This window comes from Salinivibrio sp. IB868, from assembly GCF_001995655.1.
Classification (GTDB): domain Bacteria; phylum Pseudomonadota; class Gammaproteobacteria; order Enterobacterales; family Vibrionaceae; genus Salinivibrio; species Salinivibrio siamensis.
In genome coordinates, this window is sequence record NZ_MUEW01000009.1 from 57672 (window position 1) to 115079 (window position 57408).

The window sequence follows — 57408 nt, forward strand, 5'->3', positions numbered from 1 at the left end:
TGGATAAACATAAATCCCTACCCAAGTATTCGTTTGGCACCTTTCGGCGTTGGATGAAAAGCCAAGCAGCGACACAAGCGGATTATCCCAAACAAGTCAGTTACTTTCATGGCTGCTATGTGAATTTTAACAACCCGCAGCTTGGTAAAGACTTAGTGAAAGTGATGAATGCGATGGGGTATGGCGTGCAATTGCTCGAGAAACATAAGTGCTGTGGCGTGCCTTTAATTGCCAATGGCTTTTACGATAAAGCGCGCCGTAACGCGACCGCCAATACGGCGATGATTGCCGATGCGGTTGCCAAGCATCGCCCTGTAATAGCCACCTCCTCATCGTGTGCGTTGACGTTAAAAGAAGAGTATCCCCACGTACTGGGAGTAAATAACGCCCACGTGGCAGGGCAGATCAGTTTTGTGACCCGCTTTTTACTCAAAGCGGCCATGAATGGCGAGATGCCCAAGCTCAAGCCGATTAATAAGCGAGTGGTTTACCATACCCCTTGTCACTTGGAACGCAGTGGTAATGCGATGTTTACCATTGAGCTATTGCGTATGATCCCCGGGTTAGAGGTGATTGTGCTCGATAGCGAGTGTTGTGGCTTGGCAGGTACCTATGGGTTTAAAACCGAGAACTACCAAACCTCGATTGATATCGGTAGTGGCTTGTTTGCTCAGATTGAAGCCGCGCAGGCGGACTTTGCGATCACCGACTGTGAAACCTGTAAATGGCAAATTGAAGAAAACACATCGCTGGAGGCCTTGCATCCGGTGAGTGTGCTGGCGATGGCGGTTGGAGAGCCAGTAGCACCGTAATATTCGTCGCAAAGAAAAACGCCACCCAATGCGGTGGCGTTTTTTTGGTTTGCTAAATGCGGTTTAGCTGCTCGCTTGTGATGGTGTCGAGGCGGTGGATTTACCCACCGACTCTGCCAGTAAAGACTTCATCACGCTGATGGTCATCAAGATCACTAACACACTGATGGGCAGGGCAGTGACCATGTTCGCGGTTTGCAGGGCTCTTAACCCACCGGCAACCAACAATACGGCAGCGACGGCACCGATCATAGTGCCCCAGAATACTCGAAAGCGTTTAGGCGGGTTATCATTGCCCATCGACAGAATCGTGGTAAGCACAAGGGTGCTCGAATCGGACGAGGTAATGAACCAACTAAATAGCAAGAAGATCATCATGGCGTTGAGTATCCATCCCCAGATCCCGCCGCCAGTAATGCCATCGGCGGTGGCAAACAGCGCCGCGGGTAAGTCCCAACCATTGACCAAATCAATAATCCCAGCGGTGCCAATCCCGGCATTAGCGACAAGCTCTTGATGCAACGCGTTACCGCCAAAAATCGCCAGCCAAGCAAAAATCATTAGGGTTGGCGCACACAGCACGCAAACGACAAATTCTCGTAAGGTGCGGCCGCGAGAAATACGCGCAATAAATAGGCCAATAAAGGGCGCCCAGCCAATCCACCAGCCCCAATAGAAAATGGTCCAGGCATTTTGCCATGCAGAGGGGCCTTTCGCCTCCGGGAACCACAGCCCCATCGGGATAAACTCGACCAAATAGTCGCTCAGTGATGCCCCAAATATTTGCACTAACCAAGCCGTAGGCCCGCCGAATAAAAAGTAGGCAATCACCAGTGCGGAGACGATGATATTCCACTCAGAAATGATTCGGATCCCTTTGCCGACGCCAGAGAGAGACGACAAGATAGAGGCCACAGAAATCAGTGCAATAAGGATAACTTGAGTCGCGATACCTGGATCGATGCCAAATAGGCGATCGAGCCCCACGGCAATCTGACTGACACCGAGCCCCAGAGAGGTGGCGACACCGAACACGCAGCCAAGCACCCCCAATATATCGATAATATGGCCGATGGGCCCGTAAATGCGATTACCGATCAGTGGGTGCACCGTGGAACGTAGCGCGAGAGGCAGCTTTTTCCGAAACGAGAAATAGGCGAGCGCGAGGCCCACAACCACATACACCGCCCAGCCGTGAAAGCCCCAATGGAAGTAGGTGACACGCAACGCATCGGCGGCGCGATCAAAGCCCATGGTGGTGGCACCGGCCATATCTGCATACGGGTTGTTGGGGTAGCCGAACGCACCACTTGTATCAAAGTAGAGCGTGGGTTCGGCTACCCCAAAAAACAGTATGCCAACGCCGACACCCGCGGAAAACAACATGGATAGCCACGAGAAGGTGCTAAACTCGGGCCGGTCGTCGTCATCACCTAAACGAATGTTACCTAAACGCGTGACGGCAATCGTCAAGCTGGCGATCAGTAACAGCACCAGTACCAGCATGTAATACCAACCAAAGGTCGATTCCACCCAGCCACGAGCAGCGGCAAATACACGGCCAGCTAAATCAGTATTAAATCCGGTAAAAAACACGAAGACACAAACCAGAAGCGTGGCGGCGATCATCATATTTTTATGAACACCTTTAAACAGGCCGGTTTGTGTGACGCAATCGGCAAACGGATGCTGCAATGCACTCGCATTGCTCGCATCCGACGTACTTCGTGTTGACATGAATCATTCCTCTTTTAACAACAAAACGCGCAACAATTTACGCAACGCGACCATTCTTTGCAAAAAAAAGAGCCATTAATCACATTATGTTGGATTGAAGTGCTGAGAAAAGCAGCGAAATGTGTCGATAAGACGGCCAGTGGAAGATTGTCTTCGTACACTCAAGATTGATTAAAACCTTAATAGATTGTTTAGGAGTGAGATGATGAAACCACAATCCGCTTCACGCGATACCATGCTGCAACTTGGATACCTTGGCTTGCTACCTTTTATTGGCGGCGTCCTCGTCACTTGGGCCGATCTGACCTTATTTGGTCTCAGTGGAGAGCAGTTATTTTTAAGCTACAGTGCGGTGATTTTGAGCTTTTTGTCTGGTGTACTGTGGGGGAATGGTATCGATCATTTTTCTCATAAACTGAGCCGAAATGCGTTACTGCTGAGTAACTTGTTTGCACTACTGGCCTGGGGGGCGTTGATTCAAGGGGCGACCCAATACTTGATTGCCACCGGGTTACTTGCCATCGGTTATTTAGCGGTATGGTTAGCGGAAAAATGGATCCGAAAAAGTGAGAGTGAGGACACGTCTTCCGCCTATCAAACCATGCGTGGTCGCTTGACGGTGGCGGTTGTGGCCTGCCATGGATTGCTGCTTTTTGTGGTGTGAACGGTAAAAAGACCACCAAGAAAAACCTTACTGAGAATGAACCTATTGCAGTAATAGGCCGTACCCGTTACTTCGTGCGCAAAAAAACAATTAATTTAATAATGAGATTTAGGGCAGCGGGGTAACCAATGACGATCATACAGTATTTACGCGTGGTGTTTCTTGCACTCGGCATTGCGGTCGCGGCGAGTGGGTCGTATCTATTTAGCGAGATAAACACCGTCAAGGCACAGTTTAATGATGTGGTAGAGCGTAATGTTCGCCTGCTTAGCACCGTATCTGACCTTCGCTATTTTACCGTCACTTATCGCCGCTTCGCACTCGATTACGGTTTAACCGATGACAAACAAGAGCATCGCGATATTCTGGTGAAAATTGAGCGCAACGATCAAGAAGTCGGTGAAGCGCTCGACAAAATGAAGGCATTAACGGTCAGTGATAGCAATACAGAGGCGGTAGACACCATCGAGACACGCCTCAACAATTACCGCGACATGCAAAACGATTACATTTCGCTTATCGATAATGGCCGACTGGACGATGCGCGCCGCAAAATGCTGGGCCCTATGCTGGCACCGTTTGACCAGATAGTTGCCAACTTGGCCACGCTGCAAGAGACGTTGGAAGATCAAGCCAACGCTATTAAGACGCGAGAATCGGAAAAAATTGAGCGACTAATCTATATCGGTATTGCTGTGATTGTTGCACTGATTGTGCTGATGGCGGGTGTGGCGTTATTGCTACAACAGCGCATACGTGGGCCGCTGGCGCAGCTGGTTACCCAAATGCAACGGGTGGAAAGTGGTGACCTTACCCAACGTTTGGATCTTAACGCTTTTAACCGCGACGAGCTGGGGCAAGCCGCTAATACCTTTGCGCAAATGCAAGAAAGCATTACCGCGTTGATTGGGTCTTTAGTGAAAGGCACCCAGCGCTTACAAACAGTGAGTGATGAACTGTCGACCCAGGTCAGTCATACCGTGAACAGTGTTGAGCAACAGCGTGGGGAGCTGTCACAGCTTGCCAGTGCGATGACGCAAATGGAGTCGACCTTTGGGGAAGTGGCGAGCAATACGGTGAATGCCGCGGAGCACACTGATAAGACGCGTGAATACGCGGAGCAAGGTCGGCAGACCTTTGAACAATCTTACCAGCAAAGCGTGGCGGCAAAAGACCAAGTTAATGAAGCATCGCAAGTGATTGAGGCGTTAACCGAAGACAGCGAAAATATTGGTAAAGTCTCGGAAGTGATTAGCACCATCGCCGAGCAAACCAACTTGCTCGCGCTCAACGCAGCCATTGAAGCTGCTCGCGCGGGCGAAGCGGGTCGAGGTTTTGCGGTCGTGGCTGATGAAGTGCGTGGATTGGCGACCAAAACCCAATCATCGACCGATGAGATCAATCAAATCATTGAAGGGCTGCAAACGAAAGCGCGTCAAGCCTACAAAGTGATGAGCGATAGCCAAACGTTGACGCAAAAAGGGCTGGACGATGCCAAACGGGCGGCAGAAGCGATTGACACCATTAATGATGCGACGCAGCAGGTATCAGAAATGACAGGCGCGATTGCTACCGCGACCGAAGAGCAAACCACGGCAGCGGCCGACTTGAACCAAAATGTGTCAGCGATTCACCGGGCAGCGGAATCACTTGCCGAGACGGCGGAGCAAACCCGTCAAGCGTACGAACGGTTGGAAAAAGAAAACGCCAGTATCAAAGAGCAAGCGGAAGCCTTTAGGCTCGGATGATGTGCACTAAGCACGAGGCACTAAACAAAAAAAGTGCGCCCACGCGGCGCACTTTTTTATTACCTTGGCAATGTCTGTCAGCGTTAGCGAAATAAGTACAAAGACAAAAAATAGTTAATGTTTTGATTGATCGTTCGGAGCACGGCGGTCAAGCCTGCCTCGCTATGCTCAGTCACATCCCAGGGTACAAATTTTCCATAATCAGGTAATGGTAATCCGGACTGCACGGCAGCGGGGTTCATCGCAACCAGATAATCAACATACGTCAATCTCAGCTCGGCCAGCGGGGACGGCGTGATCCCTGACGTTGAGAGTTGAAACTGAATTAACGCTTTTGACGCTTGCGCAGTATGCATAGTGCTGGATGTATGTGCGCAGTGGACATCAAAAAAACTGCTGGCTTTGTTTACCATCACCGCGGCGGCCATCAAAGAGGCACCGTGCTTACCATCGCATAAAAACAAAACGACCGGCTTACTCGGCACGGTATCGCCATGCATCGGTGTCTCGTCGGCACGCGCGTTTAACGAGACATTATCTTTGGCATCTATCATTGCCTTTACTCATCAAAAAAGGTGGAGGACGGGGCGTTCGATGGTGCATCGAGTCTACGCGCGTCAGTCCTTGGTGAGTCTATCCTAGCCCGCCATACGCACAGCGCCAGCGTGGTAAAAACAACTTTTGAATCTGTTACAAAAGCGCCGCACTGTCATCAAACCTTCATGATTGCATAAAGGAACTGTCACTTTGTGCTCTTAATGTGTCTCCCCGTTAACCGAGTTCTTCGTTATGTGTAGATAAATTGATTTGCACAGCACTAACTTAAATAATCGACTTGGAGGTTGATGTGAAACTTAAAGCTCTCTTTGCAGCTACTACAGTATCAATGGCCGTGCTGGCCTCAGGTAGCGCAACGGCCGCAAACCGTGATTACATTAGCATCGTTGGCTCTTCTACCGTTTACCCTTTTGCTACTGTAGTTGCTGAGCGCTTCGGTCGCACGTCGCAATACTCAGTACCCAAAATCGAATCTACCGGTTCAGGCGGCGGTCTTAAGCTGTTCTGTGCAGGTGTGGGTGAAAACACGCCAGATATCACTAACGCATCACGTAAAATCAAAAGCTCGGAAATCGACCGTTGTAAGTCAAACGGTGTTGACGACATTGTTGAAATCAAAATCGGTTATGACGGTATCGCGCTGGCAAACTCGAAAATGTCTCAGCAATATGACTTGAGCTTGAAAGAGATCTACACCGCGCTCGCTAAAACCGTGCCAGACGGCAACGGCAACTTTATCGACAACCCAAATGAAACGTGGAAAGACGTGAACCCATCACTGCCTAACACCAAAATTGAGGTGCTAGGTCCACCACCAACATCAGGGACGCGTGACGCTTTTGTTGAGCTAGCCATGGAAGCGGGCTGTGCCGAGTACCCAGAAGTGGCGGCGCTTGAAGACAGCAACGAAGACAAATTCAAAGCGATTTGTCACGGCATGCGTGAAGATGGCGCTTTCATCGAAGCGGGTGAGAACGACAACCTTATCGTGCAAAAGCTTGAAGCAAACCCAGACGCACTTGGCATCTTCGGTTACAGCTTCCTAGAGCAAAACGCTGACAAGGTACAAGGCTCAAAAATCGCGGGTGTTGAACCAACGTTTGACGCGATTGGTAGCGGTGACTACCCCGTATCACGTTCACTGTACTTCTACGTGAAAAAAGCACACGAAGACGTGATCCCAGGTCTAAAAGACTACGTGACCGCATTCACTGCTGAAGATGCTATCGGCAACATGGGTTACCTGGCTGACCGTGGCCTTATCCCACTCGACAACAGTGAATGGAAACAAGTACGCAGCGCCGCAGTTGACCTAAAACCAAACCTGTAAGCGCAGTGTGAACACGAAAAGGTGGCACACATGAGGTGCCACCTTTGTGCGTGTTCAGGAGGAACAATGACAACACCCATGCTGATGACCGTAATTGCTGTAATTGCAATTTCAGGCTTTTTTATTGCTCGAGCACGTTCAATTAAGCTCGCCGATACGGCTGGCGGATTGAGTAAGCTTCATTCTCGTCCTAATTATTACGGCTCTTATGTTGCGATTCTCGCGGCTATTCCGGCACTGGTTCTCTTATTGTTGTGGCAAGCGGTAGAACCCAACTTGATCCACAGTTTGGTGATGGCACAGATATCTGATGCGTATGTTACGCAGTTCGGCAATGCCGACTTGCTATACAGTCAGATTGGAAACGTCGCTCGTGGCATCACCCAAACTGACGATGCTGTCTTGTTGGCAGCGGCTGACCACTATCAAATGCTGAACCAACTGGGAACGACATTGCGTTTCACCGCAATGACATCGCTCGCGTTAGCGGGTTTGGCTTTTGGCTGGCGCTCTCTGCGATTACGTCTTCGCGCTCGAAATCGCGTTGAAAATGTGATGCAGGCGTTTTTGCTGCTTTGCTCAACACTCGCGATTTTAACCACACTGGGCATTGTGCTCTCGGTGCTGTTTGAGGCGTTGCGCTTTTTCCAAATGATTCCGGTCACTGAGTTCATCTTTGGTACTGAGTGGTCGCCGCAAATTGCATTGCGCGCCGATCAGCAGGCGGCGAGTGGCTCATTTGGTGCGATTCCCTTGTTCACTGGCACCTTGATGATCTCGTTTATCGCCATGTGTATTGCGGCGCCAGTCGGGTTGATGAGTGCCATCTACTTGGCCGAATATGCATCGCCGCGTGTACGGGGTATCGTTAAACCGATTCTGGAAATCCTCGCCGGTATTCCGACGGTGGTTTATGGCTTCTTTGCCGCCTTGGTCGCCGCGCCGTTTATTCGTGATGTGGCACAGGCGATCGGCTTTAGCAGTGCCTCATCAGAGAGTGCTCTGGCTGCGGGCGCGGTAATGGGGATCATGATTATTCCTTTCGTTTCGTCATTGTCAGACGACGTGATCACCGCTGTCCCCCAATCGCTGCGTGATGGTTCGTTCGGACTGGGTGCCACCCCGTCAGAAACGGTTCGTAAAGTGGTTCTACCGGCTGCGTTACCCGGCATTGTGGGCGGCTTATTGCTGGCTGTCTCACGTGCAATCGGCGAAACCATGATTGTGGTGATGGCGGCGGGTCTGTCTGCGAATCTAACGGCCAATCCACTTGACTCAGTGACCACAGTGACGGTGCAAATTGTAACCTTACTCGTGGGTGACCAAGAATTTGATAGTCCAAAGACCTTGGCGGCGTTTGCTTTGGGTCTGACATTATTTGTTGTGACACTCGCACTTAACGTGATTGCGCTGAACATCGTGAAGAAATACCGGGAACAATATGACTGATAAAATCGAAAAAATGGCGCAAGAAAAGCGCGCAAGGGTAAGGGCAAGCTTAGCAAAGCGCCGCGGGAAAGAAGGACGTTTTCGTTTTTACGGAATGGGCTCTATTTTCCTTGCGTTTACCTTCTTGGTTTTATTGCTCGGCTCGATCGTCTCGCAAGGCTATACGGCTTTCTACACCACGGAAATTCGCTTGACCGTTGATTTAAGTGAAGAAAACCTAGGGATTGAAGGCAAGCCATTAAATGACGAAACCCTTAAATACTTGGGTTATCGCTCAGTGCTGGCGGGTGCCATTTTTGATGCCATGCCAGACGTGACGTCGCGTGGTGACAAACGTGAGCTGTTCCGTTTTCTGTCTAACGGCGCTGAGTATGACTTGCGTGACCGTGTGGCGGCCAACCCTGACTTGGTGGGGCAAGAGGTAGAAATTTGGGCACTCGCCGGCGATAACGTCAACCAATTTAATAAAGGCAATATCGATGGCAGCTTGCCGGAGTCTTATCGCCAGTTTAAGGACAAACACATTGGCTGGTTCAACCAGCTTAAAGAAGACGATCGTGTTCGTACCGTGTTTAACTCGCGCTTTTTCACCAATGGTGACAGCCGTGATGCTGAACTTGCTGGGATCTGGGGCGCGACCGTAGGCTCTTTCTATACGTTGCTGGTGACACTGGCATTAAGCTTCCCTATCGGGGTGGCAGCCGCGATTTACTTGGAAGAATTCGCACCACGTAATCGCATCACTGAGATTATTGAAATCAACATCAATAACCTGGCAGCGGTACCGTCGATCGTGTTTGGTTTGCTGGGCTTAGCCGTGTTCCTCAACTTTGCCGACCTACCGCGTTCAGCGCCGGTTGTTGGCGGCTTGGTACTGACGCTGATGACGTTGCCAACTATCATTATTTCGAGCCGTGCATCTATCAAAGCGGTGCCACCCTCGGTACGTGACGCCGCCTTGGGTGTCGGCGCATCGAAAATGCAAATGGTGATTCATCATGTGTTGCCATTAGCTATGCCTGGCATGCTAACCGGGACCATTATCGGTATGGCACAAGCGCTGGGTGAAACCGCGCCGTTACTGATGATTGGTATGGTGGCCTTTATTGTGGATATCCCTTCAGGGCCACTGGATGCTGCCACTGCGTTACCCGTTCAAATTTACTTATGGGCAGAGAACCCTGAAAAGGGCTTTGTCGAAAACACCTCTGGCGCAATCATGGTATTGCTGGCATTCCTCGCGCTTATGAATGCCTGTGCCGTGATTCTGCGTAAGCGTCTTGAGCGACGCTGGTAAGTCGGGAGAAATAACCATGACGACGACAACAATGAACAATGTAGCCATGACCGAAGAAGTAGTAGATGCCACGCCGCAAAATACCGCGGCACCGACTGAGACGTGTGGTGTACCTTTCGTAGAAAACCCACGCATGACTGCCCGTAATGTATTTGTGAACTACGAGAACGGCTCAAAATCAGCGATTACCGATGTCAGTCTAGATATTGGTGAAAAAGAAGTCTTGGCGATGATTGGCCCGTCAGGCTGTGGTAAATCCACCTTCTTGCGCTGCCTAAACCGCATGAACGATACCATTCCTGGTTGCCAAGTATCGGGTGATATTATTTTGGATGGCGAGGATATTTATCATCGCGACACCGAAATTGTTGAGCTTCGCTCGCAAGTGGGCATGGTATTCCAGCGTCCTAACCCGTTCCCGAAATCGGTTTACGATAACGTGGCATATGGCCCACGTATTCATGGCCTGGTTGACGGCAAAGATGAGTTAGATGGCCTGGTCGAGCAATCACTGACGCGGGCAGGGCTTTGGAACGAAGTGAAAGATCGCCTGGATCAGCCCGCAACAGGCCTATCAGGCGGCCAGCAGCAACGTCTGTGTATCGCACGTACCATTGCTGTCGCCCCTGAAGTGATCTTGATGGATGAGCCTTGCTCGGCGTTAGACCCCATTGCCACGGGTATCATTGAAGAGCTGATTGCCGATCTGAAGAAAAACTTCAGCATTGTGATCGTCACGCACTCGATGCAGCAAGCGGCACGTGTGTCTGATCGCACCGCTTACTTCCACCTTGGCGACTTGGTTGAAGTAAACAGCACACAAAAAGTCTTTAATGACCCTGAGCACAAACTGACCTCTGACTACATTAACGGTCGCTTTGGTTAAGCCGATATGGCGCTGACCCAGCGCCATTGGTTATAGAGCAGGGGCGTTTGCTGATTATTTCAGCATTTAGCGATAAAAGTGCAAAAAGTCACTTTACATCAGCCACCTCTGCTCATACTATACGACCCGTTCCGGAGAGATGGCTGAGTGGTTGAAAGCACCGGTCTTGAAAACCGGCAAGGGTTAATAGCCCTTCTAGGGTTCAAATCCCTATCTCTCCGCCACATACCGAAAGCCGCTGCTCAGTCAGCGGCTTTTTTGCATTTATTGTCCCGCAAACTCCCAAACCCTGACCTCACCAACATTTTAGGCGTTTGTGCCTAAACAGCTATTCTGCACTTTGGTATTCTAACCCTTTATATTTCTGCCTCTTACATGGCATTTTTGGACGCCGCTAACCAACGGCGGTAGCGTGGGTGTTAAAGCAAATCCATTGGGCTTGTCGTGCCCGCAAATTGTTGCCCGATCACATGGGTATAGATCTGCGTGGTAGAGAGGTCGGTATGGCCCAATAAGGTTTGAATGGTGCGAATATCGTAACCCGCCAAAAGCATCTGTGTGGCAAAGCTATGACGAAACGTATGACAGGTAACGTGGTTATGGGTGATGCCGACCTTTTGCACCGCACGGTTTAAGGCTTTACGCAATCTTACCTAGCGGTTGGTTTAAAAACTGGTTGTAAAGAAAGGCTAGTGCATTGAGAGCTACCTTTTGTGTGTTCGTTGAAACTTGCTGCGCATTCGCCAAATAAGACAGAAACGTTTTTACATCCTCGTCGCCTAATCTCATGCTGAAGGCTTGCCATAAACGGGCTTTTGGTCATGATCCTTTCCCTCCATCTAAGACTGTATATTCATACAGCCTATCGGTAAGGAAACCCAAATAGTGTGCGCACTTTTTCGAGACACATTCACATTATCGCCGAAAGGGAAAATATTAGTGTAGTATAATCAAAGGGTTAAAAATTATCCTTTGAGGATAGTGTGAACGCCTTGTCCGAGATAGGCGGCGTGCACACTTTCGCAGACAAGGTGATTGCTTCAAGCGTTAAAAATGTGTTTAATCATAAGTAGTTAGATGAAAAAAGGCGCGTATAACGGTTTTGGAAAATCGAGCGCGCGCACTAATACAATGTTAGAAGCCAAAGGAGCCGTAAATGGGATTTTCCAATATAAAAACCATAGTTGTCTCTCTGCTGGCTATATCATTGGTTGCGTGCGCATCTGGATCGGCAATCGTAACTGGAACTAAAAGAACGCCCGTGGAACCAAACCAGGTTAAACTGTACTTAGAGACACCTGCTAAGTTTGAGGTCATAGGCATTGTAAATGCGTCAAGCGATGCCGGATGGACCGAACAAGGTTCAGTGGATTACGCTGTACAAGAACTCAAAAATCAAGCGGCAAAGCTTGGTGCAAATGGAGTGTTATTGGGCGCTACTGGTGAGAGCACATCTACAGTTGTAGGTGGTTATGGAACGGGCTATATGTATGCGATACCAGTTACAGCTAAGACTGTTTCAGGTAAAGCTATATATGTCAGTGAATAAGACTTCTAACAAAGCCATCAAATTCGCTCCCATTGGTCGCCGGACGCTCGCAAGCTCGCGCCGTTTATGGCGGCGTTAGCTGAAAGAAGGAATCAGTAGTGGAAACCTACTCTGTGGATATTAAAAAAGATGAAGAAGGTTACTTGGGTAGAGAGTGCCCCGAGTGTGAAAAGTACTTCAAGATAAAGCCGGGTACTGGTATTCCTGATTTCTCCGATTGTTATTGCCCCTATTGCCAACATCTTGGGCCGCAAGACCATTTTTGGACAAAACAGCAGATTGAGTATGCGCAGTCAGTTGTTCTAAACAAGGTTTCTGGCGATCTTCTCAAAACGATGAAGAAGATGGAGAGAAAACCAAAAAGAAATCAGTTTATTTCCATTGGAATAACCGTAAAGGGAAAGCCAACTCCCATTACCTACTACTCTGAAGAAGAACTTGAAGAAAAAGTCGAATGCAAAAACTGCACCCTGCAGTACGCTATCTATGGTGCATTCGGTTACTGTCCCGATTGTGCTGAGCACAACTCCCAACAGATAGCCGAGGCAAACTTTGATCTGGTCAATAAAATACTCGACCTGGCTAAAGAGTCACCATCAGATATAAGAAGTAAGCTAATTGAAAACGGGTTAGAGGACTGCATTTCGGTATTTGATGGGTTTGCACGAGAGCGTTGTCGTGACCGATACCCTAAGCTGTCCTTTCAGAATATTTACGTAGCCAAGAAAAAGCTCGAAGAATCCGGAATTAACATCGCTGAAGGCCTCGATACCTCCGAATGGGAGTTCGTCGTAAATCAGTTTCAGAAGCGTCACCTTCTCGCGCATAAGATGGGTGTAGTTGATGAAGAATATATAAAGAAAACGGGCAGCCATCCAGAGCAGTTGGGGAAGAAGGTGTCGATCACTGAAAAAGATGTTGTGTCGTTGATAGGACACCTAAAAGTAATCGTCTCGAATCTTTCGAAACATGTGCAGCGCAGCTAACAAGCACAGGCATTGGGACAATTTTTCCGCTGCGCTCCAAATTTGCCCATGCTGTGGGCGTTAAGTGCACAATATGAATAATCCATTTACCAACATCGAGTTGAAGGTCTGGCCGGATTTCTTGCTCGCAATTTCAGGAGCGCTTCTCGTGGCCTCCGTTGTTGCTATGTTCGCTGGAAATGAGCTGGCACTTCGCTTGAGTTTGGGGTTTGGCGGCCTTGTGCTGTTTGGTATCGGGGGCAAGGCTGCGCACTATAAGTACAGAGACCCCTCTATTAAGGGGAATAGCAACGCTTGGTTTTCAGGTTGGCGGCATAGCTTCTTGGCTGATATTCTTGCGGCCTTAGGCATTGTGCTTGTTTGTTCGTCTGTTTGGTTAACTTATGGCTATTTCGTCAGCACTTAACAAGGCCAGGCACGGCGACGGCTTTTCCGTTGCGGCTTCGCCTCCACTACAAAGCCACGCGTGCTGGCAGCGTTATGTGCTTAGAGGAAAAATGGCATTGATTAGAGAAATGGATATCTCAGATTACTCTCAAGTTATTGAGTTATGGTCTGAAACAGAAGCTATGTTGCTACGTGATGCAGACTCTAGAGAAAACATAGGCAAATACTTAGAACGCAACCCCAATCTCAGCTTTGTCGCTGTAGATGGTGACACTATTGTAGGTGCAATTTTAGTGGGTACAGACGGTCGTCGAGGTTACGTGCAACATTTGACTGTAAACTCGAATTGTCGAGGCAAAGGAATTGGTGCCAAACTAATATCTTCAGCGGTCGATGCATTATCTAAAGTTGGTATAGCTAAAACTCACTTATTTGTCGCCAATGAAAACCTGAATGCTCAATATTTCTATGAAAAACTAGGTTGGTTTCCACGTGATGAAGTGCGTATGTTTTCTTTTAACTCGTCGTGCAGTGGTAATGTTTAGTACGCACATAACAAGGCCAGTCAAGGCGACGGCTTTTTCGTTCCGCCTACGGCTCCACTACAAAGCCGCGCATGCTGGCGGCGTTAGAAATGAAAATAAGTGAGTTCTCGCATGGATGTTGAGCAGTTTTGGAAACCCTTTGAAGTGACCATTGAATCGTTTGATGATTTGGTCGAGAAAATTAACTCAGTGATGAGGCACGCTGCGGACCGTGACGTAAAGTTCGCATGGCGTGGGCAGGTCAATGCTAGTTGGGCACTCCATAGCTCCTAATATAGAAGGCTGTGTTTGATGAAAAATAAAGTAGTCAACGAGGATGAGCTTGCGAGCACCGAGTCAGACATTTTGGTGGAACTACACCGTTGGGGACTTCATTCGTCTTCGACAACTGGGCGACTCTCAATACTCAATCAATTAGCTATGCTTCAGCATTACGGTTCGCCGACTCGATTAATCGACATTACATTCAATGCGTGGGTCGGAGCTTGGTTTGCCGTTGAGCAAAAATGGAGTAATGGCGAGGTCGTCGATGAAGATTCCGATGCGCGCCTGTTTGCTTTCGATGTGACCGACCGCTTAATTAACGAAAATGACCAATATCGAAGTTGGGAGGACGACTTAGGCCGTCCATGGAAGCTCGGTAAAGAGGGGGGCATTTCAAAAAAAGAATGGACCACGTCTGTATTCGCATGGAAACCAGCGAATTTGGATGCCCGCATTTCTGCCCAAAATGGCGGATTCCTATTTGGCGGGGTTGCGGCCTCAAACAAGCCAGATGGCCAACCATTCCAGTTCCCGAAGACACCAAACTTCAACAACGGTTGGTGGAAAATCAGCGAGGGGCGGCAAGCATGCTGCCTTGCAATGCGACCTCATGTCTTTGAGCCAAAGGCTGGCAAAGGTGCCAACAGTGGAGCTCTATACACATTTCGGATTAAAGCCAATGCGAAAAAAGACATTCGTCAAAGGCTAGAAAAAATGTTCGGGTACAGGCATTTGACCATTTACCCTGACTATACTGGGTTTGCGTCATTTGGCTTTCCGGATCTGAAAAGTTAATCCGGTACAGAGTCGCGGTATTTCTAACAATTGGCTGTTGTCGGACGCGCCTACGCTGGCACTTCGGCACGCCGCAAAGCCAGGCGTTACATGCCTAGCCCTGAGGCTATATGAAAGAGTTAATTGAGCAATTGGTAAAGCAAAAGCAGGAAGGTGATTGGTGGGACTTTAAAGCAGAGCACCACTCCAACCTACATGATCTACTTCATGATGTCTTGTGTTTGGCAAATATCATGTATGATGGAGACCGATTTATCATATTCGGTGTGAGTGATGATTATAAAATAATTGGTCTGAGCGAAAAGGATGTGCGGCATACGCAGGCTGATATTCTTAATTTCTTGAGAACCAAGAGCTTTGCATACCACAAAATACCAAATGTAAAGATGGACTCTGTTACAATTGATGGTAAAGAATTGGATATTCTTACCATAAGAAATGAGGATTTTAAGCCCTATTTCTTGACCAGAGATGAGGCCAAGAAAGGAACCATAGTCCGCGCCGGTACAATTTACTCCCGTATGGGTGATTCAAACACGCCAAAAGATGGAAGTGCCAATCCCTATGAAATTGAAGCGATGTGGCGTCAACGGTTCGGATTAGATAAAAAGGCATCTGAACGCTTTAATTATATTCTGGTCGATTATGAAAATTGGAAATATGATGGAATCAGTAAAGCATTCTATGATATTGATCCAGATTATACGATCGAGATAGGCGGCGAAGAATGCTCTGGCGGTAAGTTCTGGTGGGAAGAGGGATTGGTTGAAAAGCCGGATCGGTTTTACTATTACCTCAAGTATAAAGGCGTTGAGCTATATAAATTGTTGGTGGTGAGATTTAGAGATGAGAATCTTCAAATCCCGTTTCCAAACGTCGAGTTTATAACCCATCCAAGAAAGAATGATGGTTGTGAAACAGACGTTTATTGCGATTTGTTCTATTACGTCGAAAATTCAATAGAATACAGCTTGCTTAAGCACATAAGAGCGCTAGAGGTTTCTGAAATAACGAGCAAATCATTCTCCACTCCTATAGAGACCCAAATAAAACCTCCAATAATTAAATTGCCCTTTTTGATTTTCGATTCAGAAGATCGATTAAAATTAGCCAGCAAAATGTTAGTCGACCACTATGACGATTTTCTTAAAGAAAAAAGCAGATATGATGATATCAAACCATCAAGTGACGAAATGAAAGAACGATATACAACTGAACAGCTATTCACTGAGTGGGCGTACAATTACGTTCACAAAAACAGCATGTAACAAGCGCATCTTGACGGACTGGTTTTCCGCTACGCTCCAAACCAGCCGCAAGTGCGGGCGTTAAGCTGCTTATTGAAAATCTGAGGAAAGAATAAATGCCAGAAGATGTGAGGCGGAAGTTTATAGAAAGGATTGAGGATTTAAAGTCGCAAATATCATCGCGTTACAATATTTTAAATTTAGAGGCTATATGGCTGTTTGTTGCGACTCTAGGGTGTTGGAGTGTTGATCAGAAATATGTCCAAATGCTAGCCATTTTACTTGTATTGGTATTCTTTTCTGCAAAAGTTGCGAAGGACAAAAAATACGACACTACGTTTGCCAGAATGTTAAAGGATATCCGTAATGATATTGAAGGGTCTATATTGGAAGGTGACTCTAAAAAAGCAAGGCTTCACGAACTTGAAGAGATAAACAATAACTTACTCGGCATAAAGTCAATCTACAGGTCCACACCCATGTTTCTAATGGGGTATGCGTTTTGGGTGATCTCTGTGTTCGTGTTCGGATTCCGCTCATTTGGGTAAAGTAGCTTTACAAACGAGTATATCGTCAATCCTAAATTTTTGCGAGATTTTTATCCTATATCACGCCGTCTCTGAGCATCGAATTTAAGATCACTACCATCTTACGCACACAGGCAATAATGGCGATTTTTTTCGGCTTTCCGGCGGCGGCTAAATGGGTATGTGTCGCTTTTAACGTTTAATAACTTAACGCGTGAAACAGATTTATGGAGCATGACTTTTCCGTGGTCATCCAATGCGTGAAGAGAAAAGTGGTGCTTGGCGAGATCAACGCCACAAAAGAATTGAGTAGGCACGGTTACCTCCGGTATTAAAGGCCGCACCTAAGTGTGGCAGATTCTCAAGAGGGGGAATCCATGTTATTCGTTATGTGTCATACAAAATAGTTGAGGAGTACTCAAATGGATGTGTTTTCGAATATTTCGGGACTATCTGAAGATAAGTTACATGAAAAATTTAAGCTATTGAGAGATGAGCCATATTACGCTGGAGCTAGAAGAATAATTGAAGAGTGGACACAGGACTTCCACGATAGGGATAATAAAATTGCTCTCGAATTCCAAACAACTTTTCATTCATCTTTTTGGGAATTTTATCTACACGCTGTTTTTAAAAAACTTGGACTGAATATAAATGAGAAATACACTAGACCAGATTTTATTATAGATGGTGAGCGAGAGTTTTATGTTGAAGCTGTTGTTTCTGAAATAAAGCAAGGAGGAACTCCTGAATCAGAGAGGTCGCCAGATGACACATTAAGTATGCTTGAGCCGATTCAAACTGACAAAGAGTTCTCACTACTAATAGATGAAGCTATTGTGAGACACTCGAACTCAATATATTCGAAACTAAAAAAATATACTGGATAYAAAAATAAGAAAGGGAAATGGATCGATGGATATAAAAGTTGTGAGTGGATAAACGACTCGAAGCCTTATATTGTCGCATTATCTTCCTACGATCAGATCCAGTATGGAAAAGAATACATTTACTCAATGTTTGCATTATTGTACGGCTTATATTACTCACCTGAAAGAGAGCAGTATGAGAAAAGAAATTATGTTAAAAAACCAAATACCGACTCCAACATACAAATTGGTATTTTCAACACGGAGGAAACGAAGGATATATCAGCGATTATATTTACCAATGTACTAACACTGGGGAAACTATCTTCACTAAGTAAGTCTACAGGACATGATCTAGCTCATGTGCTTAATGTAAGATATGACAGAGAAGCACCACATTATAAAATTCATGAGGTTAGCTCTGATCATCCAGAAGATTTACTCGATGGTTTATATGTGTTTCATAATCCAAATGCGAAGATTAAATTTGAATGTGAAGAAATAAAATCCAATCATCTTGTTGAGTTTTCACTCGATAGTATCGGTATAGGGATGGAAGGAGGAAGAGCTCCTATTGTCGCAAGGTACTGTTCTCCAACAGGCCATATCCTACGTGATCTTCTAATGTCTACCGCTGCCAGTAATTACAATAAAACAATTGCTTATGACTTAATTAAAGCGGATTAAAACACATAACAAAAAATTACAGCGGACAGCCTTCGGCAGCCGCTGAATTTGGCGTTAGGGGAGAAGTTTCATGCATGATTTTTTGCCGCCAATATATATCAATGTGAGCGGTCCCTTGACTGAGTTCTTGGAGGGAATGGCGGAGATCGCTGAAAAATCCGGACAGTTTGACGTGGAAGTTGAACATGACGCGATGGGTATCGATAGTTTTAGTGTAAGCAATCTCCGAGTGTTGAAGTCAAAGCAACACAAGGGGCTAGGTGGCCAACTAATCATCCAGCCAGACGCAACAAAAGAAGTAGCCGTTGAAATCAGAGCCGACCGCTGGAGTCCTCAAGATCCTCCTACTTACGAAACATATGTCGCAGAAGCAAAGGCCCTGATTGGCCCTTTGCTCTCCGAGTACAATAGAGCTACAGGAAACCGTTATCGCATCACGATTCCGGCGAAGGGTAAGCTTGAACCAAAACTTCCACCTCAAAGCCAGAAGCTGTTCAAGCGCTTTACGAACCTTGCAAATAGAACCGGCTTGCATCCTCTGGACTGGCGGCGGTTTTACGAATTTGTGAGAGATAGCCGTATGCGCAAGCCACTTTCGGAGGAAGATATGGTTTTCTTGCTTAACAAAGAGGGTTTTCCTGAAGAATATGCACGTGAGATTGCAGAGATTTATACCCACCTTCGCAACTTTAAGCAGCTTGTGTGAATCCCCTAACAATCGCAGGCACGGCGACGGCTTTTCCATTGCGGCTTCGCCTTCATTCCAAAGCCGCGCATGCTGCGGGCGTGAGTTACTAGAGGATAATAAATGGCAAAAGTAGCCCAAATTCGTGGCGCAATGCTGGAAGAAGCGGTTTTGTACTTACTTAAAAAAGTCGGATACAAGATTGTAAGACAACCGTTAGATTCGGTAGATAGCTCCGATTTACAAGTAAATAGTTCTGGCTTAGAAGTGCAAGGTAGAGGAGCATGGCACCAAATAGATGCGCTAGCTGAACAAGAGCAAACCCCTGCATTCATGTTTCCATTAAGGCTCTTGGTTGAGGCTAAGTGCTACCCCAACCAAAGAGTGGGAATTCCAGTTGTTAGAAACTCTGTAGGTGTTCTTAAAGATATCGCTGAAAACTATTTTACTAAACATCGTGATGCTTCGACAGCATCAGCAATTCGTTTCAATTATCAATCAGCAATTTTCAGTGTATCGGGCTATACAAAGCCTGCGATAGATTATGCAGTAGCACATCAGATATTTCTTATTGAATACAGAGGAATACCAGTCATTCAGCCGGTTATTGAAGCTATTGAGTCTCTTGATGAAAGTGCTTTAAAAAATGCAGGCACTCGAGACCTATCAGAAGTTAGATCTAGATTTAGGGACATCCTTGAAGACCGATATCCAGATGACTATCTCAGTACTCACTTTACAGAATATGGAATTGCCTCCATTCAAAATGTATCGGAACATTTGAACGATATTGGGGGGTCATATTTCGGTATGTTGCAAGGTCGCTGGCCTTTGCATTTATTAACAGAAGAGCCTTTACCTCCACATGTATTCGAAGACGATATAGTTTATTGTAGATTGCGAGGGGAGCGAGATGGACATTGGCGTTTTACTCCTGTCATTTATGAACCGGGTCAACCTGGATGGTTTGAGCTTCAATTCTTTTTACCTATCGAGTTGGCTGAGAAAATGCGGTCTACGTGGGGTAATCGTGAACTAATTGCTCGTACAAAGTCTCAAAATTTTTCGTTTATTTCCCTATCAGGTTTTATTGGCGGAATTTGGCGCAATGTAAAAATTCAGCTTGATGAGCGTTGGTTAGAGCGTTATTTACGTCAAAATCGTAACTAACAAGCAATTTGAAAGTGACTCTGGACTTGATCCTTTTCACTGGACACGAAGAAAATATTATAAAAAGTAGAGTATTGTTCATTCTTACGTATTCAATGGATAAGTCATTCAAAAGAGAACATAATGCATACAATAAATATCCAGTATTATAAACATCCTTATGCCGAATTTATCCTTGGTTCGTATCAAGATAAGCTTTGCTTGTGTGACTTCCGATATCGCAAGATGAGAAGGGCCGTTGATGAGCGCATTAAACGGATTCTTAACGCTGAGTTTGTAGAAAAGAGCAATGATGTTTTAGCCGCTACTCGCGCTCAGCTCGAGGAATATTTTTTGGGTGAGCGAAAAACTTTCGATCTGCCTTTACTCTTGGCGGGTACCGATTTTCAACGGTCGGTATGGAATGCATTAAGCAACATTCAGTACGGTGACAGGGCGACGTACCAAGAGCTGGCAGTATCGATTGGTAATGAAGCCGCAGTGCGCGCGGTTGGCAATGCTAATGGCGCAAATGCGTTGGCGATCATCATTCCTTGTCACAGGGTTATCGGCACCCAAGGGGAGCTCATTGGCTATGGTGGCGGTTTGTCACTGAAAAAGCGCCTTTTAGAACTAGAGCAGAACTTATTCATTTAAGGATAAAGTAGGGGCGTATGAGAGCGGAGCTGAGAGCGAAAATCCTGGCAGTGTGTGAGCAAAAAATCAAAGCGAAAGGCGAGAATGTTGGCGTGTCATTTTATGCGTTCTTCAAAAACAAAAATGACGACCCGGAGCAGTTGATGGAAGCTGCAACATGGTGGATACAGACCCATCAGTTAGATCATTTTGTTAAGGCACGAGTTATCAAAGAGATGATCAATAATAATTTATGACGGCTGCGGAAATCATGGCCTATTTTGCCGACAAGGTGTAATTCAGGTTCACAAGGATGGCACTGGGTAGCGGGGCACAGGCCCAGACAGCCAGACTGGCTTCGTCGCTCTGATGTTAGAAATCCCGCGACGGTTGAGGTAGCATTGCCGACTTTTTCTGCGGTGAGAGGCATTTATGTATATCGGCTTTGACTATGGTACAGCCAATTGTTCGGTGGCAAAGATTGAAAATGGTCAGCCGACGCTGTTACGCCTAGAAGGAGATAGCACGTTTATTCCTTCCTCCCTTGCCGCACCTATGCGCGAATCGGTGTCTGAGTATCTGTTTCGTCATCGGGGCATCAAGCCGCTAGATACGATTGGCGAGCAGATGTTGCGCCGCGCGATCCATGTAAATCGAGAGGAAAGTATTGAACTTGAGGCGGAGGACATGGCGTTTGGTCAAGCGGCGCTCGACCGCTATCTCGATGATCCGCGCGATATGTACTACGTGAAATCGCCTAAATCTTTCCTTGGCGCATCAGGTTTACGTGATGCCCAATTGCGCTTTTTTGAAGACCTAGTATGCGCAATGATGGACAACATCAAAACTCAAGCCGAACACCAAACCCAACAGAGTATTCATGATGCGGTGATCGGTCGGCCTATCAATTTTCAAGGCCGTGGGGGCGAGACGGCAAACCGCCAAGCTGAAGGAATTTTGCTCAATGCGGCTAAGCGGGCAGGCTTTAAACAGATTGAATTTCAGTTTGAACCGGTCGCTGCCGGTCTGGACTATGAAGCGACACTGAGCGAAGACCAAATTGTTCTAGTGGTCGATATCGGTGGAGGGACCACAGACTGTTCCTTAATTGAAATGGGGCCATCATGGCGCGGTAGTCGCGATCGCAGTGCAAGTTTATTAGCGCATAAAGGCCAGCGTATTGGCGGCAATGACTTAGATATTGCGTTGGCATTCAAACAAATGATGTTCCCGTTTGGGATGGGCAGCAAAATGGAATCTGGCATTGAGATGCCGATTACGCAGTTTTCCAACCCTATCGCGATTAACAACGTGCAAGCGCAAAACGATTTCTATGCGTTTGAAAATTTGGCCGTGCTCAAAGGGCTGCACAAGCAAGCGCAAGAGCCACATAAACTGGCCCGTTTGCTTGAGGTCTATCACGAGTCGCTGGGTTACAACATTGTCCGTCGTGCGGAAGAGGCAAAGATTGCGTTGTCGGATCAAGCCGCTTACCGAGCGGGTATTAAGCTGTTCTCCGAGCGCGTGGACGTTGATGTATCGCGCGATGACATGATTGATGCGATTGAAGCGCCCAAACGTAAGATGACCGCCTTAGTTCACGATGTGGTCGCGCAGGCCGATGTAAAGCCTGACGTGATTTTTATGACAGGCGGCTCGGCACGCTCGCCCTTCTTGCGGGAAGCTGTACAAGCAGAGCTACCGAACATTCCTGTGGTGAGTGGCGACTACTTTGGCTCAGTCACCGCAGGCTTAGCGCGTTGGGCGGAAGTTTGTTTTAAGTAAGCCTAATGGCCGTTTCGGCTCTCAACGCCCTTTATCGTTTTGTTTGATAAGGCAGGAATCATTCCAGCGCGAGTGACGGATGAGCCAGCCCCTAAGCACGAGCATTTTCCCGTCTATACAAGCGGTGATGAAGGGCTGATTTGGGAGCTGTTTGATTGCATCAAATGGCTGAGCCGAGGACAATACGATTTAGCCAAAAGCTACTTGAAAAGGCTTGCTGAGCAACTGTAGCTGGGCGAGTACCTATGTCACAGGGCGGGGCGTCGTTTCTCACTCAAGACATTTGGCTTTGCCGTTGTTCTATTGGCTTAACGTTGGTTTGTTGTTGTAGCCACGCTATTAGCTGCTCTTCCGGCATGGGCTTGGCGTAATAAAAGCCTTGGGCAATGTTAACGCCTAAATTTTTCAAATAATTGGCTTGATCCGCGGTTTCGACACCTTCGGCAACGGTTTGTAGTTTGAATGTTTTGGCTAGCCAAATAATGCTTTCAGTGATCGCGATATCATTTTCGCTGGTTAAGATGCTGTTGATGAATGAGCGATCGATTTTAAGCGTAGAAATTGGCAACGTGTGCAGGTAACTCAACGAGGAGTAGCCCGTACCAAAGTCGTCGACAGCAATACTGAGGCCACGCTTACGTAGTTGGCTGAGTTTCTCAAGGTTCTTTGATTTAGAATGAAAGAACACGCCTTCTGTGATTTCTAGCTCTAAGTTGGGAGGAGGGATGTGATTCTTCTTTAAAATATCATCAATAAAGCTAACAAAGTCATCCTCTTCCACATCGCATGCCGTCACATTAACCGCCACGCGCTCAATGCATAATGCCTGCTCTTGCCAGCGTGCCATGGTTTCACATGCCTGAATGATCACCCATCTGTCAATTTGTGTAATGAGCCCCGTTTTCTCTGCTATTGGAATAAAGTCACCCGGTGAGACGAGGTTACCATTCGGTAACCGCCATCGCACCAAGGCCTCGACACTGATCACTTTACCCGTTGCAAAGTCTATTTGCGGTTGGTACCAAAGCTCAAATTGCTGTTTGGTGATGGCTTGTCGTAGCAATGTCTCAGTCCGAATATAGCGCAGCGCATCCTGTTGAAGTCGCTTTGAATAGAAGTGAGGGGTGTTGGGGGCCTTAGTGTTGATCGCGTTAATAGCTGCATCCAGTATACGGCGAGTATTGACAGCATCATCGGGGTAATGACTCACGCCGATAGCGATATCAAGATGAATCAGGTCATGCTCAATGCTAACAGGGACACTAAGGGCACTGATCAGTTGTTGGCAGACAGATAAAGTGTGATTCAAGCTGTTTTGGCCGGGTGGGTTAACCAAGCACCAAGTATCCGTCGTGAGGCGAAAGAGCTTATCATTATCGGTAATCGCGCTGACGGCTCGTTGAGAGCATATCACCGCCGCTTGATCGAGCCCGGAATGGCCGAATGACTTAAAAACCTGATCGAGATTAATGGAAAAAACAATCACGTAAACAGGTTGATTTAATACTGACGCCGAGAGGATGGTGTCGGTGACATGCTCTATACACCGCTGCTCGTTGGGGAGACCGGTCACCCTGTCATGGGTAGCAAGATAATAAAGCTTATCGCGTTGGCTAATAGCTAAAAAACGTGCTCTAAGCAGCATCACAACGCGTTCCATAAACTCTACTTTATCAACGGGCATGGTAATAAATTCATCCACCAGTGCCAGGTAAGGGCGAAGTTTGTGTTTGAGGTCGCGCTTAGAGAGCATGAGCATCACAGGTAAAAGTGTGGGCTCGCATCGGGTCTTTTTGTCTTGCAATGCGTCTTTATACTGCTCGAGAGAGGGGATATCGATGATCGCAAGGTCAAACTCGATATTGTCTATATCACTTGGATTTTCATAAATTCGGAAGTCGCTGCTCAGTTGTTCGCGCAGTAGTGCCAAGTTGTTGGGGTTATGGATAGCCAATAAAACGTTGGCACCCTGAATACGCTGTAATCCATCGTCTTTGCTTTCTGCTTTTTGCTCGGGGTTTACCATTATTGGTAAGGTTCTAACCGTACTGGTCATCGTTACTCCTCACCCGTGAAACCAGCAACGAGCTGCATCAAGGCCTTTTTGGCGACGGGTTTTTGCATGATACTAACTGCGCCATATTGGGAGGCTTGGCTGGCACTTGTCAGCATTTTCTGTGGTGAGAGAACAATAAACGCGGTGTTCATCTGTTGTAGCTTTTCGCATAATCGCCACACGTTGGCGCCAAATCCGCTGGTGTCGACCAGGGCAAGCTTTTTACCGCCAATCGCCGCTGCAGCCTGCATATCGGCTTCGCTATTCAAAGGTCGACAATGATAACCCGCTTCTTCAAGAGAATCGGCCAACACTTTTCGGTTACCCGATGATTTCACGCACAAAAAAACCGTTAATGACGCCGCGTTTTTATTCGTCACCTCGCTTACCTCTTGTTCAAACAGCTACGGCTTGCACTTTATCGGGGCCGATCAGGTACTGATGAGGCTTGCGATCAAAATCACTCAATCGTTTCTTCATCACCGAAATCTGTGAATGCGTGGTATCGTCCGCATAGTAAGACAGGGAAATAATCGTATCCGACAAGTAGCTGATGCCTTTTTCAGAAATGCTGTCTTCGCCGTAAAGCGCAAATGTCTCGTTCACCAGGATCACCGAGACATTGATTCTCGATAAACCTTTTGCGAGGGCATGCAAACGGTTTTGAATCGATTCCTCGCGCAAGGTCAGTTTAAAACCGGCTGTGCTATCAAGCACCACCAGGCGAGTGTTATTTTGAACAACATCCTTGTACACCTTGGCTGCAAACTCATCGGCTAAATATTGCAAAGGCTCGATCTGTTCGATGGTTAAACATCCTGCCTCCGCTTGGTGTTGCAGTGTGATGTTGAGTTGTCGTGCCCGGTGAAGGTATGAGGAGATTTCTTCCTCGAATAGGTAGATATTTACGTGACCTAGACTATGGCTATATTGCTCGGCAATACAGCTGCTTAAGGTCGACTTTCCAATGCCAGATGGGCCGGTGATCATCGTCACTGTCCCCATCTCTAGTCCACCGCCAAGCAGATTGTCGATAGATGCAATGCCCGTCGAGATGGGTTCAAATCGTCCTGGTACCAGTTCTTCGTTAGGAGGAAGTGGCCGTGGGAACACTTCAACCCCGTGAGCGCCATTGCGCATCTGATGACAGCCCTTCAAAAAATCAGACCCACGGAATTTTTCTACACAGAGTTCTTGCCCCATCGGGGTTTGACTCAGTGAGATCACGCCATCGGATAAAAAGCGTAAGTCGTCATCGGGCGAGGAGTCACTGTGTTCTGACGTGAACAAAACGGTGGCGCCACGTTCGGTGAGATAATGGATAAACGACAGTACCTCTTTACGATACTGAAAAACATCTGCGGTGAGAAAGCGCAAGTGGGTAAAGGAGTCGACAAAGACTCGAGTCGGTTTGAGTGTTTCCACCGTTTCGACGATGGCCTTGGTGACAGGCTCATGCTCTACGTCGTTGGAGGCGAATATGTCATAAGATTCGTTCTCCTTAAAAAACGTTTCGTCTGGCGCCAAGCTAAGAAAGGTGATGTTCGCAACGTCAATGCCAATCGCTGTCGCGTTGGTTTTGAGCTGATCCTCTGCCTCTTGAAAGCCAATAAACAAACTCTCGCCTTCTCGTGACGCCGCAGAGAGAAACTGTAAGCCTGTGGTTGTTTTACCTAAACCTGGCCCACCTCTCACCAATACCGCCGTTGAGGGGAGGAAGCCGCCATTCAAGACTTGATCCAGTCCAAGAATCCCTGAGGAGACTCTCTCTTTCATGTTGCTTCCCCCTATTATGCTTATTCGTATTAGGCCTAGCCTACCCAAAAGCACCTATAAAGATGCTTTTTAGGCATTACCGTCTAAAAAGGTAGTAGAGGTAAGAGCCACTGTCATGGCGGCTGTAAGAAAAAGCAGCATTCACGCCTCAAAACGCCTAGAATGCAGTACGCTGTGCGTTTGCTGCCGCAACACCTGTGGTGCAATGGAGAATCCTCATTAATAGGAACCCATCTTCGCGAACACTTCCGTATTTTTATTAGAAATCATGCACCAAGGTAGGGGTATTGGCGCGAAATAGCTTGGTCAGAACAGATTTATATTGCCAACCGAGTGTGAGCAATCGCCTCGCTAGGCAAAGGTTTTGGATGGTGGCGACTTCAATGCCGCGGTAGTGATGCGGATGCGCTTGAATATAATCGATAAACGCCGTCAGTACCCCTTGGCCGCGCACGCTGGGGGCAAATTGTAGCGAAACAATCGAGAATCGCTGACTACCGATCGGGCAGTGAACCAGGCAATAGCCGAGTGGGTGCTTGATAGCGGTGGAGAGCTCTGGAAAAGCGCGCGTTTGGTGACGTTGGGCTAATCGGTCATAGCCTTGGCATAGGTGGTCAAGTAATTGCCGAGCGTTATCATCCATCGATGTGTCTCTGGAGAGTCCGAAACGTAGCCACCATATTAGGGACTTTATATTTTCGAAAAACAGAAAGGTCCAAGCCACGTATTTGCCTCTTTTACTCGCGTTTTAGAGAGATAAAAATCAAGCTTGGCGATTAGGCTGTCATAAAATTGATGGCTTTGTGACCAAGTTGGAGTCATCACCGATGCGGTTACGGTAGGTTAAAGGTATACCATCAATACACCTGTGTGGAGGTGAATATGGCCTACCTAACCTTAACCCCAGAAACCTTGGATGATGCGCATATCTGCTGTGCGTTCTCGGATAAAAAGTGCCAAGCCAGCTACCAGGCGAAAAAGCAGTGGCTAAAGCAGGAGCATCAGCACGGATACCGTTTTCGCCGTTTGGATGAACGCGCCAAAGTCTTTATCGAATACGGCCCAGCAGAGACCACTTGGCAGCCTATACAAGCGGAGGGTTATCTGGCATTGGGTTGCTTTTGGGTCTCTGGGAAATACAAAGGACATGGACACGGCAAGCAACTGTTAGCTGACGCCATTGAAGCGGCTAAGCAGCAAAATAAGCAAGGCCTAGTCGCCGTGGTCGGTAAAAAGAAATACCACTTTATGAGTGATACAAAATGGTTAAAAGGCCAAGGCTTCAACGTGGCGGATGAAGCCCCTAATGGCTTTGTGCTGTTGTATTATCCGTTGAATGACGCGGCTGAAATACCGCAGTTTCGGGCATCCGTTCATACCGCTAAGGTATCAACCGAAGGGTGTGTGGCGTATTACTCCCATCGTTGTCCTTATGCGGAATACCATGTGCTGAACTCGTTACAACAAAGCTGTGCTCAGCGCGGTATCCCGCTTGAAGTGCATCATTTAGAGACATTGAGCCAAGCACAAGCATGTCCTTCACCGGCCACCATTTTCAGTTTGTATTATCAGGGTAAGTTTATCACCACCGATATCAGTGCCTGTATGGAGAGCCGCTTTGATAAGTTTATTCCTCCTCACCCTTAACCTGTGAAATAGATAGCCCGTATGTTAGAAATCATTACCGCGCCAGATCCAAGGCTGGCCATAAAAGCAGAGCCAGTCACGGATATTACCGCCGTACAGACGTTGATTGATGATATGCTTGAGACGTTGTATGCCACTGACAACGGTATTGGATTGGCTGCCACGCAAGTGGGTCGTAAAGAGGCGATTGTCGTCATCGATATTTCTGAACGCCGGGATGACCCTTTAGTGCTCATTAACCCGGTGGTTGTATCTGGCGTTGACAAAGCCATGGGTCAGGAGGGTTGTTTATCCGTGCCCGGCTATTATGCAGATGTCGAGCGATACTCGTCTGTTGTGGTGTCGGCCCTTGATCGCAATGGTCAATCGATCACGATAGAGCGCGATGATTTTCTTGCCATTGTTATGCAGCATGAAATCGACCACTTATCTGGAAACCTTTTTATCGATTATCTCTCGCCATTAAAACGACAAATGGCCTTAAAAAAGGTGAAGAAGTACTTAAAACAGAGCGCTTAGTAGAATCTTCAACTTACATGGATGTAAGAGCAAACGATGAATATTGGTATTTATGTGTATGAGCACGCAGAGGTGCTCGATTTTGCCGGACCCTTTGAGGTGTTTAGCACCGCAAAACGTTTGGGCGCGGACAGTTGGCAGGTTGGACTGATTGCTGAACAAGACTCACCTTTGCTGGCGCGCGGCGGTTTGCGTGTCGTGCCAGATTATCATCTCGCCAACCATCCGACGCTTGATGTGCTGCTGGTTGTCGGCGGCGTTCACCATGAGCAAGTTACTAACCCGTCGGTGATCGATTGGGTGAAGCAACAAGATGCGATCACTCAATGTACGGCTTCTGTCTGTACGGGGGCGTTCATACTCGCAGAGGCCGGACTACTCAATGGTCGAAAGGTGATCACGCATTGGGAAGACATGGACGACCTCAGCCGTGCTTATCCGCCATTAAGTGTGGTATCAGGTAAGCGCTGGGTGAGGGATGGAAAATATCTCACCTCCGCAGGTATTTCTGCAGGTATTGATATGAGTTTGCAGCTGGTGGCTGATCTGCACAGCGAAGATTTAGCCTTGCGCGTTGCCAAGCAAATGGATTACCACTGGCAGCGAAACGAGTAGTATGCAGTTTGGATAAGGTACGTAGCGCGATAATAATCACTGTATGCGCTGATAGAATAGGAATTGAGCATGTTCCCAGCCACATGGCGCTCTAAGCGTTTGTGTTTTAGTCCGTTTGAATATTGCGATGCAAAGCGTGTCAAAGCGATGTTTGAGCAAAATCAGCATCTGCAATATCAAGATCCCACGTTTAAACCTTGGTCGTTATCCACCTACCAATCATTGATTGCCGACAGTGCGGAGAAAAAAGCGCCTGATGTGGAAGAGGCGTTTTATCTTCGTCGTATTCAGACCCATGATGGTAAAGATATCGGCTATCTACAAATCTCGCTCAATGCGCCCGATTTACAGAGTGTTTGGCTACCCATGCTCACTATTTCTCCAAGATATCAAAAACATGGCTATGGCAGCGAAGCGGTTGCGAGCGTGATTGAAACCGTGCAAGCTTATGGGGACTATCGACGCATGGGGGTGAATGTTTATGCCGAAAACATTCGCGCGTTTCGATTCTGGTATCAGCAAGGTTTTTGTCGTATTACCCATTTTGAACCCGAGCAAGACGAGGGGCGTGATTATCACTGTGTGGTGCTCTATCGAGACCTTATGTCGTGAGCAGCGCATGTCTTTTTCGGGAATCGACAAGATTACGCTGCTTGAGCCATGTTATGGAAGGAATTAGGTAAACGAATGATGAACAAAAATACAGTCAATCGAGTGCGATTAAAACGCGCCGCAATGGGGGGCGCGCTAGCACTAGGTGTGATGAACTTGGTGCCTGGCCAGGTGTACGCTGCTGACACCACACACGCTGAAGTGCAGCGCGAATCAGGTCTGTATCTACAAGACTTTGATCGTTCGGTTCGCCCGCAAGATAACTTGTTTCGTCACGTCAATGGCACTTGGTACGACCAAACCCAAATCCCCAATGATATGTCCAGCTATGGTGCGTTCCGTATCTTGGCTGAAGAAAATGAAAAGCGCTTGAAAGGGATCATTGATGAGCTGGTGGCGCGTGATGATCTCAAGCCTGGCTCCAACGAGCAAAAGCTGCGTGATTTTTATCTTAGCTATATGGACCAAGATAAAATCGATGCCCTAGGGGTGACGCCAATCAAACCTGAGCTCGATCGTATTGCCGCGATTTCCTCGAAGCCTGCGTTGATTTACGCGATGGCCGATTTGCGACAAGTTGGCGTTGGGATCCCGTTTAGTTTTTATGCGTGGGCCGATGCGAAAAATCCGGACTATAACGCCCTGTATCTGAGCCAAAGCGGGTTGGGGTTGCCGGATAGAGACTATTATTTCCGCGACACCGAGGATGCTGAGCGTATCCGCACCGCTTATAAACGCTATCTCGAAGACATGCTGCGCTTAGCGGGTTACGATCAGGCAAAGCAACGCGCTGCCCGTATTTATCAGTTAGAAAAAACGCTGGCAGAACACCACTGGACACGCGCTAAACGCCGTGACGCGCAAGCAACCTATAACAAAATGCCGATTGAGGCGCTCAACCAGTTGATGGGCGGGTTTGATTATGCACGTTTTGCCAAACGCGCGGGTATCGACAAAGCCGGTGAGGTTGTGGTGCGCATGCCATCTTATTTTGAGGCGCTAGGGCAGGTGTTTGAGCAAACCAGTCTGCAATCGTGGCAAGATTATCTCACCATTCGTACCCTCAATGCCTTTGCACCGCGCCTTAACCATGAGCTGGTTGAACGTCAATTTGCGTTCTACTCCAAAACCCTCAATGGTATTCCTGAACAGCGTGACCGCTGGAAGCGGGGCGTACAAGCCACCGAAGGGGTGTTGGGTGAAGCGCTCGGCCAAGAATATGTCGCGCGCTACTTTCCACCGCAAGCCAAAGCGCGTATGGAAACCATGATTGATAACCTGCGTGCTGCGTTTAAAGACTCGATTGAATCATTATCGTGGATGAGTGATGAAACCAAAGCGAAAGCGTTGGATAAGCTGAGTAAATTCACGCCCAAAATCGGCTACCCAGAGCAATGGGAAGATTACAGCGCGCTGACCATCAACGCCGATGACTTGATTGGCAATAGCAAACGTGCCGCACGCTGGGGCTATCAAGATATGCTGTCGCGGATTGGTGCGCCGGTTGATCGCAAAGAGTGGGGCATGACCCCGCAAACGGTCAACGCTTATTACAGCCCAACCGCCAACGAGATTGTGTTCCCCGCCGGGATCTTACAACCGCCGTTTTTTGACATGAATGCGGATGACGCCGTGAACTATGGCGGTATCGGTGCAGTGATTGGTCATGAAATGGGACACGGTTTTGATGATCAGGGCTCGCGTTATGATGGGGATGGTAACCTTGCAAATTGGTGGACAGATGAGGATCGCGCGCGCTTTGATGCTCGCACCCAAAAGCTGGCTGAGCAATTTAGCCAGTTTGAGCCATTGCCGGGCTTGTTCATTGACGGCAAAGTGTCCTTGGGTGAGAACATTGGTGATTTAGTCGGTTTGACTACCGCCTTCCGCGCCTATCAAAAATCGTTGCACGGTGAACCGTCTCCTGTGATGGACGGGTATACCGGCGAGCAGCGATTCTTCCTCAGCTGGGGGCAGATATGGAAAATGAAAATGCGTGAAGATGCGCTGCGTGAGCGCGTGTCACTGGGCCCGCATGCGCCACCAAAGTATCGAGTGCTGGGTGCGCCGCGTAATGTGCCTGCGTTCTATGAAGCCTTTGATATTAAAGAAGGGGATGGCATGTATTTACCCGAAGATCAGCGGGTGAATATCTGGTAGTCTCTGATGCCGCCTCCAAGGCGGCATTTTTTATAGAATTTAGTACTGTCCGTCGCGCCAATCGATGCAAGGAGGCCCAAGTGCTAAGCACGCCAAGGACGAGATTAGTTTTACTTCCCCCAGAAAAAGCCGACCTGATGGCGCAGTTTTATCAGCGAAATCGTGCTCACCTTTCCCCATGGGAGCCCATACGTCCTGCCGCATTTTACCGCGAAGACTATTGGCAGCGCGCGCTGCAAGAGGCGAAAGACTTGTTTCAACAGCAGCAAGCCTTCAAGTTTGTGATTTTGCATCATGAACGGGACGATGTGATAGGGGTGTGCAATTTCACCAACGTGATTCACGGCGCTTTTCAAGCGTGTCTGTTAGGTTATGCCGCTGACAAGCATTATCAAGGCCAGGGCTACATGCACGAAGCCATCCAAGCAGGCATCCGTTTTGTGTTTGAGCAGGTTGGGTTGCACCGTGTGATGGCCAACTATATTCCCGATAATACGCGCAGTGAGCGGCTACTTACCAAGCTGGGGTTTGAGCGCGAAGGCTATGCTCGCCGTTACCTCAAAATCAACGGCCGTTGGCAAGACCATGTGCTAACTGCGAAACGTAATTCTTTGCTTGAATAGCAAGACAATGAGTAATTCGCGTGAACTGGCTTCAAAAAAATACACCTTTAATAATAAGTTTTTGAACAAACAAAAAAATTCTTACAAAATGTGCCGGTTTTTTGGCAGGGGTGTTCAACGATGACCACACCTGGTTATGTTGTTGTGAGTTTGAGGATAAAAGATGAGTAAGTTTACCGAGTATAAAGTCGTTCATATTGTTGAAGGTGGCTGCGGCACCTTGCTACTGGGCTCAAGTGGATTACCGTTGCAACGCTTAGAAGCAGAGCTAAACCAGTATGCACAAGACGGCTGGCAGGTTGTTTTTCAAGTTATTGAAAAGAAACGCTATATGCTATTCTGGCAACGTGAAGCGGTGATTGTGACTTTGGGTCGCTAATGCTCAAGTATTTGTCGCTCTCTTTGATCCACCGCTATCAAGCAAAAGGTGGATCAAAGAAACTGTTTAATATTGAGTGTAACTTCGAGCCGACGTGCTCGGAGTATACACGCCAAGCCATCGAAAGATACGGCGCAATCCGTGGCTGGCAACTTGGTTTGGCGCGCGTTCGCCGCTGCAATAACCCCAATGCGCTAGAAAAAATTTACGATGAGGTGCCTTAATGCGTTTTACCCAACCAATAGAAGCGCTAGAAGCACAAGAGGTCGAACTTAAGCAACAGGTAAATGGCTTAACTCAAAGCCAGAAAAAACGCTTTTTTGCCGAGCAATCAAGACAGCTTAAAGATCCCGATACTTACGCGGCGCTGAATTGGGGATTCTTAGGGGGGATACATCATCTTTACTTGCGAAAGTATGGGTTGTTTGTCGTAGAATGTACGCTGTTGGTCATCGCCATTATCGGCTTAGTACTGAATCAGCCTTATTTTGGTTTGATTTTGGCGGGTTTAGTGCTATTTGAATTACCACAGCTGTTTTTTGCCCAGAAGATTGCCAGGCAGTACAACTACCATGTATCACGTGAAATATTTGAAGACATCCGCCGCGGTGGTTAACCCATGAAGCGTCGTCGGATCCGTAAACGTCATCAGCACCAGTTCTTTTTATGCCAGAAGACATACCGACGCGCCTTGATTGACTTGATTGAGGCAGATCCTGTTAGGATGCGTGCACTTCGCTGTGTTCAAGCCTTAAACCTCCCTCAGTGTTATATTGCCGCTGGATTTATTCGTAATTTGGTGTGGGATGCGCTTCACAAGTACTCGTCGAGTACACTTAACGATATTGATGTTGTCTTCTATGATCCTGAAGATACCAGTACAGAACGCGAACAATATTTAGAGCAGCTACTGCAAAAGACCATGCCAGAAATGACTTGGCAGGTACGTAACCAGGCGCGAATGCACGAGAAACACCAAGATCCTCCTTATGCAAGTACACTGGATGCGATGCGCTTTTGGCCAGAGAAAGAAACCGCGATTGCTGTTCGCCTTGATATGAACCAACGCTGCGAAGTCATCGCTGCCTTTGGGGTTCAATCTTTGTTTGAATTGAAGCTTAGCCATAATCCTGCCCGCCCATGGCAAGTGTTTCAGCAGCGCCTTGATGATAAACAATGGTTAACGCATTGGCCCAAACTTACAGTCACTACTCAGTGTTCTGTGGCTGCGAAGCCAATAGAGCACGAGTAAGCGCCAATAGGGTGCGCATGGGCACAGATTGTCCCTACTACACAGGGCATAATATGCCGTGTGTTGAACAGTATGGATAGCTAAGCCAATGAAATACCGCATGGATGCGAGCCCGAGTGACGACGATGTCGCTGCCATTCAACAGCAGCTACAGCAAAGCAACGCCCCTTTTTTGGCTGGCCTTCCTGAAGGCTCTCTTGCCGGCTATGCTTACAATGATAACGATGAACGCATCGGCGGGGTTGTGGCGAATACATGGGGGCAATGGCTATTGATTAAATACCTTTGGGTCGATGACGCCTTCCGTCATCGCCACGTGGGGAGCCATTTATTGAGTAATTTGGAAGAGTACGCCAAGGCGTCGGGCTGCAAAATGGCGTTTGTTGATACCTTAAGCTTCCAAGCCAAACCTTTCTACGAAAAGCAGGGCTATCAATGTCAGATGACATTGGATGACTACCCGTTGAATCACGCCTTACACTTTATGACCAAACCGCTTAGTTGATTGACGCACTGAGTTAATCTTGGCTTTAGAAGCCAAGAGGGGCGGGCTTATTCGTTGTCAAAGGCGCAGTGACCTCTCACCGTTACTCGCAAGCCTATGGTTTTCTGCATTTTTCAGTGATGGCGATTCCAAAATCGTTCTTTAACCTGACCGTTACACACTTTTTTACGAGAGAGATCAATATACTAGCGTTCAGTGCGAATAGACTCGCGGGTTTTTACTGATATAAAAAGGCCTATGAAAACGTTACTTTCTCTTGCCTCCTTGTCGCTAGGCATACTCGTTACCTCTACATCATTAGCAGCGTCCGATAAGAGCGACGAAATCACCAAACAGCGTGATGAGCTTGCGCACGCGACTCAAGATAAAGGGTTCGGCCCCCAATCGCCGCGTGATATTGATGCCATTCACGGTACCAACCCGCAGCAATTTAGCTATGCACCGCCAGCGCAATCGATGAATCTCTGTAATATCCACTTCCATAAAAATGCAGAGCACAAAGGCGGGGAGTTCACGCGTTTCGCAGGGGCTGGGGACGGTCACGGCTACCACAGTGGCTACCTGTATTCAGGTGCTTTATCGGACAGTGAACGCGCGTCTTACGACCAGCCCGTCTGTGCAAGCCAGCATCAATCTGTCAGCGTTGGGGACACGCTGGAGCTGCATTACGTCTACAGTTCCGCCTCTGTGGCGCCTGGACCAACACTTGGCGCGTGCCTGAGTGAGGCGACCCATAATCCGCAGTTACGTGTTGAGGCACAAGTGTTGGTTGTGGTTAATGATCCCAAGGCGAGTGACTTTGCTCAGCTTGCTAAAGTGGCTCAACGTAAAGGGCGTTACCAAGCGATCAATTTACCAGAAGATAGCGGTCACCCCGTCACTTACTTAGGCTCAACCACAGGACCAGGCTATAACCAAAAAGGCTCTCCTTTCCAAGTCACATGGCGTGTCCGTCCACACGTCAAGAAAGTTGATATTGCTAGTGTGCAGCGCTGGTGCCACGCGAATGTATTTGATGAGCATCATGCCCACGGTGTAAGGAATCTCGTGATCAACCCTGCACTGCTGTCAGGCCGATAATCAGGAGGAACCATGGTATCGACTTCCGAGACGTCACTTCGCTTGCGTCGTATGCGACCAGCGGACACAGATGTCGTGCTTGATATCTGGTTAAACGCGTCATTAACCGCGCATGACTTTATCAGCGAGGACTTTTGGTACCAACAGCGCGAGGCGATGCGATCAGCCTATTTGCCGATGGCGGAAGTATGGGTCGCTGAGCGAGAAGGGCTTATTGAGGGTTTTTATGCGCTTCATGACCATACATTAGCGGCGATTTTTGTGTCACCTAACAAGCAGGGACAAGGTGTGGGCAGTCAGTTGTTGATGCATGCTAAGCAACAAAAAACCGTCATTGATTTGACCGTTTACCAGAAAAACAAAGCCAGTTATGCCTTTTATCAGCGTCATGGATTTGTGGTCGACCGCGAGCAAACCGATCCCCATACGGGTGAACGAGAGTGGCGAATGGTTTACCAAAGTTAGTTGCCGTTTATATCATGTAAAAATCCCGCTTCGGTGAAAACCAAGCGGGATTTTTTGTTTTTATCAATTATATCAACACCATACTGGTCTTTCCGATGATATTTAATGGTCGTACCAAAAGAAGAGTCGCTAGAGGGTATTTGACTTTATAATGCAAAAATTGCTAGTTTGGTACTACCAAATCAAAGGGGTAACCATGACGACATCCACCAGTAGCCTGTTTCACCCGGTCCAAATGGGCCGAGCGAGTGAAGATGTAGCATTGCAAATCGAGTCGGCGATTTTGTCTGAGGCGTTAAAGCCGGGGGATAAATTGCCCAGTGAGCGTGAACTGCAGCAACAATTTGGTACTGGCCGTGGTGTGGTGCGAGAAGCCATTCAGTCACTCAAGCAAAAAGGCTTGATTGAAATCCGTAAAGGCCAAAAAGGTGGTGCGGTAGTACGTCAGGTTGATGTGCATAACATTAGTGAATCACTGGCGCTTTTTCTCAAGCAAAGCCATGTACAAGCAGACAAGGTGGCGGAGTTTCGTGAAACCGTTGATCAAAGCCTGGTGTTGCTCGCCATTAGCCGTGGTACCGACTCGCAAAAACAACAGCTCAGTGAAAGCGTCACAGAGCTTGCGGCACTCGCCGCTGAAGAGAATCCGGATTTGGATCGCTTAGGAGAGCTCGATCGCGCACTGAACCTGCTGATTGCTGCGATGTCAGGCAACCCGATTTTTGAATGGGTGATGCATGCTATCCAGCAAGGGTTTAGTTCGCACGATTACGCCCTTTATCAGGCGGCAAAATATCGTCGCCAAACCGTGGAAAACTGGCAACAGACCGTTAACCACATTATCGCTGCCGAGCCGTTTAAGGCGCAGGCAACGATTAGCCACCACTATCGGTTGCTACAACAATGCATTGATGAACAAACATCAAGCTAATTATAAAAATTTCAAAAAGGAAACCTCTACACAATCATACCCATTACCTGTGTTGCGACTGTTCCGGGCTAATGCCCTGCACACGGGAAGGACAAAATTTGGAGGTTTTATGGGACAGCAACAAAATTACGACTATATCATTGTCGGTGCAGGCTCGGCAGGCTGTGTTCTGGCGAACCGCCTAAGTGCTAACCCAGATAACAACGTATTGCTACTCGAGGCAGGGCGGCCAGACTATCGGTTGGATTTTCGCATCCACATGCCTGCCGCATTAACTTATTTGCTTACCGATAGCACATACAACTGGCTGTATGAGTCTGAGCCCGAGCCAAATATGCACAATCGTCGTATTGCACAGCCTCGCGGTAAAGTGCTCGGTGGTAGTAGTAGCATTAATGGCATGATTTATATTCGCGGCAACGCGTTGGATTATGAAAAGTGGGCCAACGAACATGGACTTAAAACGTGGGATTATGCCCATTGTTTACCGTATTTCCGTAAATGCGAAACACGTTTGGCCGGTCAAAATGATTATCACGGTAATAATGGCCCGCTGGCCATCACTACCGCGAACTGTGATAACCCTTTGTTCAGTGCTTTTTTTGATGCGACGCAGCAAGCAGGTTATCCGTTGACGGACGATGTGAACGGTTACCAGCAAGAAGGCTTTGGTATTTTCGATCAAAATATCTATCGAGGTCGTCGCCACAGCGCGGCTCGGGCGTACTTACACCCGGTGATGAACCGTAAGAACCTTACAGTGATCACTGGCGCGACAACAGACAAAGTGCTGTTCGAAAACAAAACCGCGATTGGCGTGGAATACCGTAAATGGGGACGGACGAAAACCGCGTATGGCGCCGAAATCATCAGCTGTGGTGGTGCAATCAACTCACCGAAGCTATTGCAGCTTTCAGGCATTGGCGATGAGACCATGTTGAAAAATTTGGGTGTTAAGCCTGTTCATCATTTGCCTGGGGTGGGAGAGAACTTGCAAGACCATCTTGAACTCTACGTGCAGTATGAATGTAAAGAACCGGTCAGCATGTATCCCGCGCTTAAGTTCCACAATCAACCGAAAATTGGTTTTGATTGGCTATTCCGTCGTAAAGGCGCAGCGGCCACCAACCACTTTGAAGCGGGTGGTTTTGTGCGAGGTAATGATGAGGTGGCGTATCCGAACTTGCAGTTCCACTTTTTGCCACTGGCGATCCGTTATGATGGCTCGGCACCGAACAAAGGACATGGTTTCCAGTTGCATGTCGGACCAATGAATACCGATGTGCGTGGCCATGTTAAAATTCGCAGCACGAACCCGGATGAGAAGCCAGAGATCTTCTTTAACTATCTCTCCACGCCACAAGAGCGTAAAGAGTGGGTCGAAGCAATCCGTGTATCCCGTGATATTATCGCCCAGCCGGCCTTTGATCATCTACGTGGCAAAGAACTCTCGCCCGGGAGCGCGGCGCAAACAGATCAGGAGATCCTCGATTTTGTGGCACGCGAAGGGGAAAGTGCTTATCACCCAAGCTGTACCTGTAAAATGGGCTTGGCGAGCGACGAAATGGCGGTGGTCGATGAGTCACTCAAGGTACATGGCGTCAATAACCTGCGTGTGGTCGATGCCTCCGTGTTCCCCGCGATCACCAATGGCAACTTGTACGCGCCGACGATTATGGTGGCGGAAAAAGCAGCGGACATGATCATGGGGCACACTCTTTCACCAGCGAAAGATGCGGAATACTACCGCTACCTGCCTGACCATACTCCGGCACCGGAAAAAGACGCGGCGCTTGTCTAACTGCCCGTGTACGCGTTAACGACAAGAGCCAGTCTTGTGCTGGCTCTTGCTCATTATCTTTTCCTTGGTTCCGTGTTCTTATGGCTGAATCGGTTATTCAGTAGAACTTTCAGTTTGTGGCGCAGATGTTTCTGTCAAAAACTTAGGCAGGCTGAGCACCACGGTAACCCCCTGATTGATATTGGAATCGAAATGAAGTTTTCCTTGCAGTTTTTGGTGCACCAGATTGAAAACGAGATTAAGGCCGAGCCCTGAACCGCCTTTACCGCGTGAGCTGGTGTAGAAGGGCTCAAAAATACGTTGGTGAAGTTCGGGCGCAACCCCGACACCATTATCGGTATAGCGGATTTCCACGATCTCACCTTTATCGGCAATACGAATGTGAATACGAGGATCATTAACCGTATCAAAGGCATGGCGGACACTGTTCATCACCAAGTTGGAAATAACCTGGGTAAGCACTCCGGGCAGGCTACTCATAACAAGCTTAGCGTCGCCCTCGACGATAGGCACAACCGGTACTTTCTTGGTTTCGGGGCGCAAACTTCCCATTAATGCTTCAAGTGTTTGCACGGGGCGGAATTGACTCCGATTTTCAGAGACTTGGTCGACCGCTGTTTGTTTGAAATCCCGAATTAATCGTGCGGCACGATTGAGGTTGTTTTCTAGCATATGTGTGCCATCCGTGACCTGTTTCATCACGGTGGCATACTGCTCACTGGTCAAGGTTTTTTGCTCGAATGCGCGGTTAAGTGTGGAAACCGCGTCTTTGATCACTGAATTAGCCGTTACCGCGATACCTAGGGGCGTGTTCACCTCGTGGGCAACGCCCGCTACCAAGCTACCCAACGCGGCGAGCTTTTCGGATTCTACCAGTTGATTTTGCGCGGCTTTAAGGTTTTCCATACTCTGCGCGAGATCCTGGGTTCGTGCTTCAACGGTCGCTTCTAAACTCTGGTTCAGTTGCTCGAGTTCCAACTGGGTCGTTTTAAGCTCGGTGATATCAATCGCGGTTCCGCGAAAGCCCGTGAAGCCGTGTTCGGTGAAATGTGCTATTCCTTGGAATACAAAGTAGTAGGTGTGTTTCCCCAAGGTGATTTTTTCTTCACACATGGTGAAATCATCGTATGTGTCCAAACAGTTTAACAGTGATGTGCAGTGACTCAGTGCGGGTACTGACTTTATTTTGGGGTTATTTTCAATCGAGATCGCGAGCGCCGCTTGCATCGCTTCAGAGCAAAATGTCAGTCGCTGCGTGGCATCGGTCTCCCATAACCAATCTGAAGCGGCGTTAGTGAAATCAGATAACCGCGCCTGTTCTAAGGCGATATTCCTATAGAGGCTCGTCATCCGCAAGGTGATTTTATTGGTTTCGTCCGCCAGCCAATCGAGTTCATCACTTTTTTCCATAATGAACTTACGATGTTTCAACCGCAAAGGTTCGTGGACAGGTTCGAGAGGATCAAAGCTAGCCAAGTGCTTGGTGATAGCAAATACACGTTGGCTGACGCTTTGGTGGAAGACCCATAAAATCAGCGAGCAGACAATCAGGGTTTTTATCCCGTTCAAAACGAGCGTAACGAGAAATTGCTGTAACAAGAGGTCATAGATTTTTTGCGCGTCAGATTCGACGCGTAAGGTGCCCAAATTAATGCGGCGATTGGTGTCGGGGTGGAAATAATTGAGCTCCGTCTGGCTGACCACATTACTGCTGGAAAGTGGTTTTCCTGCATCCAACACCACGCCATCAAACTCAATCGAGAGATAGTCGATATAGGGAAGGTTGACTAGGCCATCCAGTCGATTTTGCGCACTCACAAGGTCAAACACCCATAAAGACGACGCAATTAAGTCGGCGTGGACGTTTTGAATTTCCGCATGGCGGCGGTCAACATGGTCAAAGGCTTCCTCGTAATCCCATGATAGCTGCAGTAGCGTGGTTAATATGGTAAAAAAACCACTGAGTAGGACCATCAGCAGAATGATTCGGCGGCCAACAATACTAAAAAGTGGGTGCTTGAGACCTTGTTCAAACCTTTCTAGCTTTTCCATTCTATGCGCATCACCTTACTCTTTGCTTTCACTCGCGTAGCGGGCTATTTGGCTTGATAAGCTTAGGGGGATCAGAAACATAAACTTCACGCCTTGCCCGGGTGCTGATTCAAATTGCAGCTCGCCGCCTAGCTTTTGTTTGACGAGGTTAAAGACCAGATTGAGGCCAAGCCCTGAGCCTCCTCGCCCGCGTTTACTGGTATAAAACGGTTCAAAAATGCGATGGTGAAGGGATTGCTCTACACCACAACCATTATCTTGGTAACAGAGATAAAGGTGGTCTCCTTGTCTTTCAAATTCGATCGTTATTTTAGGGTTATCGGTCTCGTCAAAGGCATGGTTGATGCTATTCATCACGAGGTTAGAGACGACCTGGGTGATGACGCCGGGTAAGCTATACATGAGTATGTCAGGCTCGCCACTGACCTCGGGAGTCACCGGGATTTTACGGGTTTCTGGGTGTAAGCTGGCGACGAGTGCGTCTATTGTCTGTTTGACATCAAATTCGGTGAGCGCTTCTGATACTTGGTCAACCGCGGTCTGTTTAAAGTCACGAATAAGGTGGGTCGCACGCTTGAGGTTGTTCTCCAGCATGACTACGCTGTCGTTCACTTGTTTAATCAATGAAGCAAACTGCGTGCTGGTCAACGTTTGTTCCTCAAACGCTTGATTGAGCGTGTGGGTGATATCTTTAATCACGGATGATGCGGTGACGGCGATGCCTAAAGGGGTGTTGACCTCATGCGCAACACCTGCCACTAGACTCCCCAGTGCCGCGAGCTTTTCCGACTCGACCAACTGTTCTTGTGCCGCTTTTAAGTGCTCCATATTCTCTTGGAGTTCACGGGTTCGTTCATCAACGGTTTCTTCTAGGTTATGGTTTAATGTTTCCAGTTCAAACTGGGCCGTTTTCAGCGCGGTGATATCGATGCCCGTGCCTCTGAAACCGCGAAAACCATCAATACCGTGATGGGCAAGCGCCTGAAAGACAAAATACCGGCTTTCACCCTCAACGGGTACGATCTCTTCACACATCGAAAAGTCCTGCTGTCGATGAAGATTGGCCATGAATTGGTGACAACCGACAGCAGAAAGCAACTTGTCAAGGTGCGGATACTGGTTGGGATTAAGGTCAAACGCCAACCGCATCGGATCGGAGCAAAAGGTCAGCTTGAGATCGGCGTCGGTTTCCCACAGCCAATCTGAAGAGACATGGGTAAAGTCAGACAAGCGCTCCCGTTCTAGCATAATATTGCGATAGAGCGTTGACATATTCTGGGTGATTTTATTGGTTTCGGCTGCTAGCCAGTCGAGCTCGTCTTCTTTTTCCATGATGTAGCGTTTGCGGGGCAAGGTCAGCTTTTCTTCGTTGGGATCAAGCGGATTGTACTGACGTAAAAACTGCGCCACTTTAAACACGCGTTGGCTGACGGTATGGTGAAACACCAACAAAATGAGGTAGCAAACAATGAGTGTTTTTATTGCGTTCAATAGCAGTGTGATAAAAAAGTGTTGTATCAGATCATTGTAGATAGCGTTCGTGTTGGATTCGACGTAGATAGTACCAATCCGTTGGATTTTCCCCGTATCGGGGTCGTCATACTGGAGCGGATACTCATTGACCATTTTACTCACGGCTAAGGGGGATCCCGCTTCAAAGAGGTAGTTCTCTGAGCGCACGGCTAAATAATCAACATGTGGCAAATTGATTAACCCATCAATGCGCTCTTGGACACTGGTTAAGTCATAGATCCAAAGCGAGCTGGCGAGTAAGTCGGCATGAATGTGTTCAATTTCGTAGTGTCGGCTGTCCACCAGATCGAACGCTTCATCGTAATCCCAATAGGTTTGTAGCAAGGTGGTGAGAATGGTAAAAAAGCCACTGAGCAAAATCATGATCAGCAAAATCCGTCTTCCTACTAAGCTGAAGAACGGATTACGGATGCTGTCATCAAATTTGTGGCTTCGGCTCATAGACAGTTTGATCTGTTATATATCGTGATTAAGACCCAAGGCGTCACTGTTCTACTTAATCTGGATACGCGGCGCGGATAGCAATAAAATCGTCCCAATGCTCGAGCAGTAAATCGACCAGCTTGGGCTCGAAATGCTTGCCACGTTGAGCCACGAGCTCGTGGCGGATGTCATCATCACTCCACGCTTGTTTGTACGAGCGCTTCGAACCTAGGGCATCGAATACATCTGCCAATGCTGAAATTCGACCACTGATCGGAATGGCCTCGCCGGCGAGCTGATTGGGGTAGCCTGTTCCGTCCCATTTTTCGTGATGGGTGGCTGCAATCTCTTTGGCTTCGACGATCAGGCGCCGCTTGGAGTGGCTGAGAATTTCTACCCCGTACTCGACATGCTTTTTCATCGTCTCCCATTCCTCCGCATCGAGTTTACCCGGTTTGTGTAAAATCGCGTCTGGGATAGCAACTTTACCGACATCATGGAGGGGGGAGCCATGTTTCAGCAGCATGGTTTTGTGTTCGTCCAAACCATAGAGCTGCCCTAACTTTTCACAGAATAAAGATACCCGTTGTACATGCGCTCCGGTTTCTTTACTCCTCGCTTCCACCGCGTTTGCCAAGTTGTAAACCAGTTCTTTGGAGGTCTCACGCAAATCGACCATTAAGCTTAAGTTCTCAAACGTCAGTCCAATGTTTTGCATGTAAATCTTTAGCAAGTGCTGATCGAGCTCTGATAGGGCTTTGTCATGATTGACATACAGCAAAAACTCGACATCTTCATCATCGCGGTGGAAAAGCACAAATCCGTCGTCGAATTGGAGGCTTTTCTGTGCTTCAAGCGCTTGCTTGCAACGGTTTGAAACATTGCTAGGGAGTTTATCAAAGGCGCATTCGGTGTAGCAGTTTACATACTCCCCGGTCGCCGCCAGGGTGAGTGCGCGGGATTCTTCTGCTCCCGGGCGAGGTTGAACCACACAATAAAACGCAGAGTCGTGGATATAGAGAAGGGATGTGAGTTGCTCGAGCACCGCGGTGGCGTAGTGTTGAAGATTGGTGGTGTTTTGCACGTTGGCCGATGCTTCAATCACACGCCGCAACCCTTCTTTCTGCTCTTCAATCATGCAGAGGTCGCGGTAAGAACGTAGCATTGAATATAGTAGAGTTTTGAGTTTTTGTGTGGTGAGCTCCGTTTTCTCTTTGTAGTCGTCAATATCATATTCACGGATCACCCGATCTTCCGGTGCTTGTCCGGCTTGTCCGGTGCGCAATACTAGGCGGATCAGGTGGTTATTCATTTCATCTCGAATATGCCGTACCAAATCCAAACCTGCGTGCTCGGTTTCCATTACCACATCAACGAGTGCCAACGCGATATCTGACTCTTTCTCCAACACTTCTCGCGCTTCCTGCCCAGAGAGGGCAGACAATATCTCTAAAGGGCGTCCTTGAAACGTGAATCCCGTTAGCGCGAGCCGTGTTACCTCATGCATCAGATCATCGTCATCAATCAGCAGTATCCGCCATGGCGCTGCATCAGATGCTGAATTGGTCTCATTAGACTTGGGAGATGCGCCGTCACGTTGATCTGCAAACAAGTCCATTCACTTCGCCCCTATTCGCGTTTATCTCAGTTAGTTAAAGCGTAGTTTAGGACTTTCAAAGTTGCGAGGAGGGGGCGAGTGATTGATACTTAAGTCACTTTCCTTGGTTTTGGGTTTGTTACATTTCTCTGATCTGGCGCAGTATGTGTGCTAATTGGGCTGCTAGCCTTGGAATAGACAAGCGATGGTCTCGAGGCTTGAAACCAGGTATGTTGCATGAAATTGGTCAATTTATCGCCTTCTGACAACAGCTTGAGTAATTGTCTTGCACCATTGTTGTGATATACCTATCAGTTGTATGGCGCTTATTTTGCGGGTGGCAAATAACGCTGTTTTACTAAAAATCATTATTAAAACATTATGACAAACGAACAAGGCCGTTATGTTTAAAAAACTCTCCCTCAAACACAAGCTCGCGCTGTCGGCAAGTGTAGCCATCATTATCGGTGGTTTGCTCGTTGAAGCGTTATCGTTTCGCGCATCACTTTCCCGGTTGGACACCGAAGTGGCACAGCGATTGGAAAGTACCACTGCATCATACAATCAATATGTCTCTGATTGGGTCGCGTCAAAAGAGCGTGCGATGACCTCACTAACCAGTGAGGCCGATGAGAACAATATGGTCACTCACCTCAAGCAAGTACGTGATGCAGGTGGCTTTGACAATGTTTTTCTTGCCTACCCAGATGGCAGTCAGGATAACGCAAACGGTGTTGTGCTACCGCCGGGTAATGACGATCCGCGCAAGTGGGGTTGGTATATCAACGCCAAAGCGGACTCGTCGAGTGTGTTTATGGATAATCCTACGGTTGCTGCGGCAACCGGCGCCAATGTGGTGTCGTTAGGTAAAGCGCTCCAGTTCAACGGCGATACCTTGGTGCTTGGGGCGGATGTTGAAATTGGCGACATTATCGAAGGTCTCGAGAAGGTGATCTTGCCAGGTAATGGCTATATGTTTATCGCCAACAGCGAAGGCAATATTTTTACTCACGCCAATACCGAGCTACTTAACGAGCCAATTAACCAGCTAGGCTTGTCTTTCAGCACGGTGAAGTCTGCCATGAATTCGGGTGAGAGTGTGATGGCCGACGTCGGCGGGGCAGAAAGTGTGGTATATGCCAAACCTATTAAAGATACCGGATTAATCACTGTCACCGTTATTAACTATGACTCCTTAGTCGCGCCACTGTTTGATGCGGTGTGGGGGCAAATTGCAGTAACAATTGCCGTGGTGATTGCGTGTACGCTGCTCTTTAATCTACTGGTGAATATTCTATTTAGACCGCTGACTAATGTCTCTAATGCCCTCGAGCAAATCGCTCATGGTAGTGGCGATCTCACTCAACGTATTGACGTTGAAAGTGAAGATGAAGTGGGGCAACTGGCGAAAAACTTCAACACCTTTGTTGGCAGTATGCATCAGTTGATTAGCCACATTCGCGAGCAAGCACAACAGCTGACATCACAATCGGATAGCAGTACGGAACGTGCGCGCCGCAACGTGGATGATATTAATCAGCAGCAGCAAGAAGTGACCATGGTAGCAACCGCCGTCACCGAGTTGGCGTCTGCGACACAAGAGATCGCCTCTCATGCTGAACATACCGCGAATACGGCGCAAGAATCGACCGCTAGTACCGATAACGGACGTGCGGTGGTCGAAAATACCAAAACATCGATCACCCGTTTGTCGGATGAGCTGAAACAGGCTAGCACTATCGTTGCCGAGCTAGATAAGCACTCGCAGGAGATTTCGACGGTACTATCGACGATTCAAGGAATTGCTGAGCAAACCAACTTACTTGCGCTAAACGCAGCCATTGAGGCAGCCCGCGCAGGTGAGCAAGGACGAGGCTTTGCCGTGGTCGCGGATGAGGTACGTATTTTGTCGCAGCGAACGCATGCCTCGACAGAAGAAATTAAATCCACGATTGAGACGTTGCAAACGACGACGGCAAGCGCGGTATCGACCATGGAGAGCAGCTCAGCGTTGGCAGGTGATTCTGTTTCTGATGTGGATAAAGCCACTGCCGCGTTGAGTGAAATTGATGCAGCGGTCAATCAGATCAGTGATATGGCGACGCAGATCGCGACAGCGGCAGAAGAGCAAACCCATGTGACGAGTGAGATCACACAAAACATCACATCCATCAAAGATGTCTCTGAGCACCTTGTAAGCAGTGCCAACGATACCTCGCAAGAGGCGGACAACCTGCGTAACCAAGCGACACAGCTGAGCGACAAGGTGTCGACATACAAGCTTTGAAGGGCGCACAACCAACACGCTAAATGAATCGGCCGCTACCTACGCATCATGCAAGGTAGCGGTTTTTTTGAAAAAAATGTGAGAGACATGGAACTTTTAGTGTTGTGGTCAGTCTCAGAGAGTACTGAAGCAACGAATATAGGTTTTATGTTAACCCTACTGCGACATTTTCGTACCTCGTTTATCCTCTTCCTCATCGGCACGGGTTGCCTGCTCGCCTTCAACCTTTCCACGCCACATGTTGCTGCTAACGGCAGTCTCAACGAACCTTTCGCATTCATCCCGCTAGCTTGGTTGTTTTTAGGATTGAGTGCGGTCACGTTTGTGGTCAACATGGTGAGAACCATGCTGGGCATTAAACGGCAACACCTTGATTGTTAATGCCATGATTTGGCTATTCATTGTTAATACCAAGGTCCAGAGGAGGCAAGATGATACAGCGCAATGGCCCTGAGCTGGATATTGATATTGGTAATAAGCACTTAGTGATCCAGCGTCGCTATGAAGCGTTGGGGGCATTTAATGATTTGCTCATTGCGATTTGGTTTTTGATCGGTAGCTTCTTTTTTCTCAACGATGCGTTAATGGAAAGCGGGACTTGGCTGTTTATCGTAGGGAGTGCGCAACTGTTACTCAAACCGAGTATCAAATTGATGGGCCTAGTCCATGTTTCTCGCGTACAACAAAGGGCGCAGGAAACGGCATAACCCACTGTTATTCAATGAATTAGCAAATTGCAACGCATTACCGCTATTTTAAGTGGTTATTTTAAAAGCAGCTTTACGGGTAACCTTCCCTTGGACTGCTTTTTTGTGCGAATTGCAATAGCGGGACAAGCGTTGGCCTACGACTTTATTCATCCTATCGTACTAGTTAAATATCTCATTTTCCAAACCGTTGATCTAAAAGCGTAATTGGCTACCTGCCTAACTTTCTCCCGCCGTGACGAATACTTGGCACTTATCTTGATTTCTGTCTGCAATGCTGGGCGTGCCTCAGCTAAAATCACAGGAGGATAAGCAATGCCAAAGGTATCGATTCGTGCGGTGACAATTGGGAGTTATGTCATCATGGTGGGGTTTACTGCCTCACTAATTATCCACTTGCCCTGGCTTAACGAGTACGTAGTGCTGGGGTTAAATGTATTGGTTGCAGGCTCGGCGGCTGTTTTTATTGACCGACGTTTTAAAGCTGGGCTTACAAAAGTGAATCGCTTCGCTAAGTCGTTAGCGCGAGGTGACTTAACGGCGGCGATTGATACGCGAGACGGTGATGAGTTTGCGGAGGTGGCCACCTCGCTTAACCATGCGGTTGAAAAGCTGCGCCGCACGGTACGCAATATTGAGAAAGCCGCCGATACCTTGGATAGCTTTACCGATGCCTCGGAAAAACGTGCGAAGAAAGGCGCTGCAATTAATGACGCGCAGAGCGAGAAAATAGACAGTATTGCCACCGCCATCGAAGAGATGACCACCACGGTGGGTTCGCTCTCTGAAGATGTTCAAGCCATATCGGAAGAAGCGGGCAAGATTGATTCGAGCTCGCGTCAGTCGCAACAAGAGCTTACCGATATGATGAGTGAGCTCGATGAGCTAGTGTCGGCGATTAAAGTGTCAGCCGAGATGTTTGACAAAGTTGAGCACAGTGCGAGTCAAATTGAGCATTTTCTCTCGGTGATCACCGATGTGGCTAAGCAGACGAACTTGTTGGCGTTAAATGCCGCAATCGAAGCGGCGCGTGCGGGCGAGCAAGGACGAGGCTTTGCCGTGGTTGCCGATGAAGTACGTCAACTGGCGAGCCGGACACAAGCGTCGGCGAGTGAGATCAATGATATGACCAAAGAGTTGTTCCGGAGTCTCAAGCAATCATCAGAGCTATCGGATCGCACCGAGAAGCTGGCGCAAAGTGCCTCATCTCAAGCCTCTGATACGTCCCAGTCGATTGAGGGGGTACTTGATAACTTTTCTACTATCAGTGATCGCATCAATTCCTTAGCCAGTGCGATTGAACAGCAAAGAACGGTGTCGACCGATATTGCCGCAAACATCAACCGTTTGACCGAATCTGGCGCGGAGGCAGCGGAAATATCGGAAGAAAACAAACAAGATATGGTGAAAATTAGCGACTTGTCAGAGTCTTTAAACCAAGATCTTGATGAATTGCAGCTGCGCAGTAAAAAGCCTGTCCTCGAGGCGGAAAAACAGCATGTGTCGTGATAAGAACGGGTGACTGAGACAACCACCAAATAAATTAAAGAGGTAGGGTGATGACCCTGCCTCTTGCTATAGTGGCATCGCACTGACTGGCTTATCGTCGTTATTTATCCCAGGACCCAAAGCTGAAGGGTAACGAAAAAACCAATCGATAGCCCGACCACTAATAAGGTCGATAGACGGGTACAGGCTAAACCGATAGCGACCAAGGCGCCGAGTAAATAAGGATTGGTGGTAGAGATAGCCAGCTGATCCTCGGGAAAGAAGACAATCGGTACCCATAGCGCGGTCAGGACCGCCGGTGCAGAGTAGGTCAGGAGTCGTTGCAATCGCGGCCCAATGCGCACAGGGATACTCCGTGCCAGTAGCAGATAACGCACCGAGAAGGTGATCAGCGCCATGGCGACGATGATTAACCAATAACTCATGTTGACGCCCTCCTTGTCGGTAACGATTCAGCCATTAGCCCCGCGACCATACCTACGCCGGTTGCAATGATTAACGCATTGGGGATGTGGTAATAGGTGAATAGCAGCATACTGACACCGCTTGCCAAGGCACAAAGCAGTACGGGGCGGGTTTTTATACTGGGCACGGTCAGTGCGATAAAGGTGGCTGCAATGGCAAAGTCGAGGCCGATCGCTTCCAAGGCTTTCAGCTGAGAACCAGCTAGAATCCCCGCCAAGGTGGCAAGATTCCAACCAACGTAAAACGCGGCGCCCGTATACAGGGCATAGTGTTTAGAAAATCTTCCCTGCTTGCTGGTGTGTGCGGTTGAAAGCGCATACATTTCATCGGTCAGTAAAAAGCCGAGGCCGAGACGCCATTTAAGTGGCAAGGGAGTGATGTACTGTCGAAAGTGAGCACCATAGAGAAGGTGCCGTGCGCTAATCACCAGTGTGGAACTGAGTACCGCTGGTAAGCCCGCCGCATTGCCCACCATCATGGTGCCCGACAATTGCACCGCCCCGGCAAAAACCAGTAATGACATGGCTTGTGTTTGCAGTGCACTGAATCCCATTTGTAGCCCTAATGAACCGCAGAGTATCCCCCAAGGCAGGACGGCGAGGCACAACGGACTGACATCGCCTAATGCGCGCCATACTGATGCCTCAGGCGCATGCACCTCTTGTGCAGCCTTATGCATAGATCACCTTTTTGTTGTATTTGCTTGGTTATAAATTGTTTTTATCGGTAAGGTGCTAAAAGGTCAGGTAACGTACTGATTAACAAACTTACAAGATGTTTGTACCACATCGCTACGCAGTCGCAAAGAACGGGATAGTTAAGTGGGCTTCCCGCCATGATACTCAGCGGTATATTGATGCTGGTGGTTTAACCCACCCAGTGATAATGGTGGTTCGGCTTTTTGGCCACCAATCCCTGCTGTTGTAAGTGGGTAAATAGGGTATCGACGGCCTCTTGGCTGAGTGCATATTCCGCCATCACGGCTTTTTTGCTACAACGTAGCGTTTTGGCGGCTAGCGCGGCTTTGATATCTGCATAAGGCGCATCCGTATCCTCGTGAGGAGACGCTGAATCCGGCGTGGTGGATTCCGTGTTGATATCATTGGCACGAGGAGAGGCCTTGTTGTTCAAAGGCGTAGGGGGCGTGGCATGTGGGTGACGATACCAATGGCGGAAACGCTGCTCTTCACCAATCACGCCGACAAAGAAAGCGGCGAACACATCGAGCAACACAGAGAGAAAAATCACCAGCCAAGATTGGGCTTGATCGGCGCTGACGCCTAATGTGTTAGCAAGGTTGCTAATCAATCCCAAGATGGACCCCTGTGCCACCGCGGGTAAACTATCGCGCTCTAACGCGAGTTGCTGTTGCTCTTTGCGTAATTGGTTGTTTTCTTTTTGTAATCGCGCCACGCCAGTCGCAATTCTATCCAATTCGATATAACGCTCGGCAGCTTGATTATTCAAGGTGATTTGTTGCTCGATAGCATCGATTTGTCGGTTATAAGCGTCAATCTGCGCTTGGGCTTGGCGCTGCTCACTTTGCGCGGCATTGGTGGCACTATTGATGCCGCCAATACTGCCGCCAATCGAGATTAAGGCCAAAATGAGATAAAAAGCCAAGGCTGATAGGGCACCCACATAGTTGCCGTGCGCTCGGCGCTCGCCAAACTCGTACCATGCGTAAAACTTACCCGCTTCAAAAATCACTGCCAGTGCCCCGAACAACCATTGCATAAGCGGGTTGTCGTCAAGGGATAAGAAAAGCAGCAGGGAAAAAATGGTAGAAGCCACAATGGCGGCACCGGTAAAGCTGTACACACTCAACATGGCGAATCGCCCTTTGGGGAAGCGTAACGCCATCTTGGTTGGTGCTGACATGACTGGATTCATATTGTTGTTATTGTCTGTGATATTGAGAGGGCGCAAAGCCTAGCGCATCTCAGCCCGTTTGTGTGTCAGTAAGCGGTAAAACATGAATAAGCGATTGATTCATCGCCAACATGGATTAAAAGGCATCACAAAACCGACGTAAGCAGGTCGGGTTTCATTTCTTCTTCCGTGCAGGCATGTCATAGTCAGCTTTCACCTCATGCATTAAGTAAACCCTTGAAGGCGTGTTGATATATGACGTTTCAAAATGAAATGACAGGGGGCAATGGAGGCGTATGCTAGCGCGATCGTATGTGACATTAATCAGGCACCAATGGCCGTTAATTGCTTTTGGCTTTCTATCGATCTTTTTTGGCAACATTGGTCAATCGTTTTTCATCAGTTGGTATGGCAGCAGTATTAAAGATGCGCTGTTGTTGAGTGATGCAACCTACGGCGGGATTTACGCCATTGCGACCATGACCAGCAGCGTGTTGGTGATTAGCTTTGGTGGTGTGGTGGATCGGGTGCGGGTCGACAAACTACTGATCTTTTTTGCCACGTTACTGATGGTTGCGTGTGCGTTGATGTATTCCGTTGATAGTGTGGTGGGCTTGCTGCTGGTTTTCTTCTTACTGCGTTTTTGTGGACAAGGTTTTTTGCCTCACATCGCGCAGGCCACTGTGATTAAGCGTGCACAGCAGGATAAAGGCAAAGCCATTAGCTTGGTCGGCAGTGGTGTTGCCATTGGCGAGGTGGTTTTACCCTCAATTGTCATTGGCTTAATCGCGTTTTTGGGCTGGCGAGAAAGCTGGTTATTCATTGGTGCCACCCTGTTAGTGGTGTTTTTACCACTGGTGTTATGGCTAGTCAGAAAAGCAGACCTTAAGCGGACCCGTATTGACGCAGATAATCAAAACCACGCCAGCGATGCGAGTCGGCGTCAAGTTGTTCGCGACTGGCGGTTTTGGATGATCATACCGATAGCTTTGGTGACGCCGTTTCTGGTGACCGGCGTCTTTATCCAACAGGACTTTATCCTGGAAGCGAAAAGGTGGACGCCGGGCGTATTAGCGGGCAGTTTCGTATTTTACGGGGCCGTGCATTGGCTAAGCTCAGTGATATCAGGCAGCTTGATTGATAAATATCGTTCGCGAAATGTACTTATCTTAATTCCCATTCCACTGCTAATTGGGCTAATGGTGATAGCTAACATTGATCATACCCTTGCGGCACCGCTTTTTATGTGCCTTTTCGGTTTAGCGATTGGTGCAACCAATCCTGTGATTAATACCTTATGGGCGGAAATGTATGGGGTCTCGCATATTGGTGCCATTCGGTCTTTGGTGACTGGCATGATGATCCTCTCCACCGCATTGGCACCTTGGGTGTTCGGTATCGTTATCGATATTGGCTGGACGCTTAACCAACTGATTTATGCACTCATTGGATTGATTCTTTCCTTTACCGTGCTGTTGGTGCCTGTGTATCCACGTATATAAGATACAGCGCTAACCCTAATGTGCGAAAGCCAACCTTGCCTGATGGTAAAAATAAGCGAAAAAGGGGGTTGGAGAAAAGAATGAAATAAATCTGCGCTAAAAATATTACAATTACAAATTAAGCGCCTGATTTATAAAAATTAAGTCGTTATTGGACAAAAAAAGGGGAGTTGACGCTTGGTCAATAAGTGACTAGGATCACGCGTTTTGATTTTCAGGTGAAATCAGGCCTGAAATGAGCGCAACACCTTTTTTAACCCAATTTTGTAGAGACGTTCATGATAGATAGAATTCAGCGTGATTGGTTCTCCAATGTACGTGGCGATATTCTTGCGGGTATCGTTGTGGCATTGGCCTTGATCCCAGAAGCGATTGCCTTCTCGATTATTGCCGGTGTGGATCCGAAAGTCGGGCTTTACGCCTCCTTCAGTATCGCAGTGATCATTGCCTTTGTGGGTGGCCGTCCAGGCATGATTTCCGCCGCAACGGGTGCGATGGCGCTGTTGATGGTGACCTTAGTGAAAGAGCATGGGCTTGAGTACCTATTGGCGGCCACTGTGCTAACCGGGATACTGCAAATAGCGGCCGGTTATTTAAAACTCGGTAACCTGATGCGTTTTGTTTCTCGCTCAGTGGTAACCGGGTTTGTCAACGCGCTCGCGATCCTGATCTTTATGGCGCAGTTGCCAGAGCTCATTGGTCCGGAAATCATCCAGGGTCTAAAGGTGACATGGGAAGCGCTCGCGGTGACCGATTCTGGTATTGGACTTTACTATCCACAAATCACTCTTATGGGCGAGATTATGTGGCATGTGTATCCAATGACGGCCGCCGGTTTGGCGATCATCTATCTTTTCCCTCACATTCCTCGTATTGGTAAAATGGTGCCATCACCTTTGATGTGTATTCTTATCCTAACCGGTATTGCAATGGCGTATAACCTCGACTTGCGTACCGTGGGTGACATGGGTGAACTGCCTGATACCTTGCCAGTGTTCTTATGGCCGGATGTGCCGCTAAACGTTGAAACCCTGGCGATTATCTTCCCTTATTCTGCGGCACTGGCTGTGGTGGGTTTGCTTGAGTCGATGATGACCGCCACCATCGTCGATGATTTGACCGACACAGACAGTGAGAAAAACCGTGAATGTAAAGGTCAAGGTGTTGCCAATATCGCCACCGGTTTCTTGGGCGGTATGGCCGGTTGTGCGATGATTGGTCAGTCGGTCATTAACATTAAATCCGGTGGACGTGGACGTCTTTCTACCTTGTTCGCCGGTGTGCTATTGCTGATTATGGTGGTGTTCCTCAGTGATTGGATCAGCCAAATCCCGATGGCCGCACTGGTGGCGGTAATGATCATGGTGTCTATCGGTACCTTCTCTTGGGAGTCAGTGGTTAACCTGAAATCACACCCACTATCGACTAATATCGTGATGGTCTCGACCGTGGTGGTCGTGGTCTTCACCCACAACCTCGCGATCGGTGTATTGGTTGGGGTGCTACTGGCAGCCTTGTTCTTTGCCAATAAAATTGGTCGCTTTATGGTGGTTAAAAGCGAGCCTGAAGACAATGGCGATGCGCGTACTTATCGTGTTGTTGGCCAAGTCTTTTTTGCCTCGTCAGATCAATTTTTATCATCGTTTGACTTCAAAGAGGCGTTGGAGCGTGTCACCATCGATCTCTCGGCAGCGCACTTCTGGGATATCACCTCCGTGTCTGTGCTTGATAAGGTGGTCATTAAGTTCCGCCGTGAGGGTACCGAGGTGAATATCGTGGGAATGAATGATGCCACGGCGACCATTGTCGATAAGTTCGGCGTGCACGATAAACCAGAAGAAGTAGAAAAAATGATGGGTGGCCACTAAGGAGACCGACCATGGAACAAATTACCGCGTGCGTAGATGGCCCGCATTATTCAAAGCAAGTGGCAGATTTGAGCGTTTGGGCTGCCAAGCGCTTGTCTGTCCCTTTGACACTTTTGCATGTGCTGGATAAGTCCTCACACCAAGCGGAGCCTGAACTATCAGGCAACTTGGGCGTGGGTAGCCGTGAACAACTGCTACAAGAGCTGGTGGAGCTGGATGAGCAGCGCGCCAAGCTAGCCATGAAGCACGGCAAAGCCTTGCTGTCTGAGCTGGAAGAAGACGCTAAAGCCAAAGGGCTGAGCGATGTGCGCAAGTTGCAGCGCCATGGCAATTTGGTGGAGACCTTACTGGATATCGAGCCACAGACGCGGGTATTAGTATTAGGTAAATCAGGTGAACTACACCAAAACGACACCAAGGCGATTGGTTCGCAGCTTGAAAGCGTGGTGCGCTCGATTAAAGCGCATACCTTGGTTGCTAACGGTGAGTTTTCAACACCTGAAAGCTACTTATTAGCATTCGATGGCAGCGATATCAGCGAAAAGCTAGTGGAAAAAGCACTGAGCACACCGCTGTTGGCAGGGATGACCTGTCATTTAGTGATGGTGGAAGACTCGCAAGAAAAGCTGGCAGCGTTTAAACGCGCGGCAGAGCGCTTGAAAACGGCGGGTGTCGATGTGGTTGAGGCTCAGTTAACCGGTGACGTGCACCGCGCGATTTTAGCGTATCAAACTGATAATCAAGTGGGCATGATCGTGATGGGCGCCTACGGGCACTCAAAACTGCGTCAATTCTTTGTGGGGAGCAATACCACTAAGTTGTTGGTTGAATCGACCGTGCCTATGCTATTGATCCGTTAGTTGTGCATGAGTGCATACATAAAAACCCGCAGCGATGCGGGTTTTTTTGATCTGACTTTCAACGTCTGGCGGCAATACGCCATTGCTTGATGGCAATGCATTACCGAGTGGACTTATCAGTATTTAAAACGCGTGGTAAACATAAACTGATCGCCGTACCACTCGTTAACACGGTAGGCTGCACCGAGTGAGAATAGCTCAGTGGCATGGAATCGCCCGTAGGCAGATCCAAAGGTATCTTCTTCATCATCCACTGTTAGCAGGCCGATTTCGCCGCCAACTTCAACTTGTGGCCCAAGCCACTGACGCACGCCTAAGTTGACCTCTAAGCCGACATCACTATCAAAGTTGTCTTTGTTGACGCCACGCGCGAGTAGCTCACCGGTTAAGTCTGCCCAGTTGTTAATCGGCGCATGAAAGCCAATCCCAGCAGCCGTGTCCCAATCGGAATCAAATTCGGTATCCGCTTCTACGCGTACGTGCGCGTTGGGATGGATAGACATGCTAAATCCTGCACCATAGGTGAGTGGGCTAACACCGATGCGTCCTTCCAGATAGTCGTAACTGAAGTTACTCATGGTGGTGAGGTTGGCGTCTTCTTCATTGGCCACGGCGCTGAATGAAGCCAAAGCGACAATCGCGCTGGCTAAAAGAGATTTACGCATTATCAATTCCACTTGTTATTGGTGTTCAAATCATTCTATAAGACGATTGCGCGCAGAAACAAGCACATCCGCCCGTGAGTCAGGCTTTTTTACCGATTTTTGACCTATCGACGTGTACGAACTGGTTTGAGAGCTATTCTGAGCCCATATCCCATTTGTTGCGGTTGATGGCTTCTACAATCCTAGGGGTGTCCAGTACACTGGTCCACGGCAATAAATTGGCTTCGTGCGCGATGACATAGCTGGTGAGCTGATCGGTGACGACACTGACCAAGGTCTCTTTTTGCCAAGGTTTGGCAAGGTAATAGTGTAAACTGGCGTGATTAACCGCAGAGACCGTATCTTCTAAGCCTGCTTGGCCGGTCAGTAACACTTTGCGCGTCGACGCTGTCTCTGGCTGATTGGCTAACTCAATCAAAAATTCCACCCCGAGCTCGCCGGGCATAATATGATCACACAGAATCAATGCCAGCTTGGTACCTTCTGTGGCCATGTCCGCAATCACTTCTCGTGCTTCTGCGACTGACTCTGCCGCTTCCACCTCGAAGTGATCGGTAAAGCCTTGCAAGTCATCGATCACGCTATCGAGCACATCACGCTCATCATCGACACATAGGACTAAGTATTGGCTCATCGTTGGGGCTCCTTACTGGCAGAGGCGGGGAGTTCAATAGGTAACGTCACTGTCATTGTGGTACCGACAGCTGGCTGCGAGTGTACCTGAATATCGCCCCCTTGCTCATGGATAATGGTTTGGCACATGGTCAGGCCAATACCTAGACCAAAATGACCTTCGCGTTTGGTGGTGTAATTTAACGCAAACATTTTTGCTTGCTGCTCAGGGGTCATGCCTATACCGGTATCACTGACCGACACTTCTATCGTGCCAGAGGCTTGGTCATTGAGTGTTTTTACTGTCACTGTCAGTGTGCCTGGCGTTTGCATCGCATCTAAGGCATTGGCAATGAGGTTTGTCCATACCTGCGCTAAGGCCGAGGGCTGAGCAATAATATCGGGCACCCAGTCGTAGCGTTTTTCCAATTGATGAGGCTTGA

At 48.2% G+C, this 57408-nt stretch carries 58 protein-coding genes, 1 tRNA gene and 4 pseudogenes (2 of these 63 running past the window's edge); 44 read left to right on the forward strand and 19 right to left on the reverse strand.

Going from position 1 to position 57408, the window contains the following annotated elements; all coding sequences use genetic code 11:
• Positions 1–812, forward strand: partial view of an anaerobic glycerol-3-phosphate dehydrogenase subunit GlpC gene (gene glpC / locus BZG20_RS10845; protein WP_077578994.1) — the 3' portion only. It extends 445 nt beyond the left edge of the window; 812 of the gene's 1257 nt are visible here — the last part of the coding sequence; the start codon falls outside the window, past its left edge; its stop codon occupies positions 810–812.
• A gap of 63 nt (positions 813–875) precedes the next feature.
• On the opposite strand, the gene BZG20_RS10850 is transcribed toward glpC, so the two are convergent.
• Positions 876–2549 carry a BCCT family transporter gene (locus tag BZG20_RS10850; protein WP_077578995.1) on the reverse strand — a complete coding sequence of 558 codons (1674 nt, stop codon included), beginning with the start codon at positions 2547–2549 and terminating at the stop codon, positions 876–878.
• 202 nt (positions 2550–2751) lie between these two features.
• Here BZG20_RS10850 and BZG20_RS10855 point away from each other — a divergent pair, with 202 nt between their 5' ends.
• On the forward strand, positions 2752–3213 hold the full coding sequence (locus BZG20_RS10855; protein ID WP_231637438.1) for a DUF3429 domain-containing protein: 462 nt from the start codon (positions 2752–2754) through the stop codon (positions 3211–3213).
• Between the two features lie 128 nt (positions 3214–3341).
• Positions 3342–4961, forward strand: a complete 1620-nt coding sequence (locus tag BZG20_RS10860) for a methyl-accepting chemotaxis protein (RefSeq protein WP_077578996.1) — start codon at positions 3342–3344, stop codon at positions 4959–4961.
• Positions 4962–5044: 83 nt separating this feature from the next.
• On the opposite strand, the gene BZG20_RS10865 is transcribed toward BZG20_RS10860, so the two are convergent.
• On the reverse strand, positions 5045–5515 hold the full coding sequence (locus BZG20_RS10865) for a hypothetical protein (protein ID WP_077578997.1): 471 nt from the start codon (positions 5513–5515) through the stop codon (positions 5045–5047).
• A 293-nt stretch (positions 5516–5808) separates the two neighbouring features.
• Between BZG20_RS10865 and BZG20_RS10870 the strand changes: the two genes are divergently transcribed.
• The 5 genes from BZG20_RS10870 (at position 5809) to BZG20_RS10890 (ending at position 10705) form a co-directional block, all read left to right on the forward strand.
• Complete coding sequence (locus BZG20_RS10870) at positions 5809–6849, forward strand: substrate-binding domain-containing protein (protein ID WP_046075217.1); 1041 nt, start codon at positions 5809–5811, stop codon at positions 6847–6849.
• 66 nt (positions 6850–6915) lie between these two features.
• Positions 6916–8298, forward strand: a complete 1383-nt coding sequence (gene pstC / locus BZG20_RS10875) for a phosphate ABC transporter permease subunit PstC (protein ID WP_046075216.1) — start codon at positions 6916–6918, stop codon at positions 8296–8298.
• Positions 8291–9595: a phosphate ABC transporter permease PstA gene (pstA, locus tag BZG20_RS10880; RefSeq protein WP_077578998.1), complete on the forward strand. Its 1305-nt coding sequence runs from the start codon at positions 8291–8293 to the stop codon at positions 9593–9595. The genes pstC and pstA overlap by 8 nt, the downstream gene beginning before the upstream one ends.
• A 133-nt stretch (positions 9596–9728) precedes the next feature.
• On the forward strand, positions 9729–10481 hold the full coding sequence (gene pstB, locus BZG20_RS10885) for a phosphate ABC transporter ATP-binding protein PstB (RefSeq protein WP_241828133.1): 753 nt from the start codon (positions 9729–9731) through the stop codon (positions 10479–10481).
• A 133-nt stretch (positions 10482–10614) separates the two neighbouring features.
• Positions 10615–10705 (forward strand) — tRNA-Ser (locus BZG20_RS10890).
• 195 nt (positions 10706–10900) lie between these two features.
• On the opposite strand, the pseudogene BZG20_RS16250 reads toward BZG20_RS10890, so the two are convergent.
• A pseudogene (locus BZG20_RS16250) lies at positions 10901–11074 on the reverse strand (tyrosine-type recombinase/integrase); the annotation flags it as partial.
• A 46-nt stretch (positions 11075–11120) separates the two neighbouring features.
• A complete protein-coding gene (locus BZG20_RS16255; protein WP_077579000.1) occupies positions 11121–11270 on the reverse strand; it encodes a phage integrase N-terminal SAM-like domain-containing protein in 150 nt (49 codons plus the stop codon).
• Positions 11271–11637: 367 nt separating this feature from the next.
• On the opposite strand from BZG20_RS16255, the gene BZG20_RS10905 reads away from it, so the two are divergent.
• The 7 genes from BZG20_RS10905 to BZG20_RS10935 all read left to right on the forward strand — a co-directional run bounded on the left by BZG20_RS10905 (position 11638) and on the right by BZG20_RS10935 (position 16802).
• Positions 11638–12030 carry a hypothetical protein gene (locus BZG20_RS10905; RefSeq protein ID WP_077579001.1) on the forward strand — a complete coding sequence of 131 codons (393 nt, stop codon included), beginning with the start codon at positions 11638–11640 and terminating at the stop codon, positions 12028–12030.
• 98 nt (positions 12031–12128) lie between these two features.
• Positions 12129–13016, forward strand: coding sequence for a hypothetical protein (locus BZG20_RS10910; RefSeq protein WP_077579002.1), 888 nt, complete (start codon positions 12129–12131; stop codon positions 13014–13016).
• A gap of 73 nt (positions 13017–13089) precedes the next feature.
• Entirely contained in the window at positions 13090–13422 is a 333-nt protein-coding gene (locus BZG20_RS10915; protein WP_077579003.1) for a hypothetical protein, read from the forward strand.
• Positions 13423–13513: 91 nt separating this feature from the next.
• The gene (locus BZG20_RS10920; RefSeq protein WP_077579004.1) at positions 13514–13948 is read left to right on the forward strand and encodes a GNAT family N-acetyltransferase; all 435 of its coding nucleotides are present in this window, start codon (positions 13514–13516) and stop codon (positions 13946–13948) included.
• Positions 13949–14239: 291 nt separating this feature from the next.
• Positions 14240–15007: an FRG domain-containing protein gene (locus BZG20_RS10925; RefSeq protein ID WP_077579005.1), complete on the forward strand. Its 768-nt coding sequence runs from the start codon at positions 14240–14242 to the stop codon at positions 15005–15007.
• Positions 15008–15117: 110 nt separating this feature from the next.
• Positions 15118–16275: an ATP-binding protein gene (locus BZG20_RS10930; RefSeq protein ID WP_077579006.1), complete on the forward strand. Its 1158-nt coding sequence runs from the start codon at positions 15118–15120 to the stop codon at positions 16273–16275.
• A 95-nt stretch (positions 16276–16370) separates the two neighbouring features.
• Complete coding sequence (locus BZG20_RS10935) at positions 16371–16802, forward strand: hypothetical protein (protein ID WP_077579007.1); 432 nt, start codon at positions 16371–16373, stop codon at positions 16800–16802.
• Between the two features lie 55 nt (positions 16803–16857).
• On the opposite strand, the pseudogene BZG20_RS15925 reads toward BZG20_RS10935, so the two are convergent.
• Positions 16858–16974 (reverse strand): annotated as a pseudogene (locus BZG20_RS15925) (IS110 family transposase); the annotation flags it as partial.
• 7 nt (positions 16975–16981) lie between these two features.
• Positions 16982–17098, reverse strand: a pseudogene (locus tag BZG20_RS15930) (IS110 family transposase); the annotation flags it as partial.
• Positions 17099–17203: 105 nt separating this feature from the next.
• Between BZG20_RS15930 and BZG20_RS10945 the strand changes: the two are divergent.
• The 7 genes and pseudogenes from BZG20_RS10945 to BZG20_RS16185 all read left to right on the forward strand — a co-directional run.
• Positions 17204–18337: a hypothetical protein gene (locus BZG20_RS10945; protein ID WP_077579009.1), complete on the forward strand. Its 1134-nt coding sequence runs from the start codon at positions 17204–17206 to the stop codon at positions 18335–18337.
• A gap of 70 nt (positions 18338–18407) precedes the next feature.
• Entirely contained in the window at positions 18408–19043 is a 636-nt protein-coding gene (locus BZG20_RS10950; protein WP_077579010.1) for a hypothetical protein, read from the forward strand.
• A 102-nt stretch (positions 19044–19145) separates the two neighbouring features.
• Positions 19146–20192 carry a restriction endonuclease gene (locus BZG20_RS10955; protein WP_077579011.1) on the forward strand — a complete coding sequence of 349 codons (1047 nt, stop codon included), beginning with the start codon at positions 19146–19148 and terminating at the stop codon, positions 20190–20192.
• A 123-nt stretch (positions 20193–20315) separates the two neighbouring features.
• Positions 20316–20828: a methylated-DNA--[protein]-cysteine S-methyltransferase gene (locus BZG20_RS10960; RefSeq protein ID WP_077579012.1), complete on the forward strand. Its 513-nt coding sequence runs from the start codon at positions 20316–20318 to the stop codon at positions 20826–20828.
• Positions 20829–20845: 17 nt separating this feature from the next.
• Positions 20846–21064 carry a DUF6500 family protein gene (locus tag BZG20_RS10965; protein WP_077579013.1) on the forward strand — a complete coding sequence of 73 codons (219 nt, stop codon included), beginning with the start codon at positions 20846–20848 and terminating at the stop codon, positions 21062–21064.
• A gap of 175 nt (positions 21065–21239) precedes the next feature.
• Positions 21240–22592 carry a molecular chaperone gene (gene yegD / locus BZG20_RS10970; protein ID WP_077579014.1) on the forward strand — a complete coding sequence of 451 codons (1353 nt, stop codon included), beginning with the start codon at positions 21240–21242 and terminating at the stop codon, positions 22590–22592.
• Positions 22593–22601: 9 nt separating this feature from the next.
• Positions 22602–22823, forward strand: a pseudogene (locus BZG20_RS16185) (hypothetical protein); the annotation flags it as partial.
• A 43-nt stretch (positions 22824–22866) separates the two neighbouring features.
• On the opposite strand, the gene BZG20_RS10980 reads toward BZG20_RS16185, so the two are convergent.
• The 4 genes from BZG20_RS10980 to BZG20_RS10995 form a co-directional block, all read right to left on the reverse strand.
• Entirely contained in the window at positions 22867–24648 is a 1782-nt protein-coding gene (locus BZG20_RS10980) for an EAL domain-containing protein (RefSeq protein WP_077579015.1), read from the reverse strand.
• A 2-nt stretch (positions 24649–24650) separates the two neighbouring features.
• Entirely contained in the window at positions 24651–25028 is a 378-nt protein-coding gene (locus BZG20_RS10985) for a hypothetical protein (protein WP_077579016.1), read from the reverse strand.
• A 16-nt stretch (positions 25029–25044) separates the two neighbouring features.
• Complete coding sequence (locus BZG20_RS10990) at positions 25045–26424, reverse strand: ATPase domain-containing protein (RefSeq protein ID WP_077579017.1); 1380 nt, start codon at positions 26422–26424, stop codon at positions 25045–25047.
• Positions 26425–26683: 259 nt separating this feature from the next.
• Positions 26684–27067, reverse strand: a complete 384-nt coding sequence (locus tag BZG20_RS10995; RefSeq protein WP_077579018.1) for a hypothetical protein — start codon at positions 27065–27067, stop codon at positions 26684–26686.
• Between the two features lie 239 nt (positions 27068–27306).
• Between BZG20_RS10995 and BZG20_RS11000 the strand changes: the two genes are divergently transcribed.
• The 15 genes from BZG20_RS11000 to betA all read left to right on the forward strand — a co-directional run bounded on the left by BZG20_RS11000 (position 27307) and on the right by betA (position 39013).
• A complete protein-coding gene (locus BZG20_RS11000; protein ID WP_077579019.1) occupies positions 27307–28071 on the forward strand; it encodes an N-acetyltransferase in 765 nt (254 codons plus the stop codon).
• A 21-nt stretch (positions 28072–28092) separates the two neighbouring features.
• Positions 28093–28590, forward strand: coding sequence for a peptide deformylase (gene def, locus BZG20_RS11005; protein ID WP_077576509.1), 498 nt, complete (start codon positions 28093–28095; stop codon positions 28588–28590).
• A 36-nt stretch (positions 28591–28626) separates the two neighbouring features.
• A complete protein-coding gene (locus BZG20_RS11010; RefSeq protein WP_077579020.1) occupies positions 28627–29205 on the forward strand; it encodes a DJ-1/PfpI family protein in 579 nt (192 codons plus the stop codon).
• A 69-nt stretch (positions 29206–29274) separates the two neighbouring features.
• Positions 29275–29817 carry a GNAT family N-acetyltransferase gene (locus tag BZG20_RS11015; RefSeq protein ID WP_077579021.1) on the forward strand — a complete coding sequence of 181 codons (543 nt, stop codon included), beginning with the start codon at positions 29275–29277 and terminating at the stop codon, positions 29815–29817.
• 75 nt (positions 29818–29892) lie between these two features.
• Complete coding sequence (locus BZG20_RS11020; protein WP_198531477.1) at positions 29893–31977, forward strand: M13 family metallopeptidase; 2085 nt, start codon at positions 29893–29895, stop codon at positions 31975–31977.
• A gap of 80 nt (positions 31978–32057) precedes the next feature.
• Positions 32058–32600, forward strand: coding sequence for a ribosomal protein S5-alanine N-acetyltransferase (rimJ, locus tag BZG20_RS11025; protein WP_077579022.1), 543 nt, complete (start codon positions 32058–32060; stop codon positions 32598–32600).
• 163 nt (positions 32601–32763) lie between these two features.
• Positions 32764–32979, forward strand: coding sequence for a DUF4177 domain-containing protein (locus BZG20_RS11030; protein WP_021022754.1), 216 nt, complete (start codon positions 32764–32766; stop codon positions 32977–32979).
• Positions 32979–33203, forward strand: coding sequence for a membrane protein insertion efficiency factor YidD (yidD, locus tag BZG20_RS11035; RefSeq protein WP_077579023.1), 225 nt, complete (start codon positions 32979–32981; stop codon positions 33201–33203). Before BZG20_RS11030 ends, yidD begins: the two co-directional genes overlap by 1 nt.
• Positions 33203–33595, forward strand: coding sequence for a hypothetical protein (locus BZG20_RS11040; RefSeq protein WP_046073042.1), 393 nt, complete (start codon positions 33203–33205; stop codon positions 33593–33595). Before yidD ends, BZG20_RS11040 begins: the two co-directional genes overlap by 1 nt.
• A 108-nt stretch (positions 33596–33703) precedes the next feature.
• A complete protein-coding gene (locus BZG20_RS11045) occupies positions 33704–34231 on the forward strand; it encodes a nucleotidyltransferase family protein (protein ID WP_046073043.1) in 528 nt (175 codons plus the stop codon).
• A gap of 100 nt (positions 34232–34331) precedes the next feature.
• Positions 34332–34736 (forward strand): GNAT family N-acetyltransferase, encoded by a 405-nt coding sequence (locus BZG20_RS11050; protein ID WP_338012967.1) that lies wholly within the window; start codon positions 34332–34334, stop codon positions 34734–34736.
• Positions 34737–34973: 237 nt separating this feature from the next.
• Positions 34974–35816 carry a delta-class carbonic anhydrase gene (locus BZG20_RS11055; RefSeq protein WP_077579025.1) on the forward strand — a complete coding sequence of 281 codons (843 nt, stop codon included), beginning with the start codon at positions 34974–34976 and terminating at the stop codon, positions 35814–35816.
• A gap of 12 nt (positions 35817–35828) precedes the next feature.
• Entirely contained in the window at positions 35829–36281 is a 453-nt protein-coding gene (locus BZG20_RS11060) for a GNAT family N-acetyltransferase (RefSeq protein ID WP_046073046.1), read from the forward strand.
• 196 nt (positions 36282–36477) lie between these two features.
• Complete coding sequence (locus BZG20_RS11065; protein WP_046073785.1) at positions 36478–37212, forward strand: GntR family transcriptional regulator; 735 nt, start codon at positions 36478–36480, stop codon at positions 37210–37212.
• A gap of 109 nt (positions 37213–37321) precedes the next feature.
• The gene (betA, locus tag BZG20_RS11070; protein ID WP_077579026.1) at positions 37322–39013 is read left to right on the forward strand and encodes a choline dehydrogenase; all 1692 of its coding nucleotides are present in this window, start codon (positions 37322–37324) and stop codon (positions 39011–39013) included.
• 93 nt (positions 39014–39106) lie between these two features.
• Here betA and BZG20_RS11075 read toward each other — a convergent pair whose 3' ends face one another.
• From BZG20_RS11075 to BZG20_RS11085, 3 genes are read right to left on the reverse strand one after another with little or no spacing between them, the layout of a single operon-like run.
• The gene (locus BZG20_RS11075) at positions 39107–41065 is read right to left on the reverse strand and encodes an ATP-binding protein (RefSeq protein WP_077579027.1); all 1959 of its coding nucleotides are present in this window, start codon (positions 41063–41065) and stop codon (positions 39107–39109) included.
• Positions 41066–41080: 15 nt separating this feature from the next.
• Entirely contained in the window at positions 41081–43039 is a 1959-nt protein-coding gene (locus BZG20_RS11080) for an ATP-binding protein (RefSeq protein ID WP_077579028.1), read from the reverse strand.
• Positions 43040–43094: 55 nt separating this feature from the next.
• Complete coding sequence (locus BZG20_RS11085; RefSeq protein ID WP_077579029.1) at positions 43095–44639, reverse strand: response regulator; 1545 nt, start codon at positions 44637–44639, stop codon at positions 43095–43097.
• Between the two features lie 382 nt (positions 44640–45021).
• Here BZG20_RS11085 and BZG20_RS11090 point away from each other — a divergent pair, with 382 nt between their 5' ends.
• The 4 genes from BZG20_RS11090 to BZG20_RS11105 all read left to right on the forward strand — a co-directional run bounded on the left by BZG20_RS11090 (position 45022) and on the right by BZG20_RS11105 (position 49121).
• Complete coding sequence (locus BZG20_RS11090; RefSeq protein WP_077579030.1) at positions 45022–46905, forward strand: methyl-accepting chemotaxis protein; 1884 nt, start codon at positions 45022–45024, stop codon at positions 46903–46905.
• 87 nt (positions 46906–46992) lie between these two features.
• Positions 46993–47286, forward strand: a complete 294-nt coding sequence (locus tag BZG20_RS11095; protein ID WP_158010032.1) for a DUF3955 domain-containing protein — start codon at positions 46993–46995, stop codon at positions 47284–47286.
• A 50-nt stretch (positions 47287–47336) separates the two neighbouring features.
• Complete coding sequence (locus tag BZG20_RS11100) at positions 47337–47612, forward strand: YrhK family protein (RefSeq protein ID WP_046073052.1); 276 nt, start codon at positions 47337–47339, stop codon at positions 47610–47612.
• A 315-nt stretch (positions 47613–47927) separates the two neighbouring features.
• Positions 47928–49121 (forward strand): methyl-accepting chemotaxis protein, encoded by a 1194-nt coding sequence (locus BZG20_RS11105; RefSeq protein ID WP_077579031.1) that lies wholly within the window; start codon positions 47928–47930, stop codon positions 49119–49121.
• Between the two features lie 104 nt (positions 49122–49225).
• Here the strand turns inward: BZG20_RS11105 and BZG20_RS11110 are convergent, their stop codons facing one another.
• The 3 genes from BZG20_RS11110 to BZG20_RS11120 form a co-directional block, all read right to left on the reverse strand.
• A complete protein-coding gene (locus tag BZG20_RS11110; RefSeq protein WP_046073054.1) occupies positions 49226–49546 on the reverse strand; it encodes an AzlD domain-containing protein in 321 nt (106 codons plus the stop codon).
• A complete protein-coding gene (locus tag BZG20_RS11115; RefSeq protein WP_077579032.1) occupies positions 49543–50265 on the reverse strand; it encodes an AzlC family ABC transporter permease in 723 nt (240 codons plus the stop codon). The genes BZG20_RS11110 and BZG20_RS11115 overlap by 4 nt, the downstream gene beginning before the upstream one ends.
• Before the next feature lie 188 nt (positions 50266–50453).
• Positions 50454–51467, reverse strand: coding sequence for a bZIP transcription factor (locus tag BZG20_RS11120; protein ID WP_077579033.1), 1014 nt, complete (start codon positions 51465–51467; stop codon positions 50454–50456).
• A gap of 287 nt (positions 51468–51754) precedes the next feature.
• Here BZG20_RS11120 and BZG20_RS11125 point away from each other — a divergent pair, with 287 nt between their 5' ends.
• The 3 genes from BZG20_RS11125 to BZG20_RS11135 all read left to right on the forward strand — a co-directional run bounded on the left by BZG20_RS11125 (position 51755) and on the right by BZG20_RS11135 (position 55688).
• Positions 51755–52960 (forward strand): MFS transporter, encoded by a 1206-nt coding sequence (locus tag BZG20_RS11125; protein ID WP_077579034.1) that lies wholly within the window; start codon positions 51755–51757, stop codon positions 52958–52960.
• A gap of 278 nt (positions 52961–53238) precedes the next feature.
• Complete coding sequence (locus BZG20_RS11130) at positions 53239–54828, forward strand: SulP family inorganic anion transporter (RefSeq protein ID WP_077579035.1); 1590 nt, start codon at positions 53239–53241, stop codon at positions 54826–54828.
• A gap of 11 nt (positions 54829–54839) precedes the next feature.
• Positions 54840–55688, forward strand: a complete 849-nt coding sequence (locus BZG20_RS11135; protein ID WP_077579036.1) for a universal stress protein — start codon at positions 54840–54842, stop codon at positions 55686–55688.
• Between the two features lie 116 nt (positions 55689–55804).
• On the opposite strand, the gene BZG20_RS11140 is transcribed toward BZG20_RS11135, so the two are convergent.
• The 3 genes from BZG20_RS11140 to BZG20_RS11150 form a co-directional block, all read right to left on the reverse strand.
• Positions 55805–56353, reverse strand: a complete 549-nt coding sequence (locus BZG20_RS11140) for a hypothetical protein (protein WP_046073060.1) — start codon at positions 56351–56353, stop codon at positions 55805–55807.
• A gap of 133 nt (positions 56354–56486) precedes the next feature.
• The gene (locus tag BZG20_RS11145) at positions 56487–56987 is read right to left on the reverse strand and encodes a response regulator (RefSeq protein ID WP_077579037.1); all 501 of its coding nucleotides are present in this window, start codon (positions 56985–56987) and stop codon (positions 56487–56489) included.
• A protein-coding gene (locus BZG20_RS11150; protein ID WP_198531478.1) for an ATP-binding protein crosses the window boundary here: on the reverse strand, positions 56984–57408 show its end. Its footprint extends 1531 nt past the window's final position; only the last 425 of its 1956 coding nucleotides appear in the window; the start codon falls outside the window, past its right edge; it ends in the stop codon at positions 56984–56986. Before BZG20_RS11150 ends, BZG20_RS11145 begins: the two co-directional genes overlap by 4 nt.

Coding starts and splice junctions, on each gene's coding strand:
- BZG20_RS10850 (WP_077578995.1), bottom strand. CDS start 2,549: ATGTCAACACGAAGTACGTCGGATGCGAGCAATGCGAGTGCATTGCAG.
- BZG20_RS10855 (WP_231637438.1), top strand. CDS start 2,752: ATGATGAAACCACAATCCGCTTCACGCGATACCATGCTGCAACTTGGA.
- BZG20_RS10860 (WP_077578996.1), top strand. CDS start 3,342: ATGACGATCATACAGTATTTACGCGTGGTGTTTCTTGCACTCGGCATT.
- BZG20_RS10865 (WP_077578997.1), bottom strand. CDS start 5,515: ATGATAGATGCCAAAGATAATGTCTCGTTAAACGCGCGTGCCGACGAG.
- pstC (WP_046075216.1), top strand. CDS start 6,916: ATGACAACACCCATGCTGATGACCGTAATTGCTGTAATTGCAATTTCA.
- pstA (WP_077578998.1), top strand. CDS start 8,291: ATGACTGATAAAATCGAAAAAATGGCGCAAGAAAAGCGCGCAAGGGTA.
- pstB (WP_241828133.1), top strand. CDS start 9,729: ATGACTGCCCGTAATGTATTTGTGAACTACGAGAACGGCTCAAAATCA.
- BZG20_RS16255 (WP_077579000.1), bottom strand. CDS start 11,270: ATGAGATTAGGCGACGAGGATGTAAAAACGTTTCTGTCTTATTTGGCG.
- BZG20_RS10905 (WP_077579001.1), top strand. CDS start 11,638: ATGGGATTTTCCAATATAAAAACCATAGTTGTCTCTCTGCTGGCTATA.
- BZG20_RS10915 (WP_077579003.1), top strand. CDS start 13,090: ATGAATAATCCATTTACCAACATCGAGTTGAAGGTCTGGCCGGATTTC.
- BZG20_RS10920 (WP_077579004.1), top strand. CDS start 13,514: ATGGCATTGATTAGAGAAATGGATATCTCAGATTACTCTCAAGTTATT.
- BZG20_RS10925 (WP_077579005.1), top strand. CDS start 14,240: ATGAAAAATAAAGTAGTCAACGAGGATGAGCTTGCGAGCACCGAGTCA.
- BZG20_RS10930 (WP_077579006.1), top strand. CDS start 15,118: ATGAAAGAGTTAATTGAGCAATTGGTAAAGCAAAAGCAGGAAGGTGAT.
- BZG20_RS10935 (WP_077579007.1), top strand. CDS start 16,371: ATGCCAGAAGATGTGAGGCGGAAGTTTATAGAAAGGATTGAGGATTTA.
- BZG20_RS10950 (WP_077579010.1), top strand. CDS start 18,408: ATGCATGATTTTTTGCCGCCAATATATATCAATGTGAGCGGTCCCTTG.
- BZG20_RS10955 (WP_077579011.1), top strand. CDS start 19,146: ATGGCAAAAGTAGCCCAAATTCGTGGCGCAATGCTGGAAGAAGCGGTT.
- BZG20_RS10960 (WP_077579012.1), top strand. CDS start 20,316: ATGCATACAATAAATATCCAGTATTATAAACATCCTTATGCCGAATTT.
- BZG20_RS10965 (WP_077579013.1), top strand. CDS start 20,846: ATGAGAGCGGAGCTGAGAGCGAAAATCCTGGCAGTGTGTGAGCAAAAA.
- yegD (WP_077579014.1), top strand. CDS start 21,240: ATGTATATCGGCTTTGACTATGGTACAGCCAATTGTTCGGTGGCAAAG.
- BZG20_RS10980 (WP_077579015.1), bottom strand. CDS start 24,648: ATGACCAGTACGGTTAGAACCTTACCAATAATGGTAAACCCCGAGCAA.
- BZG20_RS10990 (WP_077579017.1), bottom strand. CDS start 26,424: ATGAAAGAGAGAGTCTCCTCAGGGATTCTTGGACTGGATCAAGTCTTG.
- BZG20_RS10995 (WP_077579018.1), bottom strand. CDS start 27,067: ATGGATGATAACGCTCGGCAATTACTTGACCACCTATGCCAAGGCTAT.
- BZG20_RS11000 (WP_077579019.1), top strand. CDS start 27,307: ATGGCCTACCTAACCTTAACCCCAGAAACCTTGGATGATGCGCATATC.
- def (WP_077576509.1), top strand. CDS start 28,093: ATGTTAGAAATCATTACCGCGCCAGATCCAAGGCTGGCCATAAAAGCA.
- BZG20_RS11010 (WP_077579020.1), top strand. CDS start 28,627: ATGAATATTGGTATTTATGTGTATGAGCACGCAGAGGTGCTCGATTTT.
- BZG20_RS11015 (WP_077579021.1), top strand. CDS start 29,275: ATGTTCCCAGCCACATGGCGCTCTAAGCGTTTGTGTTTTAGTCCGTTT.
- BZG20_RS11020 (WP_198531477.1), top strand. CDS start 29,893: ATGATGAACAAAAATACAGTCAATCGAGTGCGATTAAAACGCGCCGCA.
- BZG20_RS11030 (WP_021022754.1), top strand. CDS start 32,764: ATGAGTAAGTTTACCGAGTATAAAGTCGTTCATATTGTTGAAGGTGGC.
- yidD (WP_077579023.1), top strand. CDS start 32,979: ATGCTCAAGTATTTGTCGCTCTCTTTGATCCACCGCTATCAAGCAAAA.
- BZG20_RS11040 (WP_046073042.1), top strand. CDS start 33,203: ATGCGTTTTACCCAACCAATAGAAGCGCTAGAAGCACAAGAGGTCGAA.
- BZG20_RS11045 (WP_046073043.1), top strand. CDS start 33,704: ATGCGTGCACTTCGCTGTGTTCAAGCCTTAAACCTCCCTCAGTGTTAT.
- BZG20_RS11050 (WP_338012967.1), top strand. CDS start 34,332: ATGGATGCGAGCCCGAGTGACGACGATGTCGCTGCCATTCAACAGCAG.
- BZG20_RS11055 (WP_077579025.1), top strand. CDS start 34,974: ATGAAAACGTTACTTTCTCTTGCCTCCTTGTCGCTAGGCATACTCGTT.
- BZG20_RS11060 (WP_046073046.1), top strand. CDS start 35,829: ATGGTATCGACTTCCGAGACGTCACTTCGCTTGCGTCGTATGCGACCA.
- BZG20_RS11065 (WP_046073785.1), top strand. CDS start 36,478: ATGACGACATCCACCAGTAGCCTGTTTCACCCGGTCCAAATGGGCCGA.
- betA (WP_077579026.1), top strand. CDS start 37,322: ATGGGACAGCAACAAAATTACGACTATATCATTGTCGGTGCAGGCTCG.
- BZG20_RS11075 (WP_077579027.1), bottom strand. CDS start 41,065: ATGGAAAAGCTAGAAAGGTTTGAACAAGGTCTCAAGCACCCACTTTTT.
- BZG20_RS11080 (WP_077579028.1), bottom strand. CDS start 43,039: ATGAGCCGAAGCCACAAATTTGATGACAGCATCCGTAATCCGTTCTTC.
- BZG20_RS11085 (WP_077579029.1), bottom strand. CDS start 44,639: ATGGACTTGTTTGCAGATCAACGTGACGGCGCATCTCCCAAGTCTAAT.
- BZG20_RS11090 (WP_077579030.1), top strand. CDS start 45,022: ATGTTTAAAAAACTCTCCCTCAAACACAAGCTCGCGCTGTCGGCAAGT.
- BZG20_RS11095 (WP_158010032.1), top strand. CDS start 46,993: ATGGAACTTTTAGTGTTGTGGTCAGTCTCAGAGAGTACTGAAGCAACG.
- BZG20_RS11100 (WP_046073052.1), top strand. CDS start 47,337: ATGATACAGCGCAATGGCCCTGAGCTGGATATTGATATTGGTAATAAG.
- BZG20_RS11105 (WP_077579031.1), top strand. CDS start 47,928: ATGCCAAAGGTATCGATTCGTGCGGTGACAATTGGGAGTTATGTCATC.
- BZG20_RS11110 (WP_046073054.1), bottom strand. CDS start 49,546: ATGAGTTATTGGTTAATCATCGTCGCCATGGCGCTGATCACCTTCTCG.
- BZG20_RS11115 (WP_077579032.1), bottom strand. CDS start 50,265: ATGCATAAGGCTGCACAAGAGGTGCATGCGCCTGAGGCATCAGTATGG.
- BZG20_RS11120 (WP_077579033.1), bottom strand. CDS start 51,467: ATGTCAGCACCAACCAAGATGGCGTTACGCTTCCCCAAAGGGCGATTC.
- BZG20_RS11125 (WP_077579034.1), top strand. CDS start 51,755: ATGCTAGCGCGATCGTATGTGACATTAATCAGGCACCAATGGCCGTTA.
- BZG20_RS11130 (WP_077579035.1), top strand. CDS start 53,239: ATGATAGATAGAATTCAGCGTGATTGGTTCTCCAATGTACGTGGCGAT.
- BZG20_RS11135 (WP_077579036.1), top strand. CDS start 54,840: ATGGAACAAATTACCGCGTGCGTAGATGGCCCGCATTATTCAAAGCAA.
- BZG20_RS11140 (WP_046073060.1), bottom strand. CDS start 56,353: ATGCGTAAATCTCTTTTAGCCAGCGCGATTGTCGCTTTGGCTTCATTC.
- BZG20_RS11145 (WP_077579037.1), bottom strand. CDS start 56,987: ATGAGCCAATACTTAGTCCTATGTGTCGATGATGAGCGTGATGTGCTC.